We start from the raw sequence: 57,671 nt of genomic DNA on the forward strand, positions 1-57,671 counted from the left end.
TCCAGACCTCGTTACCGTCCCACACGGGCCCTATGGCCCGGAGTATCGTGCGCCGCTCGCGGTCGTTCTTGGCGGCGACGAGGTGGATGGCGCCGGCGCCCAAATCGAAGCCGTCGAGCAGGACGTAGACGGCGATCATGAACGCCACCGCCATGAACCAGAAGGTCTCCACGGGCTTCTCCTCTCTAGGCCGTGAGGCCTTCGGACGCTTCCAGCGACTCTTCCTCGTGGTCGGGGCCGTGGTTGATCTCGCGCACCATCACGAGCACGTAGAGGAGGCCCATAATGAGGTACAGCCCCATGAACCCGATGAGCGTGAAGAGCACGCTGCCGGACGAGACGAGCGGCGAGACGCCCTCTTCTGTTCGAAACAACCCGTAGGCGAGCCACGGCTGCCGCCCGAGCTCCGCGCTGAACCACCCGGCCGTGTTCGCGATAAACGGGAAGGGAAGCGCGAGCATGATCGCCCACAGCATCGGCCTGAAGGTGTACAGCCACCCCCGCCACAGCATGAACGCCGCCAAAACCGTTATCCCTATAAATATGGTCCCGAGCCCCACCATGACGTGGTATGAGTAGTACAGGAGCGGGATGTTGTCGGGCCAGTTCTTCTGGGGGAACTCTTCCAGGGATTTAACGTCGCCCCCGGCGGGGCCGTAGACGAGCAGGCTCAGGCCGCCGGGAAGTACTATGGGGTTGTCTATCTCCAACGTCTCCATGTTCGGCTGCCCGATAAAGACCAGGTCCGCCCGGTCGGAGTCCTTGAAGTGTCCCTCCATCGCGGCGAGGGCGACGGGCTGGTGCTCGGCGACCTGGTCGCTGGACATGTGCCCGCTCGGGAAGAGCATCCAGACGCTCGCGATGACGCTCGCTATGACCCCGACTTTGAGGAAGATCTTCCCGTACTCCACGTCCCTGCGCGCGAGCAGGTAGTACGCCCCAAGCCCGGCCATCACGAAAGACCCGCAGACGACGGCCCCGCCCATGTTGTGCGCGTACTGCGCGAACATCCACGGGTTCAACAGGACGGCCCAGTAGTCGTCGAGCTGTATGTTGCCGTTCTCGAGCACCCTGTAGCCGACCGGGTTCTGCATCCAGGAGTTCGTGGTGATGATGAAGTAGCCGGACGCCCACGTCCCCAGGAAGACCATGAGCGAGGAGAACCAGTGGACCCTCTGCCCGAAGCGGCGCTCCCCGAACAAAAAGAGCCCCACGAAGGCGCTCTCGAGGAAGAAGGCGAAAGCGCCCTCCATCGCCAGAGTCTGGGCGATGATGTCGCCGGTGAAGGCGGAGAACGCCGCCCAGTTGGTGCCGAACTGGAACTCCATCGGGATGCCGGTGACGACCCCGAAGACGAAGGTTACCGCGAAGATCTTGCCCCAGAACCGCGCGGACTTGTTGTACAACTCGTTGCCGCTCCTCATGTAGATGCTCTTCAAGACGAAGACGAGCAGCGCGAGCCCCATCGTGAACATGGGAAAGAGGTAGTGGTAGGTTATGGTGAAGGCGAACTGCATGCGCGAAACGGTCAGCGCGTCTTCCACGGCCTACCTCCTCGGGATCTCTGTTCTAGCACGGCATCGTACCCCTCCCCGGTCCGACTCCGCACCCCGGGTGTGTGTTTTCTTTCACCCCGTCGGCGTGCGGCGTCAACGACCCGGCCAGTTTGTCCCGGCGCGGGCCGGATCGCCTGGTCTGATTTGACCGTTGAACTGGTTCAGATTGCCCGATTAGCGGCTGGCGGCCCTCTCGGCGCGGCGACGGGGGGAGGCGAGGGTCATGCCCAGGATCACGCACCCCGAGACGACCATCACCAGGCCCCACCAGAGGTTGATGTTGAAGCCGACGTTCCCCTGGGCCTGCTGACCGGAGGAGATCAACCCCGTCAGGACGAGCGTGACGCCGAAGATCAGGACGATGGCCGCTATGTAGAAGCCTATCGCCATGGAGTGGTTGGTGCCCGAGTGCTCCGGAACCCGCTCTTCTTCCATGTACTCGTGGCGCTCGCGGTTCTCTTCGGTCATTAGAAACCTCCGTTCTTGGGTTTCAGGCAACAGGCTTCAGGGGCGACGTTCGGGGTCCGGTGGCGACGACCGCCCCTGAAGCCTGAGAGCGAGGGCCGAAGGCCCGAAGCGCCCTGCAGCCTGACACCTCTCAAATGGCTACCAGAAATAGACATTCAGTGCCAACGTCATGGCGAGAACGATGACCGCGAGGATCCACGGCTTCTTGTACCAGGCCTCCTCCCTGACCTCCTTCTGCTCGGTCAGGCCCCAGACTATGCCGCGCAGCTCCGAGTCGGGCTTGGGTTGGGTGACGAGGGAGACGGCGATCGTCACGACGACGCAGGCGATCCAGGCCCAGATGGCGCGGTACATGGAGGCGCCTACCGAGCTGTCGAGCGAGATGAGGTAAAGGATCACGCCGGTCGCCGTCCCCGTGACGAGACCGAAGAAGCCGCCCCAGCCCGTCGAGCGGCGCCAGAACATGCCCAGAAGGAACGTCCCGAAGAGCGGCGCCAGGAAGATGCCGTGCAGGAGCTGCACGTAGTCGATGATGCTCGCGAAGCCGAGTACCAGGTAGGCCGCGAGCACGCTCAGGGCGACGCCCGCCACGGTCGCGATGCGGCCCACGTTGAGGTAGTGGCGGTCCGGGGCGTCCCGGTTTATGTACGCCTTGTAGATGTCGTAGGTCCATACGGTGTTGAAGGCCGTCACGTTGCCCGCCATCCCGCTCATGAACGCGGCGAGCAGCGCCGTCAGGCCGACGCCAAGCATCCCGGTCGGGAAGTAGTAGGCCATCGCGTAGGGGACGGCCATGTTGTAGTTGTCCTCGCCGAGGTTCGGGAGGATGGACAGGATGATCAGGCCAGGGAAGATCGCGAGCACCCCGTACATCAGCTTCGGGAACGCCGCGATGAGCGGGGTCCGCTGCGCCGCCGCCTCGTCCTCGGCGGCCAGGGCTCGCTGGACCACCAGAAAGTCCGTGCACCAGTAGCCGAACGATTGCACGAACCCGAGGCCGAACACGATGGCGAACCAGTGCACGGCCATCGGGTTGTCCGCAGATCCCGTGTTGGACCACGCGTGGAAGAAGTCCGCGCGGCCGATGGACTCCCGCAGGCCGGAGAGGCCGCCGACGTCTATCAGGCCGAAGAGCACGAGCGGCACCAGCCCGAGCGTTATAAGGAAGAACTGCAAGACCTCGTTGTAGATCGAGGACGAGAGGCCGCCTAAAGTCACGTACCCGAGCACTATTCCGGCGGACAAGATGATGCTCGCGGTCAGGCTCCATCCCAGGAGCAATTGGAACACTATCGCCATCGCGTACATGTTTATGCCTGAGAGCAGGATCATGAAGATGGCGAACAGGATGGCGTTGAACCCGCGCGTCGCCTCGTTGTAGCGGAGCTTCAGGAAGCCGGGGACGGAGTGGACCCGGCTCGCGTAGTAGAAGGGGATCATGAACAGGGCCACGAAGACCATCGCGGGTATCGCGCCGATCCAGTAGTAGTGGGACTGCATGATCCCGTACTGCGCCGCCCCCGCGCCCATCCCCAGGATCTCCAAAGCCCCCAGGTTCGCCCCCAGGAAGGCGAGGCCCGTGATCCAGCTCGGCAGGGACCGGCCCGAGAGAAAGTAATCTTCTGAAGTCTGCATCTTCGTCCTGAGCACGGCACCTATGCCTAGCACGAACACGAAGTACACCCCGATGATGAAGTAGTCCAGCCATGTGTCGTTGACCTCAACCATCGACTGGAGGAACGCCAGATCTCCCACCATATGCCTCTCCCCTCTCGACGCGGCTTCCCGTCCGCGATCCCTCTATGAACGGCACATTACACCGTCCCCGGGACCGGTACAACCCCTCACCGAAGGCGGCCCGATTTAGGTTAGATCTGGCGGATCTCCTTCTATCTCGGCGACCTTTACGGGCCTCCCCTCCGTACGCGACACCTCGCAGGCGACCGCGACCCTCAAGGCCTCCATCGCCGCGGCGGGGGGCGACGGGTTTTCGCGTTCGCCCTTCATCACCCCTATGAACGCTTTGGTCTCTTCCCTGAGGCTGTCCCCGAACCTCTCCATGAAGTCCCTGTACGGGCCCCTGGTCGGAGGAACCTCGTCCGGCTCCACGGGGCGGGGCTGGCTCAGGCTGTTGTCCCCAACGGAGAGGCTGTCTTCCGAGCCGAAGACCTCCAGGCGGAAGTCGTGGCCGCGGGCGTTGTGGCGGGTGCCGGTGACGATCACGGGCAGGCCGTCGGACATGGTCATAAGGATGGCCGCGTTGTCCACGTCGCCGAACTTCGCGTAGCGGTCGAAGCCCCTGACGCTTCCCGTGGCGTAGACCTGATCCACGTCGAGACCGGTCAGCCAGCGCGCCAGGTCGAAGTCGTGGATGTGCAGGTCACGGTAGGTCCCGCCGCTGAGTTCTATGAATTCCTCCGGGGCGGGCTCGGCGTCGTGGGCCGTGATCCTGAGGCTGTAGAGGGTCCCCAGGGTCCCGTCTCTTACCGCCTGATAAGCTCGTAGATAATCCGGGTCGAGGCGGCGCTGGAAGGCGATCTGGAGCACGTTGCCCCCCCTCTCGGCGTGCTCGATCACCGCAGCCGTATCCCGCAGCGTCAAGGCTATCGGCTTTTCGCAGAAGATGGGCAAACCTGCGTCTATGCAACGGTGCAACGCCTCCGCGTGAAGCCCCGTCGCCAGCGACACGAAGACCGCGTCGGGCTCGGAGTCGATGGCTTCATCTATAGTTCCAGCCGTCCCGCCCACCTCCCGGGCCAACTCTTCCGCCCGCCCGCCCGTCCGGTTGCCTATGAAGATCTCGTCAACCTCGGGCAACCCGCCCAACACCCTGGCCCGGAACGAACCGATACGACCGGCCCCAAGCACGGCTATTCTCATCAGAGACCTCCCACGTTCGAATCCTTATCCTTCACAAAGCGGTAGCAGGCTCTCGTAGCAACGCCGCGCCGCCTCTTTGGTCGGCAGTTGCCAGAGGCCCGCGTTGAACAGCTCTATCGCGAAGAAGCCGCCGTAGCCGTTCCGTTCGAGCGCCGAGATGATCCCTGCCAGGTCCAACACGCCCTCGCCGGGGAGGACCCTGTCGAAGTCGCGGTGGGTCAGGTCGGCGGGCGTGTTTGGCATGTCGTTGAGGTGGACGTGCTTGACCCACTTGACGGAATCGCTGTTTATGTCCGAGAGCTTGGTGGGCGTCACGTGGTAGTGGGCCGTGTCGAAGAGGACGCCTACTCTTGGATGGTCCGCGATCTCTGCCACCCGCACGCCACTCTGCAAGCTCCTGACGACGGGCGAGGCGTTGAACTCCACGGCGATGTCCACGTCCGTCTCTTCCGTGGCCTCGGCGAGGTCGACCAGGGCGCGGGCTATTGGGTCGAGGCTTTCGGGGGTCACCAGCTCGGGGCCGTCGGTGTGGACGATCATGGCGCTTCCGCCAAGCTCGCTTATCAGCCGGACGTTCTCGGCGTTTGCCCTGAGGTTGGGAAGAAGCACGTCGGAGGCGTGGAAGCACTCGACCGCCAGTTCCGAACTGGCGATGATCCGGAGCCCGAGAGAATCAAGAAGCGCCCGCGTCTCTTCGACCGTGTGGCCGTCCTCGAGCCAGGCTTTGACTAGTGGCAGGTAGGGTTCCACGTAACGGAAACCGGCGGTGGAATATGCCTCCAGCGCTTCTTCGAGGTTGCGGTGTTTCGTGGTCAGCGAGTGGATGGCGAGTTGTTCGGTTCTCAGCCTGGGCCGCCTCTCTCGAACGGGAACCGGACCGATGCGGCCCGGTTCCCGAGAATCCTCGATTAGCAGAGGACTACTTTAGTTGCGTCTTACGTGGTTGCCTCGACGGGGTCGCCGTGCGTGCGGAAGTCCTCTTCGAGTTGTTCGAGGGAGCGTCCGCGGGTTTCGGGGACCATCGTCTTCACGAAGAGGATGGAGACGACACCGACGGCGGCGAACAGGAAGAACGTGTACGAGATGCCTATGCCGGCGACCAGCGAGGGGAAGAACAGGCCGACGAAGAAGTTCGTGATCCAGAGCAAGAAGACCGAGAGGCCGATGGCGAAGCCGCGCATCTCGAGCGGGAAGATCTCGGCCAGCATCAGCCAGACGAGGGGCCCTATCGTGCCCTGCATGATGAAGACGAACGCTATGACGAAGAACAGGATCATGTACGCCCGCAGAAGGCCCTCGGGCAAAACCAGGGAGGAGACGCCGATCAGCAAGTGCGCCGTAGTCGTCCCTATAAAACCGAACAGGAGCATCGGGCGCCGGTTCACGCGGTTCATAAGCGCCAGGCCGACGAGGAGGCCCGAGATGGAGAAGACGCCGTTGAGGATGTTGAGTATGATCGCCGCGTTGTCCGAGAACCCGGCCTCCTGCAAGAGCTCGGTACCGTAGTACATGACCGAGTTGATCCCGGTCAGCTGCTGCACGATGGCGAGCCCGATGCCTATGAAGAGCAGGCGCCGGATCCAGGGCACCGCAAGGTCGGCCCAGCCCCCCGTCTGCGACGCCCGCTCCTCCTCGGCGAGCGCGTGAACTTCGGCAAGCTCGGCCTCGGCCCGCTCGGGCGACCTGACCTGCCGCAGCACGCCGAGCGCGTCCTGGTCGCGCCCCTTGGAGACGAGCCAGCGCGGGCTCTCTGGCATCCTGAGCATCCCGACGAACAGGGCTATGGCCGGGAGCGCCGCGACGAGGAGCATGTAGCGCCACACGCTCGGCTGCTCGCCCCAGATGTTGAAGATGATCGCGTTGATCGCGAACGCCGCGAACTGGCCGGAGACGATCATTAGCTCGTTGCGCGTAACCAACCCGCCGCGCCTCTCGGCCGGGGAGATCTCAGCGAGGTACACCGGAACCGTCACCGACGCGCCGCCGACCGCGAGCCCGAGCACGAACCGGAAGAACGCAAGCACCCCGTAGTTGGGCGCGAGGACGCAGCCCATCGTACCCACAAAGAAGATGACGGCGAGCAGGATGATGTTTTTGCGCCGCCCCTGGTAGTCGGAGAGCCTGCCCCCGATGGCGGCCCCCACCGCAGCACCCAGCAGCAGGATGGCCGCGACGACGCCAGTCCTGAACGGCGTGAGGCCGAGGCCCTCCTGCATGGGCGTCAGCGCGCCGTTGATGACTCCTGTGTCGTAGCCGAAGAGCAGGCCGCCGAACGTGGCGATCACGGCCACGAGGCCGAGCCGCTTGCTGTGCGGCCCAGGGGTATCCGGCGGCATGGTCGTCGTCGTGGTCGTCGTGCCCTCTACGGGTGGTGATTGGGACATGAAGGTTACCTTTCTTTCGAGTGGGCTACTGGCGGCGTCAGGTAGGGCCGCCCCGGGTAAAGCCCACGGTCACAGATGGGCCGTAAGCGCCAGGCCCCACCTCCTCCGCACCCGGATAACAGCCCGTCCGGCAAACCCGCTAGGCACGACCCCTCACCCCTCCCGCTCGCACAGCGGCAAGAGGCTCTCGTAGCAACGCCGCGCCGCCTCTTTGGTCGGCAGTTGCCAGAGGTCCTTGCTGAACATCTCGATGGAGAAGTAGCCGTCGTAACCATTCCGTTCGAGGGTGCCGATGGTCCCCGTCAGGTCGAGCACGCCCTCTCCCGGCAGCACCCGGTCATCGTCACGATGGGTAAGGTCTGCCGGTGTGTCGGGCATGTCGTTGAGGTGGACGTGCTTGATCCACTTGACCGATCCCTCGTTTACGTCCGAGAGCTTGGTGGGCGTGACGTGGTAGTGGGCCGTGTCGAAGAGGACGCCTACTCTTGGATGGTCGGCGATCTCGGCGACCCGAATGGCGCTTCCGAGGCTCTTGACGAGCGGCGACCAGTTGAACTCGATTGCGATGTCCACGCCGAGGTCGTCGGTGAACTCGGCCAGGTTGTGCATCGCGCGGGCCACGGCGTCCAGGGCCTCGACGGAGTTCCGCTCGGGGCCGTCGGTGCCGACGATCATCTTGTCGGCACCGAGCTCCCGTATGAGCCCGACGTTCTCGGCGTTCGCCTTCAGGTTGGAGATGCGCGCGTCGGGCGAGCCGAAGCACGCAACCTCCAACTGCGAACTGGCGACGACGGCGAGGCCCCGCGACGCGAAGAGCTCCCGCGTCTCGTCCACCGTGTGGCCGTCCCCCAGCCATTCCTTGACGAGGTTCAGGTGCGGCTCGACGTTACGGAATCCTGCGGCGGCGTAGGCGTCCAACGCCTCTTCGAGGTTCCAGTGGAAAGTACACTGCGAGTTTATGGTGAGCTGTTCGGCCCTCATACTGTTCGACGTTCTCCTCTCCCATATGTTTCGCCCGCGCCGGCTGAGTCCGGTGGTCCCCACCACCGGGGGCGCGGGCGCCCCTGACTTTGCGTTTGGGCCTATCTCTGCATCATGGACCGGCCTCGGTGGGCATCTTTACGGCCTCGGCGGTCTCGGGCTCCGAGAGGAAGCGGGCGATCTCCACCTTGTTCTCGGTGAAGAACCTCACCCCGTCTTTGCCCGTGGCGTGCAGATCCCCGTAGAAAGAGTTCTTTATCCCGTTGAACGGGAAGAACGCCATCGGCGCCGCGACCCCTACGTTCACCCCGAGCATCCCGGCTTCGACGTTCTCCCGCCAGTAGCGAACCGCCGCGCCGTTCTCCGTGTAGATCGAACAGGCGTTGCCGAACGAGGAGCCGTTCGTGAAATCCACCGCCTCCTTTAGGCTCTCCACCCTGACCACCGAGAGGACGGGGCCGAAGATCTCCTCCCGGGCTACCCGCATGTTTTCGGTGATGTTGTCGAGGATGGTGGGACCGAAGAAGAAGCCGTCTTCGAGCGGTGGTTCGCGGCCGTCGAGCGCGACAGTCGCACCCTCGCTCTCGCCGAGGTCCACGTAGTCTTTGACCCTATCCCGGTGGGAGTCCCGTATCAAGGGCGTCAGTTCAGAACCTTCTTCGTACCCCGGCCCGACCTTCATCTTCTCGGCGGCCTCCTTTACCGCCTCGACTACCCGGTCCCCCGCCTCGCCGACGGCCACCAGCACGCTCCCCGCGAGGCACCGCTCGCCTGCATTCCCATAAGCGCTGGAGACTATGTTCGGCACGGCCTTCTCAAGAACCGCGTCTGGCATCACTATCATGGAGTTCTTGGCGCCGGCCAGGGCCTGAACCCGCTTTCCGTGCGCGGCGCCGTGGCGGTAGACGTGCTCGGCGACGGGCTGGCTCCCCACGAAGGAGACGGCCTCGATACCCGGGTGCTCCAGTATTCCGTTCACCGCGTCGTGGGCGCCGTTGACGATGTTCACCACGCCCTCCGGCAGGCCGGCCTCGATCAGAAGCTCGACCAGGCGCTGCGAGGTTAGCGGGGTCCGCTCCGAAGGCTTCAAGATATAAGTGTTCCCCGCCCCGATGGCGACGGGCATGGTCCATAGCGGGATCATGCAAGGGAAGTTGAAGGGCGTGATCGCGGCGACCACCCCGAGCGGGAACCGGTGGGAGACGTTGTCTATGCCCCTCGCCACGTCCCTGACGGACTCTCCCATAAGCAGGCTAGGCATCCCGCAGGCGAACTCGACGACCTCTATGCCCCGGCGGACCTCGCCTCCGGCGTCCTTGGCGTCCTTGCCGTTCTCAAGGGTCACGAGGTCCCGCAACTCCTCGAAGTGCTCCTCCAGCAGCATCTTGTACCGAAAGAGCACCTGGATGCGCTGAACCACCGGTGTCTTCGACCAGTCGGCGAACGCCGCCCCGGCTGCCTTGACGGCCCGGTCGACATCCTCTTTCGTGGAGAGGGGGGTCTCGGCTATCGTCTCGCCGGTGGCCGGGTCGTAGACGGGTTCGGTCTCGCGGCCGTTTCCTTCGACCCATTCTCCGCCTATAAAGTTGCGGACCTGCCTGCGCGTCTTCTGCATCGTCTCTCCTCGGTCTTGCGTGGCTAGAAGAGCCACTCGTGGTCGGGGTCGTTCTTGAACTTCCACTCGCGTATTGGTCCGGCCATCACGTTCAGGTAGTAGAGGTCGTAGCCCGGAGGCGCCGAGACCGGGTGGTAGCCCTTCGGGACGAGCACGACGTCCCCGTCGCGGACGGCGAGCGTCTCGTCCAGCGAACGGTCGTCTGTGTAGACCCGTTGGACGGCGAAGCCCCTCTGCGGCCGTATTCGGTGGTAGTAGGTCTCTTCGAGGTAGGTCTCGTCGGGCGGGGCGTCCCTGTCGTGCTTGTGCGGCGGGTAGCTCGACCAGTGCCCGTTCGGGGTGAGGACCTCGACCACGAGCAGGCGTTCGACCTCCCTTTCGGCCATGAGGATGGGCCGCACCTCGCGCTCCATGTTCCCCGAGCCGCGCATCTCCGCCTCGATCTCCTCGGGCCGCACCAGGAATGGCTCGACGCCCCTCTCGGCGGGCGCGGTACAGACCGCAAGCTCGAGCCCGCTCGTGGCCTCCACCCGGTAGTCAACGCCGGGCGGCAGATACAGGGCGTGGGGCGGACCGTCGAACGGGCCTTCCCGTCCCCCGAACTCCCACCCGCCGGAGTCCGAAGAGACCGAGCAGGTGCCCGAGACCGGAACCAGGCAGACCTCCTCCCCGCCGGTGCGGCGTTCCACGGTCTCTCCGGCGGCGAGCTTCAGCACCTCGAAGCCGACGTACTCCCAGCCGGCCGATTCAGGAGTTACCCTTACAACGCTCCCCTGCTCGTCCGGTTCGTCCTTGCTCTTCACGATGAGATCTGACACCCTCTCAACCCCTTCCTGATGCTTGAAACCCGATGCCTCCATCACAGGTAACGGCGCTCCGCCCGCCTGTTGCGCGCGTACTCCTCACGCGCCGCCTTCACCGTCTCCATCTCCGAAACCTCGGCAACGGGCACGTCCCAGAACGACTCATAGTCGGGGACCCCCTCGTACCGGTCCACCGGGATGTGGATGACCACCGTCCGGTTTACACCCTTGGCCTCGGACAGGGCGCCTTTGAGGTCGCCGACGCTCTTCGCCCGGATGACGTGGGCCCCGAGGCTCTCGGCGTTGGTCGCGAGGTCAACGGGCAGCGTTTCGCCCGGGCTCTCCTCGGTATCCAGGCCTATGGAGCCGTTCTTTCTGTACCTGTACTGGGTGCCGAAGCCTTTCGTGCCGACGGACCGGGAGAGGGCGCCGATTGAGGCAAAGCCCGAGTTGTCCACGAGGACTATCGTTAGTTTGTGATCCTCCTGGACGGAGGTGATGATCTCGGCGCTCATCATCAGGTACGAGCCGTCGCCGACCATTACGTAGACCTCGCGCTCGGGCGCGGCCATCTTGATGCCGAGGCCGCCCGAGATCTCGTACCCCATGCAAGAGTACCCGTACTCGACGTGGTACCCCTTCGGGTCCCGCGTCCGCCAGAGCTTGTGAAGGTCACCGGGCATGGAACCCGCCGCGCAGACGACCACGTCCTCGGGCTCCGAGAACGAGTTGACGGCCCCGATCACCGCGCTCTGCGCCGGCAAAGGCTCATGCTCCAGCGTATACAGCCGCTGAACCTCCGCGTCCCACTCCGCGCTTGCCTTCCCGCTCTCCTCCCGATACGCCGCCTCCACCTCGTAACCGGCCAGGGCAACGTCGAGGGCTTCCAGCGTTGCCCTCGCGTCCCCGACGAGCCCGACGCCGGCGTGCTTCACCGCGTCGAGGTCGGCGACGTTCACGTTGACGAAGCGCACGTCCGGGTTCTGGAAGGCGGTCTTGGAGGCGGTCGTGAAGTCGCTCCAGCGAGTCCCAACCCCGATGACCAGGTCCGCTCCTCGGGCGGCCCGGTTCGCGGCGAAGGTCCCCGTCGCGCCAACGGCCCCGAGGGCGAGCGGGTGGTCGTAGGGCATCGAGCCCTTGCCGGCCTGGGTCTCGCCGACCGGGATGCCCGTACGTTCGACGAAACCGCGCAGGGCTTCTGTGGCTTCGGAGTAGATCGTGCCGCCGCCCGAGACGATCATGGGCCGCGTGGAGGCGCGGATCAGGTCCGCCGCCCGCTCGAGCTCCGCGGCGTCGGGCACCGGGCGCGTCACGCGCCAGACGCGCTTCTGGAAGAATTCTTCGGGATAGTCGTAGGCCTCCGCCTGGACGTCCTGGGGCAGGGAGAGGGTCACGGCGCCCGTCTCGGCCGGGTTCGTGAGGACGCGCATGGCGGCCAGGGCCGCCGGGATGATCTGCTCCGGGCGGTTGATCCTGTCCCAGTACTTCGACACGGGACGGAAGGCGTCGTTGACCGACTGGTCCCCGTCGTGCGGCGCCTCCAGTTGCTGCAGCACCGGGTCAGGCCCGCGCGAGGCGAAGACGTCCCCGGGCAGCAGCAGGACGGGAAGCCGGTTTATCGTGGCCAGGGCCGCCCCGGTGACCATGTTCGTAGCACCCGGTCCTATGGATGAGGTGCAGGCAAAGGCCTGGAGGCGGTTCTTCTGGCGGGCGTAGGCGGTGGCGGTGTGGACCATCGCCTGCTCGTTGCGCGACTGGTAGTAGGTGAGGTCGTCCTCGTACTCCAGGAGCGCCTGGCCGATGCCCGCGACGTTGCCGTGCCCGAAGATGCCGAAGCATCCGGCGAAGAAGCGCCGTTCCTCGCCATCGCGCTCTACGTACTGGCCCGCCAGGAAGCGGACCAGCGCCTGGGCCATCGTCAACCGAACCGTCATCGGGCCTCCTCTCGGTCTGCGCTCACAACTTCCCGCCCAGGTAATCCAGGCTCTTGCGCACCTCGGCGACGGGGCCTTCGCCCTCCGGCGGCTCGGCCTCGACCACGGAGTCCTGCTCCAGCACGTACCAGCCCGAATAGCCCGAGTCTTCGAGCCGGTCCAGAAGACCCTCGACGTCCACGTCGCCCTCACCCAGGGGCCTGAAGGCGTTCTTCCCGGCCGCTTCCTTGAAGCTGAGTTCCCGCGCGGCGAGCCTCCCCGCCACTTCCAGGTCCACGTCTTTGAGGTGGACGTGGTTGACCCTCGGGCCCGCGAGGTCCGCGATCTCGACGGGATCGCTCCCCCCGATGACGAGGTGCCCCGTGTCCAGACAAAGCCCCATCTCCGAGCCATCCAAAAAGCGCTTGACCTGTTCGTCGCTTTCAATGACGGTCCCATAATGGTGGTGCAGCGAGACGGAGATGCCGTGCCGGGCGCAGATCTCCTCAACGGATTTCAGCGATTCGAAAAGCTCCCGCCACGAGTCCTCGCCAAGCTCGACGAACGGCCCGAAGTCGTCGGAGGCCGGCATCGCGGCCAGCACGACCACGTCGGCCCCGGCGGCGGCGAAGAACGCGGCCCGCCTCTCGACGAGCGCCAGCTCCTCCCCGCGCCTGGCGGGTTCGTGCAGCACAGCCGGCACGAACCCGCCGACGAGACCCAGGCCGTACCCGGCCAGCAGGTCCGAGACTTCGGAGGGGTCGGACGGCAGCAGCTCCTCGGGGCCCGCTTCGACGGCCTTCAGGCCGAGCGAGGACGCCTCTTTCAGCACCCTGTCTGCTGGCATCTGGTAGCCCCAGTCCGGGATCTCGATAACCCCCCACGAGACCGGGGCGCCCGCGATACGCTCTGCGCTCACCGGGCCACCGACCCTTCTTTCTCGTAGAGCGCCGGCTTCTCGGGCACCGCGACGCCCTCGGGGTTCCCGGACCGTATGGACGCTATGCACGCCCCGGCTACAACGAGCGAGGCGTAGCCGTCCCAGGCGTCCGGCGTGGGCGGCCTTCCGCCGTCTATGGACTCGACCCACTCCTGAAGCTCGATGGTGTAGGCCGGCTCGAACCGGTCCAGCCAGTCGCCGTCGACCTTCTGGGTGAAACCCCGGTTTAGGCGCACCGTGGCGCCAGACGGGGGCGCCGTGTGGGCCGTGCCGTTCACGCCGACCACCTCGACGCCGACCTCGTAGCCGAAGCCCGCGTCCACGTTGACCTCTATCGTGGCGAGGCGACCATCGGCGAAGGTGAGCTGTATAAGTTGCAGGTCGAACTCGCCCTCAGGGGACCCGGTCGTGTTCAGGCCGCGGACGAAGACCTCCTCTACCTCGGCGTCCAGCATCCAGCGGGCCGAGTCGAGGTCGTGGATGGCGGCGTTTATGACTACCCACTCCGAGTCCACGCCGGGCGGTATCTGGGCGTTCCTGTGCCACCCCTTAAAGAGCACCGGCTCCCCGATATCTCCCGAGGCCGCGACGTTCTTGACGTCCACGTGCTGCGGGTCGTAGCGGCGCATAAAACCGACCTGCACGAGCTTTTGGCCGGCCTCCACCTCGGCCTCCACGATCCCGAGCGCCTCCTCCGGGCTCGTCGCGAGCGGCTTCTCGCACAGGACCGGCTTTCCGAGGCGCAGGCATTCGAGGACCAGTTCGGCGTGCGTCGGGTCGGGGGAGGCTATAACGACGGCCTCTACCCGCTCGTCCCGGATCATCTCGACCGCGTCACCAAACACGGCCGCGCCCCCGCACTCCCTGGCGACCTTTCCGGCTCTATCCGCGTCGACGTCGGAGACGGCCGCCACGCGCGCCCCGGCCACCTTCCGATGCAGGCAGTGGGCGTGCATACCGCCCATGCCGCCCGTCCCGACCACGCCGACGGGGATCCTGCCGTCGCTACCACGCTTCCCGTTGTTCTCCACCTTGTTCTCCTCCTCGATACGTTTGCCTGGCGGGGCCTTTAGCCCGCCGCGCCCTGCCGGGCGTGTTGCTCGTTCCTGTTCTGCCAGAGCGCGTTCATGCGCCCGTACCTCTCGGCCACGGAGGACATGAGCCCCTCGTCGTCCATCTCGCCGGCCAGCCAGCGTCGTGCTGGCTCGCCGTAAATCGAGCGCCCGATGGCGAAGCCGCGGCACAGGGGCTCGGAGGCCGCGGCGGCGAAGCTCTCGGCGAGCTTCTCCTCTTCCATCGCCTGGCCGAGGACGAGCAGGCCCGCGCAGTACGGGTCGTGCTCGCGGACCACGCTCCCGATCCTGGCCCACACCGCCGGGTCGGGGTTTGGTGGGATCTTCCACCACTCGGGACGCACCCCGATCTCGTAGAACCTGCCGATCAAACCCGCCACGCTCTCCCCGTCGTAGCTCGTCCCGGGCGCGGGCTGGACCTCGAGCAGCAGCCGCCGGTCGTTGACCAGGCAGGCGTCGTAGAGTTGTAGGACCCTCTCTTCCTGGACCTTCTGTATCTCTCCGTCGTCCCCCGGGTGCATGTACAGGTTGCACTTGACGACGTGCTCCTCGGGCCAGGCGCGAAGGGTGGCCGCGACGTTCGGGCCGCCGACGAACTCGACGGGCCGGCTCTTCGCCACCTCGACGGCGCGCGAGATCCAGGCCCCGCTCCCCGTGAGTTCCTCCAGCGCCTCGCCCCCGTAGACGTCGTCGATCAGGACGCCGGCCGCCTCGTCGTCCCCGGCCACCCGCCGGAACGCCCGCCCGAGCAGCACCTTCAACTCGCGCAACCGCCCGCGCTCCACCCCGAGCTCGTCGGCCAGCTCCTCGAGCTGCCAGCGGTGGTCCACGGCCAGAATCCGCAACTCCTCCGGGTCGTTGCGGGTCGTGGCCCGGTGCAGGTGCTCCAGCCACCCGTCGTCCCGCAACCGCCTGGGTTTCTCATCCAGCGCCAGGAAGTACTCCAGCTCCTCCGTCGTGGCCATCGCCGGGGAGCACCCGTGCCTGGAGACGACGATGGCGCCGCAGGCGTTCCCGAGCCGCAGGCACTCCTCCAGCGGCTCCTCGCGCAGCCAGCCGCTCAGGAAACCGCTCATGAACGCGTCGCCCGCCCCGACGGAGTTGAAGACCTCGACCGGGAAGCCGGGCACCCGCACCCCGTTTTCGACGTCATCCGGTATGTCGCCGGGGAAGACTATGGCCCCCATCGCTCCCACCTTGAGGACGATGGTCGCCCCGGAGAGGCCGCGGATGTTCAGGAGCGCCTCGCGGGTGTCGGTCGAACCGCCGGCTATCCTTACCTCCTCTTCGGTCCCCACGACGAGGTCGCAGTCGGGCAGCGCGGAGCGGTAGACCTCGGTCACCTCTTCGCTCGCGACGAACATCTCGCCGCCCTGCTCGTGGGGGGCGACGCCCCAGAAGACGGGCCGGTAGTCCAGGTCGAAGACTACCTGCGTTCCGCCCCGCCGCGCCGCCTCTACGGCTTTTACGGAGGCCGCCCTGGCGCCCGGGCGGGAGAGGGGCGTGCCCGTGATCAGGAGCGCCTTGGACGAGGCTATAAACTCCGGGTCCACGTCCTCTTCTTCTATGGCAAGGTCGGCCGCGTCGCCGTAGGCGAAGAGCCTCGGGAAGTCGTCTATCGCGCGGACGGCGAGCAGGACGTAGGGGGTGAGCTTCTCCGGGTCGGGCCTGACCTGGCTCGTGTCCACCCCGTTCTCGGCGAGGGTCTTCCTCACGAAGCGCCCCATCTGCTCGTCCCCGACGCGGGTGAGCATGGCGCTCCTCACCCCGAGCCTGGCCGTGCCGACGGCTATGTTCGTGGCGCTCCCGCCGACGTACTTGCGGAAGGACTGGACGTCTTCGAGCTTGGAGCCGTCCTGCTCGGCGTAGAGGTCGACGCTCGTGCGGCCGATACAGACGAGGTCGGGCCCGCTCATTCGTCGCCCCCCATCCTGCGCTCGCCGGTCGCGACGCGCGGGTCGGGCGCTCTTGCGGGTTTTGGCTCCTCGACCTTCTCCCAGCGGCCCGTATTACAAGAGCGGTCCATCGCGTCGACGACCCGCATGGTCGAGACGATGTCGCGGATGCTCGCCGGCCTCTGACGGCCGTCGGCTATGGAGGAGAGGAACCGCTCGGCCTCGGCGACCTTCAGGTCGTCGTAGCCCATCGAGATCCCGGCCCCCGGCTGGAACCTGTCGAAATCTCCCATGCCGGGTGCGGCGTGGACCTTGCGGTAACCCCTATCTCCGGTTCCGTCCGTCCTGTACAACTGCAGTTCGTTGAGGCGCTGGAAGTCCCAGGAGAGGGCGCCGCGCGTGCCGTTCACCTCGAAGCTCATCCGGACGTGGGGGCCTACGCAGGTCCTGCTGTTCTCGATGGTCCCGCGGACGCCGCTCTCGAACCGGAGGAGGCCGCCCACGTAGTCCTCGTTCTCGACTTCCCCCATGTCGCCGCCCTCGACGACGAAGTGGCCCGTGCCCATGCCCTCGGGCACCTCCGGCCTCTGCCGGATAAACGTCTCCCGCTGGGCCGAGACGCTCTCGATGGGGCCGAGGAGGTTCTGGGCCATGTCGACCGAGTGGGGCATGATGTCCCCGAGCACCCCTAGCCCCGCGCCGTCGAGCTTGTAGCGCCAGGTCAGGGCGCCGTTCGGGTCGGCTGCGTAGTCGGCCAGGAAGTAGCCCCTGTAGTGCGTGATCTCCCCGAGCTCCCCCGCCGCGATGAGCTCCCTGGCGTACTCGACGACCGGAACGTGGCGGTACATCAGCCCGATCATGCTGACGACCCCGGCCTCTTCAACGGCCTCCCCGATATCGTAAGTCTCGGACGGATACCTCCCGCACGGCTTCTCCAACCAGATGTGCTTCCCGGCCCGCGCCGCCGCGACGGCGACCTCTTTGTGCAGGTAGTTCGGCGCCGCGATGCTCACCGCCTCGACCTCGGGGTGCTCGATGACCTCCCGCCAGTCGGTGGTCCAGCCCTCGTACCCGAGGCGGTCCGCCGCGTCGCGCGCCCGGTCTTCGACCGTGTCTGCCGCGACGACGAGCCTCGGCCGCAACTCGCATTCCGGGTAGTGGTCGAGCAGACGCCGGTACGCCCGCGTGTGCAGCGTGCCCATCCAACCCAGGCTGATCGTCCCTATGCCTATCTCTCTTGCCACGCTTCCCCTTTCCAAGGCCGCCTGACCGGCGAACGTTTGCGCTTCGCGGCAGCCGGGTCCCCACCCGGATAGCCTTTCCTTACAGATCCACCAGCATCATCTCGAACCAGTAGGACTCGGCCGGGTAGCTGTGCGAGCCGTACTCTATGGGCCGCCCGTTGGCGTCGTAGGCGATCCTGGTCATCGTCAGGACGGGATCTCCGAGTCCCATCTCCAGAAGCTCGGCCTCCTCTGCGCCGGCCTTGCGGGCCCCCACCCGCTGCGTCGCGACGTTCGGCGCGACCCCGCCGCTCCGAAACAGCTCGTAGAGCCCGGTCCGCTCCAGGTCTTCTTCCCGGATCTCCACCAGCCCGTCCGGCACCACGTTGTGCATGAGCGCGATGGGGTCGGACCCCGCGACCCGTAGCCTGTCGAACCGCACCACGGGGGCGCCGGGCTCCAGCCCCAGATGCTCGGCCACGTCCGGCGGGCAGGGGACCCTTTCCAGCGAGAGCAACCGCGTCCGCGGCTCCCTGCCGGCCTCTTTGAGGTCATCGAACAGGCTGGTGAGGGCGACCGACCGCCGCACGGGCCTGGGCGCCACCATGGTCCCGATACCCCGCCGCCGGACGAGCAGGCCCTTATCCACTAGCTGCTTCAGCGCCGCGCGCATCGTGGGGCGGCTGATCCCCAACCGCGTGGCAAGCTCGACCTCACCCTCGAGCTTGCTCCCCCGCGCCAACCGGCCATCCTCGATGGCCGCCTCCAGAACCTGCGCCGCCTGGTGGTAAAGCGGCACGGGGCTGCCGTGATCCAGCCTAACCCCATCCAACGCGTCAACCATAGAGTCCCTTCCCCATCCTTACACCACTAATGTAAAGACATTATGACGTTAATATATAGACCTCGTTCTCGTGTGTCAAGAGGCACAAGAAAAACTTTGGAGACGCGGGGTGATTGCGAGGTAGGACGTCACGGGTTTGGTTGGGGGGTTACTCTTCCTTGCGTTCTTCTTCGGGGGGCGTGGGGCGGCGGTCTGGGCGGCCTTTACGTTCGGAGCGTTGTTCGACGGTGGCGTGGGCGACGGCGTTCAGGAAGGCGACTATGAGGCCGATGCCGGTAAAGAGGTAGAAGACGGTGAAGAGCTTGCCGGCGGCGGTCTCGGGGGCGAAGTCGCCGTAGCCGACGGTGGTGAGGGTGATCGAACTGAAGTAAAAAGAATCCAGCAGGCTCCAGCCCTCGATTTGCCAGTAGAAGAGGGTGCCTGCCAGAAGGGTGACGACCACCAGCGCGAAGAGCCCGCGGAACTCCGGGTCCTTCAGGGAGCGCCGCAGGGCGCGGGCGAAGCGCAGCGGGACGAGGACCAGGACGGCCAGGAGCAGGAGCACCGCCGCCACCGCCCCGATCATGGCGCGGTCCACGCTCCAACAGCGGCGATCCGGCTACGCCGTGATCTAGACCCCATCCCGCTCCCTTCCCGTCTGCCCCATCCGCCCGGGAAATCCGTCCTTTACCTTCCGCCATGGTACGTTCCACCGGCCTCCGACGGAAGCCCGGACCGGGCGCACCCAGACGGTCTGGACCAGAGAGCCGGCGGCTAAACGCTCCAGAGCGTGAAGAAGAAGGCGGCGCCCTTCCCCGGCTCGCCCTCCGCCCAGGTCTTGCCGCCGTGGCGGTGGACGATGCGGGCGACCGTGGCGAGGCCTATGCCGGTTCCCTCGAACTCGTCTTCGGCGTGGAGCCTCTGGAAGGGTCCGAAGAGCGCGCCGGCGTAGCGCGGGTCGAACCCGACCCCGTCGTCGCGCACGAAAAAGACGGTGACGCCCTCGTGGAGTTCGGCGCCGAACTCTATCTTCGCCGCGGGCTCCCTGGAGGTGAACTTCCAGGCGTTTCCGAGCAGGTTCTCGACGACCACCCGCAGCAGCCTCGCGTCGCCGTCGGCGGTCAGGCCTTCCCGTATCTCGAAGCTCGCGTTCCTCTCCGGGTCGCGCCGCCGGAGTTCGCCGGCCACCTCTGCGGCGAGGGCCGAGAGGTCCACGTTCGTCCGGCGCATCTCGACCCTCGTTACCCGGGAGAGGTCGAGCAGGGCGTCTATGAGCAGGCCCATGCGCTGGGCCGAGGCCCGGACGCGGCGGAGGTGGTCCAGGCCCTCGGCGTCGAGGCCGCCGGCGTGGTCTTCCTGCAGGATCCTGGAGAACCCGTCGATGCTCCTGAGGGGCGCCCTCAGGTCGTGGGAGACGGAGTGGGCGAACTGCTCGAGTTCCGCGTTCGAGCGCGCCAGCTCCGCCATCCTCCGCGCCCGCTCCTCCTCGGCCCGCTTCCGGTCGGTCACGTCGCGCAGCAGGACGAGCCGGCCCTTGCGGCGGCCCTTCCTATCCACCACGGGGGAGATCGTCAGCTCGTAGTCGCGGGCCTCCGGTTCTTCGTTGCCCCTGACCTCTTGCCGGACCACGCCCCCCGCCCTCCGGTGTTCCTCGAAGGCGGCCTTCCAGGCGGGGCGAGCCGGGCGAGCGTCATCCCGACGGCCTCGGAAGCCGGGCGGCCGAGGATGTTCTCGGCCGCGGGGTTCACGTCCACGACGCGGTCTTGCGGGTCGGCCACGATCACGCCGTCGCCCATCCCCTCGACGACGTTCCCCGCGCCACGGGGACCAGGTCGAGCAACCTGAAGCCGAACAGCCCGATAACCAGCGCCCCCCCGCCGAGCAAGAAGGCGAAGGGCGTCGGGTCGAGCCCGGGGACCGGTATTAGCCCAAGGACGTAGACCACGTTCCCCACCCAAGGTATCGCCGCGGCCACCAGCAGCGCCACGCCCTGCCTCCTGTAGAGCCGCAGCGAGCGGGCGAGCGCGGGGAGCAGAAAAACGGTCCCGGCCAGGATGAGGATCTGAGAGAAAATCCAGTACACGTAGAACCAGGGGCCATACTCGAAAGCGAGGGCGGGAAAAGCCCGGGAAAGGTCGGACGCCGTGGACGCCCAGACCAGGTTGTGCGCCCCGTTCGTCCACACGAGCGCGAGGGTGACGAGGGGAACGACGGCCAGCAGCGCCAGGTTACCGCGGGTCAGCCACCCCTCCCGCCCCGTGTACCGGACGCAGAAAGCCAGCCACGCCAGCGGCACCGTCGAGATCCCGAAATACTGGACCTTCGCCCAGAAGATTTTCGCGCCCACGTCCGGAGCGCCCGACTCCAGCGCGTACCCCAAAGCCCACACCGACACGCCGGCCATGAGGACCGCCAGGGTCCGCGCGCCCGGCGCCCCGCGGCGAGTCCAGACGTACCCTGCCAGCGCGGCCGAAAAGACGCCAGACGCGACCAGGAGGTAGAAGTACGGGGAGAGCTGCCAGCCCATCAGCGAACCCGGACCGCCGCCTCGACCCGGGAAGAAAAACGAACGAGACGCCCGTGCCGGGCGGCACTACCGCAGGGGCCACCGTCGCCATTCGTTGACTCGACCAGTAGATCTCCTCTCGTCGCCGGAAAGCCCGGCCAGAAGATCGTACACCACCCCAAAGAAGGTCGCCACGAACGTCGGCCGACAGCCGGGTCTCGCCCGAAGGGAATAGATCCCGTACGAGGGCGTGGGCGGCGCGGCACGAGACAACCGACCTGCCCCTTCCTCGTGTCCCTACGGCCCGTTTAGTTTGCCGCCGCTGCGATGTAGGGTGCAAAGATCCCTCGATGGCGGGACACGGGGAACCCGAAATACGCCTGACAACAGGTGCCAGGGCGCGGCTAGAGGTCCTCTGCGCGCTCGTTGGGCAGCTTACCGGGGTTCGTCGGGGAGCGGGGGTACGCTATCTGGGGATCTGCGCGGGTCCGCCGCCTTTTCGTAGGAGTGCGCGAGCCCGAGCAGGTCCGCCTCTCCGTAGGGCTTCCCGACCAACTCGAATCCGACGGGCACGCCCCCTTCGGAGAAGCCGGCCGGCAACGAGACGGACGGCAAGTCCGCCTGCGCCGCTATGAGGGCGTTGGTCGGAAACGTGAGCACGGTCCACTTCCAGTCGTCGAGCTCTTTCCTCGTTGGCGGGAGCACCTGGGAGTTCGGGAAGAGGATGGCGTCGAGGTTGTGCGAGGCCATCACGCCCAAGATGGCCCTTCGGAACTCCTCCCTGGCGGCGAGCCCCTTGTGGTAATTGGGGTCTTCTTCGGGGTGTTCGGGGGCCTCCTCCGCTATGGCCGTGAAGAGGTCGAGGCGCGGGTGGAAACGCTTGGCGTCGTAGAGCTCGCCCACCGTGTGGGAACCGGGCCTCGTCGAGAGGAAACCGTCTATGTCGTAGCGGGATTGCGAGAGGTAGAGGGAGGTGACCTCGATAAATCCCATCAGATTCGGCACGCTCACCGGGTCGACGACCTCCGCGCCGGCGTCCCGCATGGCCTCGATCGCCACGCCCACGACCCTGTTCACCTCGCCGGAGTCCGGGTCGTCGTCCGGCCCGAACGCCTCGCGCAGTACTCCCACCCTCGCCCCCCTCAAGCCGCCTTCCGAGAGCCCACCAGCGTACCCTCCCGCGCCCCTGGCGAGCGTGGCAGCCGCGGTGAACGGGTCTGCAGGGTCGTAGCCCACGAGCGCGTCGAGCAGGATCGCGGCGTCCTTCACCGTGCGGGTCATGGGGCCCGCGGTGTCCTGGAAGACGACCAGGGGAGACATGCCCTTGCGGCTTATAAGTCCTGTGGTGACCCTGAACCCGACCAGGTTGTCGAAGGAGGACGGGACGCGGATGGACCCGCCCGTGTCCTCCCCGATCCCCACGGCCCCGAGGTTCGCCGCCACCGCGGCCCCCGTGCCGCCGCTGGAGCCGCCCGGGTCCCGGTCGAGGTCGTATGGGTTCTTCGTCTCGCCTCCGGCCGAGGAGTAGGCGAACCAGGAGGTCGCGAAGTCCGGGAGGTTGGTCTTCGCGAGGATCAGGGCCCCCGCCTCCTTTAGCCTCCCCACCGCGGTCGCGTCCTCCTCCGGGACGTAGTCCTCGAAGGCCACGGACCCGAAGGTGGTCCGGATCCCGGCGGTCTCGGCCTGGTCCTTGACCAGCACGGGAATGCCGTGGAGGGGGCCGACGAACTCGCCTCTCCGCCCGAAAGAGCTGTCGAGTTCGTCGGCCTCGTCCAGCACGTTGGGGTTGACCGTGAGGATGGAGTTCAGTTCGGGCCCGTTTTTGTCGTAGGCCTCGATGCGGGCCAGGTACAGCTCCACGAGGCCGCGGCAGGTAAGCTCCCCCGACCGGAACGCGGAGTGGATGTCGTCTATCGTGGCTTCCTGCAAGCGAAACGATGAAGCGGTCATGGTCGTCTCCCGTGTCTCGGCGGGACGCGGATGTGCCCAGCGCATCCCGGCATCGTTAGAAATCCAGGTAGGCCATCTTACACTTTTGCTCCTCCCGATTGCCCGAGCACCGGCCACGCGGAAGAATCCTCGGCCCGTCGGACAAAGCCCGTCCGGCGCGTTGGGGTCGCGGCAGACGTCGCGAACCGTGATCCGCCTACACTGAACCGCCCGAGAGACCACCCTCGCGGGACTCTCCGGCTCCACCGCAGGCATCGGCGTCCAGGCCGTCGGGTCGTGGTCCGGAAGATACGATCGACTGTGGGTCCCTGCCACGGGTGAGATTGGGACATTGCCGAGACTAGCCAACCCAAAGAGGATCAGCGACAAGCTATCCGGTCTGAAGCACACCAGGGGGCAGGCTTCGAACCTGGACTAAATGATCCAGAGTCGGACGTAAAGAACGGCTCAACGAGTAGATCCGCCGCCGCACCGACGTGGTCGGCACCTTCCCCGACCGGAACGCGATCATCCGCCTCGTCGGCGCCGTCCTGGCCGAGCAGCACGACGAATGGGCCGAAGGCCGCCGCTACCTCGGGCTCGACGTCCTCGCCCGAGCCCGGGCCCTCGGCACCACGACCGGGGAGGTGACCGCCGAGCAGATCCCGCAAGCCATCGCGGCCCGACCCGGCCGCAACGAAGGATCACCCCGGATACACCACGCCAACGAACTTGAGCACTCCGGCGCGACGTGGCACGATCTCGCAGGTGACCAGCAGACCCGCCGCGGCGCACCACCTGCGCGACCTCGCGTGGCTGCGGCGCGCCCGCGACCGGATCGACCGGGAGTACGCCCGTCCGCTGGACGTCGAGGCGCTCGCCCGCGGCGCGCACATGTCGGCCGGGCACCTCAGAGGAGGCCGGTTAGCTTTTCTTTGGGCTTGCGTATCGGGTACGATGTGAGAAATCAAGGAAGGAAACGTACTTGCTGAGGTCGAAGGGCCGATGGTATTGGGTCTGGATAGAGTCTTCTTTCGGGGTCGCGTATGCATGGCGCACGACGCTTCGGTTCGACAAGAATTTGCACGTAAGGTCGGGGTCGATGTTGGGGTCGCAGAAGGAGTCCACGGGGTCGTCGGCAATCAGGAGGGAACATTCTGCGCGACCGCCGGTTCTCGGCGGGGGTGACTCGGAACCGTGAGTGACCCAGAACGCGAGACGCTTCGCGAGACGCCACCCCTCCGGAACGGCAGGTGGGCCTGATGCGCTGGCGAGAGACGCCTTTCGCGATCCCGCTGTTCCTCGCGGCGGTCGTCCTGATTCTGATCGCCCTGTACGTCTGGCGCCGTCGCCGCGGAGCCCCGGGTGCGACCGCCTTCGTGACGCTGATGGTCGCCGGGGCGACATGGGGGGCGGCGTACGCCCTGTCCCTGGGCGCGACGGACCTTCCAGTCAAGATATTCTGGGGGAACGTCAAGTACACGGGCATACTGCTCGTGCCGGCGGCGTGGCTCGTCTTCGCACTCCGGTACACCGGCAGAGCCAAAACTATGACTCGCCCGATCGTGGCGCTTCTAGCCGTCGAGCCGGTCTTCACGCTGCTGTTGATCTTCACTAACGAGGCGCACGATCTGTTCTGGAGGTCGAGAGAGCCGAGCGTGGGCGGCGCGTTCCCGACCATCGAGCCGGTCTACGGGCCCTGGTTCTGGGTCAACCTGGCTTACTCTTACCTTCTCATCTCTATCGCAACCTTTCTTCTCGTTCAGACGTTCGTCCTCTCGGCGGGCCCCTACCGCAGTCAGAGGATCGCCTTGCTGGTTGGGACCCTGATTCCATGGACAGGGAACGCGGCCAACGTTTTCGGCCTCATCCCGCCCAGGTACCCGGACCCGGCCCCCTTCGCCTTCGTCGTAACCGGTGCGGTCTTCGCCTGGGCCCTCTTCCGACGCGGCCTGCTCGACGCCGTGCCGGTAGCGCGTGACGCCGTCGTCGAGGGCATGGGCGACGGGATGGTGGTGCTGGACGTGCAGGACCGGATCGTGGACCTGAACCCCGCCGCACGACGCATTTTCGGCCTTTCGGTAGCCGAAACCGTCGGCCGTCCGGTGGGTGAGATCATGCCCGGCCGGGCCGTCCTGCTCGAACGTCACAACGACGCGGAGGCAGCTTCAGAAGAGGTAGAGTTGGTAGACGGACCGGGGCCGCCACGCGCCTATGAGCTCTCCGTCTCGTCGCTGCGTGACGGGAGGGGACGCCGCGCGGGGCGCCTGATCATGCTACGCGACGTTACGGAACGCAGACGAATCGAGGACACACTGCGGCGAAGCGAGCAGCGGTTCCGGGCGATCTTCGAGAACACGGCACTCGGGATATCCATCGCCGACCGCCAGAGGCGGCTACTGGAGACCAACCGCGCCTACCAGGAGATGGTTGGTTACGACGCCGAGGAGCTGTTCGGCAAACCCATCGCGGAGCTCTCCCACCCGGACGACGTGACGCAAGACCGGCGATTGAACGAGGCGTTACTCTCTGGCAGCGTCGAACGCTACCAGAGGGAGAAACGGTACATCCGTAAAGACGGCGAACTCGTGTGGGTTAGGCCCGCGATCTCCGCCGTGCGCAATGCGGATGGCGAACCCGAGTTTCTAGTCGGCGTGGTGGAGGACATTACCGAACGCAAGCGGGCCGAGGAAGCTCTCAAAGAGAGCGAGGAGCGCTTCAGGCAGCTCTTCGATCGTTCCGTCGACGCCCTGCTGGTCCACGACGAGCGGGGCCGGATCATGGACTGCAACGCCGAGGCTTGCCGCTCTTTAGGCTACTCGCGCGAGGAGCTACTTTCGCTCTCGGTCGGCGACTTCGCCACCAACCTCCTCTCGGAAGAGGAGCGGGCGGAGAGAGAGGCGGGGGGCGGCACCCTGTGGCAGCGTGCCCTCACCGGCGAGAGTAGCCTGTCGTCAGGGGTGCATCTGGGTCGGCACCGCCGCAAGGATGACACGACTTTTCCCGTCGAGGTGCGAGTGGGCCCCGTGGACTACGGGGGAAGAAGGCTGATATTCGCCTCAGCGCGCGACATTACACGGCGCGAGGCCGCGGAGGAGGCGCTGCGGGCATCCGAAGAGAAATACCGTACCCTCGTCGAAACTGTGCAGGAGGGTATCGGGTTCGTTGACGACCGCGAACGGATAACCTACTGTAACCGGGCCTATGCCGACATCTTCGACCTCACGCCCGAGGAACTGGTCGGCAGGTCCTTACTGGAATTTTTGGACGACGACCAACGCCTCAAAGCTCAAGAACAGACGGCCCTGAGAAAGAAAAACATGCGCTCCGCTTACGAGATCTCCATAACGAGCGCGTCGGGTAAGAGAAGATACCTCTCGGCTTCCGGGACCCCAATCCTGGACGGCGACGGGTGGTTCCGGGGTGCGGTTCATACCGTAGTGGATATCACGGAGCGCAAGCACACGGAAGAGGCGCTGCGTGCCTCCGAATCGCATTTCCGCAGGGTGGTCGAGAGCTTAGGCGAGGGTCTGGTCATCACCGACCTGGACGATCTCGTACTCGACGCAAACTCCCGCGTCACCGAGCTCACCGGGTACGCCAAGGAAGACCTGCTCGGCCATCCGGCTTACGAGCTACTGCTGCCCCTGGAGGAGCGGCGGCGGGCGCTTCGCAACAACGAGCGCCGCGCGAGGGGCCTCGTCGAGCGATACGTTACGCGTTTGAGACGCAAGAACGGTACGACGTTTTGGGGGGAGGTCACCGCGACCCCCTACCGCGACCCAACGGGCAAGATAGTGGGCACCCTGGGGTCCATCGCGGATATCACCGAGCGGAAGGCGCTGGAGCAGCGCCTGGCGCACCAAGCGTTCCACGATGCCCTCACGGGCCTGCCCAACCGGGCCTTCTTCGCGGATCGGCTCGAACGTTCCCTGGCCGGATCCGGCCGGGAGGTGGACGGGAAGGTCGCCATATTGTTTCTGGACCTCGACAACTTCAAGTACGTCAACGACTCCCTGGGCCACGAAGCCGGCGACCGGTTGCTCGTGGAGGCCTCCCGTCGGCTGCGAAGATGCCTGCGCGCCGAAGACGTTGCCGCGCGCCTCGGGGGCGACGAGTTTGCAGCCTTGCTCGAGCACGTTCAGGACACGGGCGAGGCCACGCGGGTGGCCGAACGGATCGTAGAAGAGCTGCGAGAGCCTTTCATCCTCGACGGCCAAGAGGCCTTCGTAACCCCGAGCATCGGGATCGCCTGCGGCGGAGGAAGTTTACGGGAAGGACCGGAGGATCTGCTGCGCGACGCTGACGTGGCCATGTACCGTGCCAAAGAGGAGGGCAAGGCGCGCTACCGCGTCTTCGACCCAGCGATGAAGTCGCTCGTCGTCGAGCGCCTGGGGCTGGAGAATGACCTCAGGCGAGCCCTGGAGCGAGACGAGTTCGTGGTGCATTACCAGCCGGTGGTCGCCCTCGATACCGGACGAATAATCGGCTTCGAGGCGCTGGCGCGCTGGCAGCATCCGGAGCGTGGATGCGTCTCGCCGGCACAGTTCGTGCCGCTTGCGGAGGAGATCGGGCTTATAGCGTCCATCGGACGCAGGATCCTTCACGAAGCATGCCTGCAGACTCGCGAGTGGCAGATCCGCTACCCGGGCCATCCCTCGGACCCACCCCTGATCATAGGCGTGAACCTCTCGGCGAAGCAGCTCTCCCATCCCCGCCTTACCGAGGACATTCGAGACGCCTTGCGGGAGAGCGGACTGGACCCCGCCTGGTTGACCCTGGAGATCACGGAGAGCGCCGTGGTCGGCAACGGGTCCCGTCACATCGACACCCTGCACGAGCTCAGGGCCGCTGGGGTGCGGTTCGCCCTGGACGACTTCGGGGTGGGCTACTCCTCCCTGTCGTACCTCAAGCACCTGCCGGTGGGCATGCTGAAGATCGACCGCTCGTTTGTCGAGAAGATCGAACAGGATCCTGAGGATGAGGTTCTTGTATCCGGTATGGTCCATGTGGCGAAGGGTTTGGGCCTTAGGGTATTGGCCGAGGGCGTGGAGACGCCAGATCAGCTGGCGCGAGTCGAGGCCCTGGGATGCGACCTCGGCCAGGGGTACCTTTTCTCGGAACCGCTGCCCGCCGAGGAGGCGGGCAGACTCCTAACCGCAGCCCGTAGACTCCCGTGAACGATCCGGACGGGGGTACAGACCAACCCGTCATCTGCCCGCCGCTTCGCGAAGAACCGCGCTGCCCCCTCGCCTCCCGGAGCCACAGGGTCCGTGGTCTCTTAAAGCAAAGGTAATCCCGCCTAGCCCTCCGCCGTCCGTTCGCCACCAGATCTTGTGATCCCTTCTTTCCCGGCATAGATGAGGCAAAATAAGGTGGTCGGGGCCGGCAGGCCCTGACTGCGTCGAGCGGCTACATCGAGGGGGTGACCCGAAAATGCTGTTGACCCGCAAGTGCTGGTAGAGGCCGAAGGGGTTTTGGGAGGCATGATGAAGGTCAGGGAGGTGAACGCCGGATGACCCGTAAGGCCTGGTAGCTGACATTATATAAAGATCGGCGGGCCGGCGGCCCCCGTTGCCTCGTGGACCGCCGGCCCGCTTTCCACTAGAATGATTTCCCTATGGGAGAAGAAGGGACCACCAGAGGGTCGACGAGGCGCGGGACGTGAGGAAAATTGCCAACTAGGCTTTCCCGACGATTCTTCGCGCGAGCCTACGTGACCGGCGTTGTTTGCCTGGCTATCCTTGCGCTGGCTTCCTGGGCAATATGGTTCGGCTTCTACTTGACGCCGACGGTGTTCGCGCTGGGACTCGGGTTAGGTTTTCTGTGCGCCCTGGAGCGCACCTGCCCGGTAAGCCTCGGCGTGGGCAAGACCTCCTTTGAGTTCGGGGGCGCGCCGATACTGTTCGCCCTGGTGCTCGGCGGCCCCGCGTGCGCTTTGGTGGCGGCCCTCCCCTCTGCGGTTTACCGCGATCCGTCGCGCACGGCCTTTCAAGGTTCCGTGCATGTGGCACAGGTGCTCGCGGGCGGGCTGGTCTTCTCGCTCCTTTGCCCCTCGACCCTGCTGGCGTTCCTATCGCAGACCTCCGATGCTGAGTACGCGTCGCCGACCTCGCTCGGGCTGGCGACCCTCGCGGCCGGATTGGTCTTCTACGGGTTGGACGCCCTCATCGGGCCTACGCTCATGCTCCTCAAGTACGGACTGTCTTGGCGTGAGGTCATCTTGGAGATCGTCGTTCCGGCCCTGCCGTCGGACGCCCTGGCCGTCGCGACCGTGCTCGTGGCTGTTCCTACCGTCGCCCTCGGCGGCCCGCTGACTGCCATAGTTTTGCTGGGTGGCACCCTGCTCTCGTCGGTGGCGATGGACCGCATCAGAGAGCAGCGCAAGCGGGCGTTGCGACTCGAGGAAGAGAATGCCGCCCTCAAAGACGCGCTGCGCGACTCCAACACGGAGCTCGCCTCTCAGCTGGTCAGACGGCTAGGATACCGGGACGGGCACGCTGCAGACCATGCCGCCGCCTCTGCCGTGTACGCCTATGACGTGGCGAGGGAGATGGGCCTCGGCGAGGAGCGCGCCAGGGAGGTGCGCGTCGCTGCGCTGCTCATGGACGTGGGACTCCTATGGTTACCGGATGAGATCCTACTCACGGCCCCCGAGAAGCTCAACTCCCTGGGCAGCATGCGCCTGGAGGAACACCCGATGGCAGGCGAGGAGGTGCTCGCTTCGGTCCCCGGTCTGGAAGTGGCGTCCAGGTGGGTCAGATGGCACCACGAAAGGCCCGACGGCGCCGGGTACCCGGATCGCCTGCGCGGCCAGTGGACCCCGACGGAGTCCAAGATTCTCGCGGTCTGTTCTCTCTACGCCTCGCTCGTCCTGCAAGGTCCCCACTCGCCAGGGCTCTCCCCGAACGAGGCGCGACGTGCGTTGGTCCGCGGGATGGGCACCGCGGTTGACGAAGAGGTCGCAAGGGCCTTGTTGATGGTACTCTCGACGGAGGATCCCACCTACGCCTCTGCCTCGGACGACCGCTTCTCTTTCCCGGCACGCGAGAGGAAGATCAACGCCTCGGCGGTCCATCGACGGTAGATCTGGGTATGCCAATAGCGGCTGAACCGGCAGGCCACGCGCGGCCGCGAGACCGAGCTATCGACAGACGGGCGCGGCACGTGAATCAGAATATGGTTGGCGCGGAGTGCGGCGCGTTGCCCGCACCTCCGCTGAAACCTGCGTCCCCTGCATGCGTTGCCTGAAGGAGCGAAGCAAGACGCACCGCAAGCGTGGCACGATTCTAGGGATCTTTCGACAGCAACTACTCTGAAGCGACACACGGGTGGTTCGGCGAGGCCTCCGGGGCAACAGATGAGTCCCGGGCGTACGCCGGCGCTTTTCAGGCGATGCCGGCCCTGGCGCGCACGATCACGGATTCGCCGTCGTCGCCGGGACGCCAGGCGGAGCTGCCGACCCGCACCGGTGGGCCTCCGGCTATCTCTTCCGCGATCTCTTCTGCGAGCCGGCGGGCATGCTCTTCGTCGACGCCGGAGCCGACGAGGGCCAGACGGCGTCCGCCGTGGCGACAGGCCGTGCCGCCGATGCGGGCCGCAACTCTCTGGAGGCCGCGCGCAACCGCCCGGATTTCCTCGTCTCCGGCCGCGTAGCCCTGCCGCATGTTGGTCCTGCCGATCTCCGTCAGCTCCACGAGAACCACGCCAAACGGGCGCCCCCGCATCTCCGAACGCCGCGCCTCGGCCTGCGCCGTCTCGTGCAGGTAGCGGCGCGTGTACAGCATCGTCAGGTTGTCCGTCAGCGCGAGCGAACCGTAGCCCAGCACGGGCTCGCCCTCTTTGCGCCTGGCCTGAAGCTCCGGATCCTCGAGGGCATCTTCAAGCTCGCGGAGCCGGTCGTCGCCTGGCGGTTTGCTGCGCACCTCCTCGACAAAGACGCGCACGATCTCGGGGTCGAACTGGGTGCCGGCGTGGTGTTCGAGCTCCTCGCAGGCCCCGGCTACGGACGTCCGCCTCCGGTACGGGCGCTCGGCCGTCATCGCGCTGAAGGCATCCGCCACGCAGATAATCCTGGCCTCGAACGGTATTTCCTCCCCGCGCAGGCCTGACGGGTAACCGTACCCATCGTAGCGCTCGTGGTGGTGAAGGATGCCCATCGCCATCGGCTCAAGCGCCGGCACCTGCTGCACGATGTGGTAGCCGATGCGCGGGTGTAGCTTGACGATATCGGTCTCTTCGGGGGTGAGGGCCGCCGGCTTGAGCAGAATGCGCTCGCTTATGCCGATCTTGCCGACATCGTGCAGGAGCGAGGCGAAGAGTAATTGCTCCCGGCGTAGGGGCTCGACGCCCAGACGGTCGGCGACCGCCGCCACGTATCCGGAGACCTCCTCGGAGTGGCCGCGCAGGAACGGGTCCTTCGCTTCGAGCGCCTCCCCCAGTACGCGGACCGTGGCCAGGTAGGAGGAGCGCAACTCCCCCTGCAGGCGGCCGTTCTTCAGGACCGCGCCAGCCTGGTTACCCAAGGAGAGCAAGACGTCCTCGTCGTACTCGCCGAATCCGCCCTCCTTGTTGGCGCAAACGATCACGCCGCCGAACTCGTCCTGGATGTAGATCGGGATCGCGACGAGGTTCTGGATCTCTTCGTCCGCCGGGGTGCTCCCCTCCTCTACCTCTTGGGGCTCATCCTCGCGGATTATCTGGTCGTTCTCGATGACCTCATCGGCGAAGCGCTGCACGATCGCACTTTCCTCCGGGTCGTTCTCGAAGCCCTCGACGGAGATCAGGTCGAGGTTGCCGTCGGAGTCCTCGTCTTCGCGCGAGAGTAATAGCCCCTTCTCCGCCCCGAGCAGCCTCTTGGTGAGACGCAGTACCATGCTCGGCACGTCGCCCGGGTCGCCTAAGGCACCCAGCTCCCGGTGCATGCGCATGACCTCTGCCTGCAATTCCCGGTTCCAGCCCCTCTCCGCCTCCCGCGCCTCCTGCGAACGGGCGCGCAGGTAGCGTTCTCGCTCCAGCTCGCCCTCTCGCGCCTCCAGGTTGGACTCGAGCCGTACCTTCTCCTGCCGCAACCCGTCTCGCTCCCTGCGGACCCCTCCGATCTCGTCGCGGACCCCGCCCAACTCGGCCTCACGCTTTTGCACCTCGGCCGCCAGTTGCTCGCGCCCCTTCTCGGCTTCCTCGCGAGCCTCCGCGATCCTGGAACGGTCCCACCACCAGCCGACGAGCGCGAGCAGACCCGCCACCCCGAACAGCAAGGATGCCGGGTCATACCCCTCGCTAGCCGGGCCCCCGAAAGCCACGACAAGCGTGTACGCGACAGCCACCAGGAACGTCAAGACCGCCACCGAGATCCAGACGACTCCGTACTTGTTTGAACTCAAGAGGTCCCTCCGTTACGCGGGTAGTGGGTTTTGGTGATGCGTTTCACGGAAGCTGCATTCTCTTCCGGTCGAGCCAGGTTGTCAATTTGTTGCGCGGCCGCCGCAAGCGAGCCGCCCGCCTCCATCGACCGGGCATTTTCTCGTCTGGGTACTCGTACGGTAGAGGTCGCAACATACGTCGTTTTCGGGCCGTAAGCGTCGGATATTTGACACAGGAATGGCCCAAAGTATGTACCGCACCTCGCCCCTATCGAGCGTCAGGTTAAGGTACAGTACAGTCTGAATCTTACCCATCAGTCGCTTGGTTGTGTCCGACAAAATGAGGAAAAGTATGGAAGCGCAACTCGCAAAGAGCCGGGAGAGCCTTGTCAGCGGTTGAGCGGCGCCCAAGGAACGCGCAAGCAGAACTTCCGGAGGCGAGACTCAGGACGCTTATAGAGCAGGCGCCTTTGGCCATGCACGTCTTCGCCCGCGACGGCACCTCACTCTTGGTAAACAAAGCCTGGGATGAGCTGTGGGACCTTGAAGAGGGGGAAAGCTCCGAAGGCGAGAACGTGTTCGAGGACGAGCAGGTCCGGGCCGCGGGGCTCCTGCCCCACGTGAGGGAGGCCGTGGAAGGCGAAACCGTTGAGACGCCGCCCCTACTCTACGAACCGCGCCGGACCGGACGCGGAGGTCAGCCGCGGTGGATGAGGGCGTTCTGCTACCCCGTCAAGGGGGAGGACGGGGAGACGAGGGAGGTGAGCCTCATCATAGAGGACGTTACCGAGCGCAAGAATCTCGAGGACAGCCTCGCCCACCGCGCCCTCCACGACGGGCTGACCGGGCTGCCCAACCGGGCGCTCCTAACCGACCGTCTGGTCCACGCCCTCTCCCGCGTCGGGCGCGAAAACGGGTCGGAGTCCGGCGAGACGGTCGGGGTGCTCTTCCTTGACCTGGACAATTTCAAGCACGTCAACGACTCTCTCGGGCACGGGGCGGGCGACGGGCTCCTCGTGGAAGTAGCGGCCCGCCTAACGTCCTGCGTCGGGCCGGGCCACACGGTCGCACGGCTGGGCGGCGACGAGTTCGTCATCCTGCTGGAAGGTCTGGAAAACGAAGAACTGGCGCAGGAGGTGGCGGGGCGTATCGCCCGGGAACTCAGACCGCCGTTCTCCCTGGATGGCCGGGAGGTCTTCGTAACCGCGAGCGTCGGGGTTGCAATTGGCAAGGTCGGAAAGGGCGGTCAGGAGGACCCCCAGAACCTCCTCAGAAGCGCGGACGTGGCGATGTACACGGCCAAGGAGCGCGGCAAGGATCGCCACGTCGTTTTCGAGACCTCGATGGACGGCCGGTCGGAGCGGCGCCTGACGCTCGAAGCCGGGCTGAGGTACGCCCTGGAGCGCGAAGAGCTCGGCGTGCTCTACCAGCCCGTGGTGCGTTTGGCAGACGGCCGAGACGCCGGCGCCGAGGCGCTCGTGCGCTGGAGGCATCCGCAGCGTGGCGTGGTACCTCCCGCGGCGTTCATACCGCTCGCCGAGGAGACCGGACTTATCATAGGGATCGGGGAGCAAGTGCTCAGGGAGGCCTGCGCCCGGGCCCGCGAGTGGCGGGACCTTCTGAAAGGGGGCGGTACACCGACGGTCTGGGTCAACCTTTCGGCCCGCCAATTCCACGAGCCAGGCCTCCCTGAGCTCGTGGAAAGCGTTCTGGAGGAGGCGGGACTCGACCCCGGATCGCTGGGCTTGGAGATAACGGAGGGCGTCGCCATGGACGAGTCGGGGTTCGGTGCCGGGCGCACGACGGCCACGCTACGGAACCTCAAGGAGCTGGGGGTGCGTCTGGCCGTGGACGACTTCGGCACAGGGTATTCTTCCCTCTCCTACCTGAAAAGGCTTCCTTTGGACGTCCTGAAGATCGATCGCTCGTTCGTCTCTGGCCTCGAAAAGAATACCGAAGACCGGGCGATCGTCTCCGCGGTGGCGACCCTCGCGCGGGACATGGAGCTCGAGGTGGTGGCCGAGGGCGTAGAGACGGAAGAACAACTCCATATCCTCCGTGAGTTGGGCTGCAGCCTCGCGCAGGGCTACTACTTTGCAAAGCCGCTGCCGGCCACTGAGGTCTCCGCACGGTTGGAGGGGGGCCTGGCGTCTGCTACGGGTCCGTAGCGGGCTTGCCACACGCCAAGGTCGACAGGGAAGCGAGATGATCATGAGGGTCGAGGCATTGCCGGGCCCGACCTTGTCCATCCACGCGTCGGGAAGAACGTGAGCATCCAGTACACACCTTACGTACTGCTGCCGCTGGCCTCTGCCCTGGCGCTCGCTTTTCTGGCCGTGGTCGCCTGGCGGCGAAAGGAGACGCCCGCGGCGATGCCTTTCGCCGCGCTTATGATGGCCGCGTGCGGGTCCAAGCTTGCCTACGCGCTGATGATGCTTTCGGCGTCCGTGAACGGAAAGATTTTCTGGACGAAGGCAGAGTACCTTGGTGCCGCCGCCATGCCGGTGGCGTGGCTGGCCTTCGCCCTCGTGTTCGCAGATTTTGCGTGGGGACGAAGACTCCACCGCACCGTGGCCGTCCTGGCCGTGATACCGCTTTGCACGTTACTGTTCACGTTGACCAGCGGGCTACACGGCTTCGTGTGGGACACGGTCGAACTGGACCGTTCGGGCCCGTTTGTGGTTCTCGAGATGGTGCGGGGGCCCTGGTATTGGGTCCACGCCGTCTACTCCTACGCGCTCGTTCTCTGCGGCACGGCCTTGCTCGCGTACAAGATCGCCCGCTCTTCGCGACTCTACCATCCGCAGGGCGTGGCGCTACTCTCGGGCGTGCTTCTGTCTTGGGGGGCCAGCCTGTCGCACGTCGTGGGGATCAGCCCGGTGCACAACCTGAACCCGGGCGTGCTGGTCTTCCCGGTCACCGGCGCCCTGTTTGCCCTGGGCCTTTTCCGGTTCCGGTTCCTGGACCTCTCTCCCGTGAGCAGGACCGACGCCTTCACCAGCCTACGCGACGGGCTCATCGTGACTGACCCCCGGGGGCGCGTCGTCGACCTCAACCCGGTCGCGGCCAGCATCCTGGGCCACGCGCCCGCCCGGGTGCTCGGTCGTGGCGTCTTTGGCCTCTTGCCGATCAGCCCCGCGATCCACCGAACGGCAGACGATGCGCCGCACCAGGAGATCTCCCTGAAGAACGGCTCGACGCGCCGCTACGACGTGACCTTCGCGCCGCTGGAGGGCGACGGGAACTCCCTGGGCCGTCTCTTTTCTTTGAGCGACGTAACGGAGAAGAGGCGCGCCGAAGAGACACTCAAGGAGAGCGAGGAGCGTTTCCGAGCCGTCTTCGAGGGGGCGGTGATCGGCATGGCACTTACGAACGCCGAAGGCAATCTAGTGCGCGCCAACACCGCCCTCAATCTCATGTTCGGCTACGGAGAAGGGGACCTTCGCGGAAGGTCCTTCCACCAACTCACCCACCCCGCAGACCGCATCGCCGGGTCGGAACCCTACCGCGAGATCGTGGATGGCCGGCGCGACCGCTACCGGGCGGAGAGGCGCATGCTCAAGAGAGACGGCACGGTGATATGGGCCCGCCTCAGCGCCTCGGCGATCCGCGGTACGCGTCCGGAGCAGGGGCTGGCCGTCGTCATGGTCGAGGACTTCACGGACAGGAAGGTGCTCGAAGAGGAGCTCACCCACAAAGCGTTCCACGACCCCCTCACCAACCTGCCCAACAGGCACCTGTTTGCCGACCGTCTGAAGCACGCCTCGGAGCGCGCCACCCGGTCGGCCGAGGGTATGGCGGTGTTCTTTATAGACATCGACGACTTCAAAGAGGTCAACGACTCCCTGGGCCACGAAGCCGGCGACCGGCTACTTTCGGAGGCCGGCGCGCGCATGAGGTCCTGCGTGCGGCCCGAGGACACGGTGGCGCGCCTCGGCGGTGACGAGTTCGCGGTCTTGCTGGAGGACGTTACAGAGTGGGAGGCCCGGCAAGCGGCCAGAAGAATCGGCGAGAAGGTGCGCGCGCCGTTCTATTTGGACGAATCCGGCCGGCGGGTTTCGGTCACCGCCAGCGTGGGCGTCGCCGTCGCCCAGGGCGGCGGTGCTCTGGACCCTTCAGCCTTGCTCCGGGAGGCGGACCGGGCCATGTATCGCTTGAAACAAAGACCCGGTAGAGGCAACCGTTCTTCGTAAGCCGCCGGTAGACCAACCGCGGTATTCATCGGAGGTCTCGGTTCTGTCATCGCGGAGGGAGGGGATATCTCCAGTAGCTGCCCTGTCCTAGGGCGCAACCGAGGGAGAGCAAGGTCGAGCGCTCGTCTTCGGTCTCCACCCCCTCCGCTACCAGCCCCAGGCCCAAAGACTCGGCCAGGGCAACCGTGGCCGAGACGATCGCGGCGTTCGCGCGGTTTTTCTTCACCCCGGCCACTATCGACCGGTCGAGCTTAAGTTGGTCGACGGGAAGTTGTCCCAGGGAAGAGAGCGACGAGTATCCCGTCCCGAAGTCGTCTATGGCCAAACCGACCCCTATACCTTTGAGCTCGCGCAGCACGCCAAGATCGGCGCTCGTTTCCCCGACCAGATCGTCTTCTGTGAGCTCCAGTGTAAAGGCATCGGGAGGGAGAACCGTCCCCGCGACGGCTCTGGCGACGTCCGACGTAAAGTCCGCGTCGCGTAGCTGGCGCAGGGAGACGTTGATGTTGATGCGAAACGGCCCGCCGGCGGACCTTATGTCCGGGCCTACGCCCCTCACCTCCTCCCACCACGCCCGTATCTGGCGGCAGGTCTCCCGGAGAACCCAGCGTCCGATCGGAACGATCAGGCCCGTCTCCTCCGCCACCTGGAGAAAGTCGCGCGGGGCTAGCAAGCCACGCTTCGGGTGTTTCCAACGCAAGAGCGCCTCAGCGCCGACAGCCTCGCCGGTCTCTATCCTAATGATCGGCTGGTAGTGCAGGCGGAACTGCCCGCGCTCCAACGCCCGGCGCAGGTCGTTCTCCAGGGAGAGGCGGGTCCTGGCCTGATCCTCCATAAAGGGTTCGAAGACGGCGTAGGACGCCCTCCCTCCCCGCTTGGCCCGGTACATTGCCAGGTCCGCCTCCCGTAAGAGGTCGCTTGGGTCCTTCGCCCCGCCCTCGCCGCTTGAGATCCCGATGCTGACGGTCACAAAGGCCTCTTGGCCGTCGAGGACGAAGGGGTCACCCAATGCTTCGGCGATCCTCGCGGCGGCCTTTTCTGCGGCCCCCGCATTCTCCTCCTCCAGCAGTACGACGAACTCGTCGCCGCCGAGGCGCGCCACCGTGTCCTCGGGCCTCAGGCACTGCTCCAGTCGCCTGCCGACCGCGACGAGCAACCGGTCTCCCACGTCGTGGCCCAACGAATCATTGACGACTTTGAAGTTGTCTATATCCATGAACAGCAGCGCAACCCGCCCGATGCCCCGCCGCGTCCTCAGGAGGCACCTCTCCAAGCGCTCGGTCAACAGCGCCCGGTTGGGCAGCCCTGTCAGAGAATCGTGAGTGGCCCGGTAGGCGAGCCGTTCTTCGAGTAACTTGCGCCCCGTGACGTCCCTGAGGACCGCCTGCACCGCCGGCCTGCCCGAGTAGGTTATGGGCTGTCCGACGACCTCCAAGTCCAGCACGCCACCGTCGAGCCGGAGGTACTTCTCCTCCAACAAGGGTGCCCGGTCGCCCGTCTTGAGGGTGTGCCGGACGCGCCAGGACACGAGCGCCCGATACGCGGGATGTACGAAGTCCAGAACCTTCCTGCCCACCAAATCCTCCGGCGAGGCCGCACCGAAGAGCTGCGCCCCGGCCCGGTTTATGAACAGTAGCCGTTCCCCGTCGTGGACGGCGATGGGTTCAGGTGAGAGCTCCACCAGCTTCCGGTAGCGCTCCTCGCTCTCCTTGAGCGCCATCTCCGTGCGCTTGAACTCGGTGATATCGAACATCACGCCATGCCAGACCTCTGTCTCCCCCTCCTTGCTTATGAGCCTGCCATCCTCCCTGAGCCACACGATCCGGCCGTCCTTGGCAACCATGCGGAACTCTAGCCTGAAGGGCTCGCCGGTTTGACCGGTACGCACGTCTTCCGCAAGCACGCGCTCCCTGTCTTCGGGGTGCAACACGGTCTTCCAGAACTCCGGATCGGAGGTGTACTCAGCGGGGGTGTACCCGAGGATCGCCTCGATCTGCGGGCTGATATAGGACGTGTAGCTCGTGCCACCTGGATTCTGAGCATGCACGTAGGTGACGGCCGGCACCCCCTCGACTATCGTACGGTACTTCGCCTCGGTCTCCCTGATTCGCTCCTCCGCCAGTTTCCGCTCGGTTACGTCCGCAAAGTAACCCTGCCAGAACCTGGGCCTTCCCTCGTCGTCGCGTATCAGCACCGCCTCGTCTCTGAGCCACACTGCCCGCCCGTCCTTGCGGATCATACGGTACTCTATCCTGAAGGGCTCACCCGTCCCGTTGGTCCTCTCGTTCTCGGCCAGCACCCTCTCGCGATCTTCGGGATGGAGGATGTTCTGCCAGAACATCGGATCGTGGAGGAACTCTTCGGGCTCGTAGCCCAAGACGTCCCGCACGAAAGGGCTGCGGTAGAGGGCGGAGTTGCTCTCGTCCGCCGCGTCTATGTAGACGACGGCCGGCACGTTCTCCACCAGCGCCCGGTAGCGCTCTTCGGCCTCCTTGATCCGCGCGTGTAGCCGGGCGCGGCTGAGCGCGTCGCTCGTGTGCTCGCCCACTGCCTCCAACAGCCGCAGGTCCTCTTCAGCGAGCTTCGCACCGTCGATGCTCTCGACGTTCAGGGTCCCGATCACCTCGTCCCGGTCGAACAAGGGCACGCAGATTTCGGAGACGATGCCTTGTATAGCGTCCAGGAACTCGGGGTCAGTGTGGGCCTCTTCGAGGTACGCCGGCTCACCAGAGCGCGCGACGCGCGCCATCACGCCCCGCGAGAGGGGGATGCGCTCCAACACCGAGCGGTACCCCACCTGGCGCTGCAAGACCAACTCCTTCTGCGGTTCTTCGTCTGCGATCAGGTACGCGCTGACCAGGACGTAGCCGTACGTCTCCGCGACGGCCTCCACGACCGCATCGAAGACGTCCCCGGGATCCAGCTCGCGCGAGAGGGCCGTGCGGACCTGGTGGAGCAGGGAGGACTCCCTGGCCTGATGGCGATGACGGCGCTCGCTCTCTCTGAGGGCTTCCTCGATCTCCCTCTTCGCCGAGATGTCGGTTAGGTGGCCTTGCCAGTGGGCAAACCCTTCTTCTTTTCCGACCGGCGCGGCCTCGTCGAGCACCCACACCACGCGGCCATCGTTGCGAACCATGCGGTACTCCATCGAGAACGACACGCCGGTTCCATCGGCGCCCCTGTCCTCGCCCACAACGCGCCCGCGATCCTCCGAATAAGTTACCTCCGTCCAGAAACCGGGGTCTTCTACGAACCGTTCGGGTGGGTAACCCAGAATCTCCTCTACCCTGGGGCTCATGTAGGTCACCTCGTAAGAGGCGGGCTCGCTGGTGAGCCCTTTCCGCATATAGATCGCGGCCGGCACGCCCTCGACGAGCTTGCGGTAACGCTCCTCGGCCTCCTCAAGCCTCCTCTCCGCGAGCTTGCGGTCCGTGACGTCGCGCGAGATGGCGACGATACCGCCCACCTCCGGGTCGGATAGGAGGTTGGTGCGGGTCGCTTCGACGTGGCGCCAGGAACCGTCTTTATGCCGTATCCTGTACTCGAGCGGCACCTCGATCCCGGGCCTTTCCAGCAGCCGAGAGAAGGCCGCACGAACCCTCTCCGCGTCGTCCGGGTGGACGTAGTCGAGGCCCTTGCGCCCTACGCGCTCCCCCGGCTCGTATCCCAACGTCCGCCCGATGGAAGGGCTGTCGTAGAGCACCGTGTCGTCCTCCGCAAGCACGGTGACGATGTCCGCCGCGTTGTTGAGCAGCGAGAGGAACCACCCCTCGCCACCCGGAGAATAGGATGTCATGCTCGACACGAGCGCTCTCCTAACCGCCCCCGAAGACGAGCATGGGCCGAAAGAATGCGGGCAACTCTGTTCTCCACCTGTATGGCCTTATTTGCGCAGGCCACATTATACCCGCGGAAAGGTTTCGAGGTTCAAGTCTCGCCTAGGCGAGAGACGATATCCCCCAGTCGAGCGCATGCACCGTCTCGGAGGCCGGGACCGCGTGCCTGCTCATGGCCCGTACCAATCCGGAGCGCTCGCGAACCCTGTTGCGCCCGGAGGAGAAGACGCTTCCCCTGCGGTCCGTAACGACCGTCCCGATTGGTAGGGAGCCAGCCAGGCCTCCCACGCCGACTCCACGCACATACGCCGGGGTTCTGAGAGATCTTCCCAGACGCGAACAAGAGCTTCGACGCCTCCCTCGCCGGCAGCGGTGCCGAGATAAGGTAGCCCTGGGCCAGCTCGCAACCCAGGTCCCTCGCCAGGGAGAGCTGCTCGGGCCTCTCGATGCCCTCGTTTGCACAAGATGACGGAAGCGCTCCTCGCTCTCCTTGAGCGCCTCCTCCACGAGCTTTCTAACGTTGAAGTCCCGGCCCACCGCCTGGTAGCCGAGAAGGTTGCCCCCTCGTCGAAGACGGCCCTATTGGTCCACTGCTGCCAGCGTACCTCCCCGTCATGCCGCCATACCCAGTGCTCGAAAGCGTCGACCGGGTCTTCGGGGGTCAACGAGGCCAGGTGCTCTTGCAGTGGACCGCGGTCCTTCTCCGGCAGGAGATCCAGGAAACTACTTCCGAGCAACTCTTCCCGGCTCTTGCCGAAATAGCGGCAGTAGCCTTCGTTGACATAGGTGCGCGTCAGGTCCGGCAAGGAACGGCAGATCAACTCAGGTAGGTCTTCGATCAGCGCGCGGTAGTTAGCCTCGCTCTCTTTGAGGGCCGCCTCGGCCGCTTCGCGCCCATCTCCGCCGCTCGCAAATGCCTCTTTCTTCTCGCGCCCTACGCGCAATCCTTCGTTCCCCGAACCGGGGTGTTCGGGGCGCGAATGTTTCTGACGGGATAACGATCAACGCCCTCTTTCGGACGAATCTCAGGAAGTATATTGTCCGCCGATCGTCTATTCCAAAAAGTGTGGCAAAAGGCGCGACCTCATGGATGCCAAGAGAGTCATCGTCAGAATTTTCGGAGCGAGCGTTACACTAGACGGCATCGCGGCTGTCCTTACCTGAGCCGGTTCGGTCACTCTCCGCCTGACCTGCCGCAACTCGGCCGTGCCCTTATCCTCGGTAATGCGCAACGGTGCGCGGGCTCATCGTCTACCCGTCCAGGAAGCGCGGCACCTCTTCGGGGCGCAACGGCCTGGCGAAGTGGTAGCCCTGGGCCATATCGCAGCCCATCTCCCGCAGGCTCGTTGCCTGCTCTCCTTTCTCTACGCCTTCTGCCACCACCTCCATCCCCAGGGTGTGGGCCAGCTCGATGACCATGCGCACGATCGCCGTGTCTTCCATGTCTTCGCCTAGACCTGCGACGAAAGAGCGGTCGATCTTCAAGATGTCGGCCGGCAGGCGCTTTAGGTACGAGAGCGAGGAATACCCCACCCCGAAATCGTCTATGGAGATGCGTACCCCCGCCTTCTTCAACCCGTCCAACGCGGCCGTGTTGCCCTCCAGCGCCTTGACGTAGACCGTCTCCGTCACGTCCAGGGTCAAGCAGCTCGCCTCCAGGCCGGTCTTCTCCAAGATTTGCTCCACGGTGCCGGCCAGTTCGGTGCGCTGGAGCTGCTTGGCCGAGAGGTTCACAGACAATACGAGCGGGGGCGTGTGAGGGTGACTGTCCTGCCACTCTTTAGCCTGGCCGCAGGCCTCCTCCAGCACCTTGGTCCCGACGGGAGTTATGAGGCCGCTCTCCTCGGCGATCGGCACGAAATCGGAGGGATCGAGCAGACCCCGTCGCGGGTGGTACCACCTGACCAACGCCTCCACGCCCCGGGTCTCGCCGGTTTGGAGGCACACCATCGGCTGGTAGCGGACGGCCAACTCCCCCGATTCCACGGCTTTTCTGAGGTCATTCTCAAGCTCTAGGCGTCGGACGGCTCGCTCGTACATCCGCGGGTCGAACATACAATAATCCGAGCCTTCCTCCTTGGCCCGGTACATAGCCGTGTCGGCATCCCTGAGCAGCTCTTCCGGGCCCCTGCTATAGGACCCTCCCAGGGCGATACCTATGCTCGCGGAGGCGAACAGCTCCCTGCCCTCGAGGGAGAAAGGCCTCCGGAGCTCAGCCGTGATACGCTCCGCCACCTGGACTGCATCGACCGGGTCCCCGACGTCCTCGACGAGCACGGTAAACTCGTCGCCGCCGAATCGAGCTAGCGTGTCCTCCGGACGCAAACAGCGTCGCAGGCGTTCGGCCAGTACCACGAGTAGGAGATCTCCCACCTCGTGGCCCAGAGAATCGTTGACCACCTTGAAGTTGTCCAGATCTACGAACAGCACCGCGACCTTGCGCCCCCGTTGGCGCCGGGTGCGCCTCAAGGCCTGACCCAGCCGGTCGACGAAAAGCGCGCGGTTGGGCAGATCTGTCAAAGGGTCATGGTAGGCCCGATGCTTGAGCTGCGCCTCCAGGGCCTTGCGCTGGGTGAGATCGTGCACGGTGCCGACTACCCGCAAGGGTTCACCCGCCTCATCCCTGACGACCTCCGCCCGACGGTGCAGCCAACGCACCTCCCCGTTCGGCCTGACGATGCGATGCTCCACGTCGTACGGTTTGTGACCGACCAGGGCCCCGTTTATGACCTCCGAGAGACGTTCCCTGTCTTCTGGATGCACGATCTTCATGAACCTCTCGAAGCTCGGCACGAACTCCTGGGGCGCGAGACCGTAGATGCGGTAGACCTCGTCCGACCAGGAGATCTTCCCCGTCCGCACGTCCCACTCCCACCCGCCAAGGTGCGCCAGCCGCTGTGCCTCCGCCAACCTGATCTCGCTCTTGCGCACGGCCTCCTCGGCCTCCTTGCGCTCTGTCATGTCGAAGAGTACGCCCTGCCAGTGAAGGGGTTCCCCGGCTTCGTCCCTTATCAGCACCGCCTGCTCGCGTACCCAAACCACCGAGCCATCCCTGGCCAGCAACCGGTATTCCTCATCGAACCGCCCGCCATTCCTCTCGAAGCGCTCATCGGCCGCCAGAATTCGCTCCCGGTCCTCGGTGTGTAGCCGCTGCGGCCACAGCCTACCGGTCAACCACTCTTCCGGCGTATAGCCGAGCATCTCTTCTATCTGCGGGCTCGTGTACAGAGGCGTATCGGAGCCGTCGGCCCGGTCTATGTAGCTCACAGCCGGGATCTGTTCCACGAGGGTGCGGTAGCGCCCCTCTGCCTCCTTGCGCTCGGTCACGTCCCTGCCGTTGAGCACCACCGCCCCCACGTTCGGGTCGTCCAGCAGGTTGGTACCCACGGTATCCAGGTGCCGCCAGGAGCCGTCGCGATGCCGCACCCTTACCTCCATCGATACCGGGATGTTCGGCCTGCGTAGGATCTCGGCGAACGTTTCCCTCGCCCGGGCGACATCGTCTGGATGGATCAGTTCGAACGACTCGGCTCCTATCCTTTCCTCGGGGTCGTAGCCCAACACACGTTCGAGGGCCGGGCTGGCATACTTGACAGTCCCGTTCGTGTCGTAGAGGGTGATGATGTCCGAGGCGTTTCGGATCAGGGACCGGAAGTGCTCTTCGCTCTTCCTCAACGCCTCTTCGGTCTTCCTGCGCGCGGTGACGTCGGCAAAGGTCACCACGGCCCCGGTTACCTCGCCGTCCTCCCATATAGGGGTGCTCGTGTACTCGACGGGAAAGGCGGTGCCATCCTTGCTCCAGAAGACCTCGTCTTCCACGCGGTGGACCTCACCATCCGAGAGCGTCGCGCGGATAGGACACTCCCCTTCCGGGTAGCGTGTTCCATCGGCTCTGGAGTGGTGGATGGCTTCGTGGAGAGATTGGCCGATCAGCTCTTCGGAACCCAACCCGGTCAACCTCGCGGCCGCCGGATTGACGAAGGTCGCGCGACCGTTGCGGTCGAGGCCGCATATGCCTTCCCCGGCCGAGCCGAGGATAAGCTCGTTGCGGCGGGCGAGTCGCTCGATGGTTCGTTCGGCCATCTTGCGCTCGGTAATGTCCACCATCACGCCGAACAGCTGCGTGGGGACGCCGTCCTGGACGCCCACGCACACGATGTCCCGCAGCCACACCACGCCGCCGTCTGCGGAGATCATGCGGTACTCGAAGTGGTGATCCTCTTTCTCGTCCACGGCCCGGCGGCAAAAGTCGACCGCCCACTCGCGGTCCTCGGGGTGGATATGATCCTGCCAGAACGAAGGCTCTCGCGTCCAGCGCTGCGCCGGATAGCCGAGGATGGTCTCGGCCTGGTCGCTCACGAAGGTGAAGCGCAGGTCCTGGGCCTCCCCTTTCCAGATGATCGCCTCGACCGAGCCGACGAGTTCCTCGTACTCCCGGCGTAAATCGTAGATTTCCTTCTCAGCTTCCTTGCGCCGGGTGATGTCGCGGGAGCTGACCACGACGCCACCCACCGCCGGATCGTCGAGCAGGTAGGTACCCGTGCTCTGCATCCACCGCCAGGAGCCGTCGCTGTGCCTGAAGCGGTACTCGGCCTCGTTTCTGGCGATACCTCCCTCCGACAGAGCCTTCCCTGTCTCTTCAAGGACGTGAGGAAGGTCGTCAGGATGCACGTAATCCAGCACGTTCATGCCGACCGTCTCCTCGGGATCGTAGCCCAAGATCCGGCTCCAAGCAGGATTAGCGTAGCGAAGCGTGCCATCCGGATCGACGATGCTCACTATCTCGGAAGAGTTCTCCAGGACCGATCGCAACCAGCGATTGTCCTCTCCCGGCGCACCGGTCACATGCTCAGGTTCATGCACTCCACCGTTCGCACCATTGGTCAGCTCTTCTCGGTCCTGCTTGGGGAACCCCACTGCTCCCTTTCCGACGCCCATTCTTCGAGCGGCAAGTATACATCGTGGCGGCTCGTACCTCGCGCCCCGGAGCCAGGAACCGAAGGCGGTTTCGGCAAACCCCGCGACCTAACGGGACTATGCGATCAGGCCCGCCCCAAGACGCGACACCAAAGACTTCTCCTCCGCAGGATCTCACCCGGCAAGAATTTCATGCTCTCCCGTCGAACGGTCCGTGGGCGCTTCGCTCACATGGCCAGGTCGTCCGCGCGAGGGGCATCGGGGCCGAGGATCGCCTGGTACAGCGCCTTTGCGACCGTCGGGTCGAACTGGGCGCCGGCCTGGCGCATGATCTCCTCCAGGGCCACCCCGACAGGCTTACGGCTGCCGTACGGGCGCTCGCGCGTCATCGAATCGAAGGCATCGGCCACGGCGGCCACCCGCGCGATGAGCGGGATGTCTTCGGCGCGCAGGCCGTCGGGGTAGCCCAGGCCGTCGAAGCGCTCGTGGTGATGACGGATCGCGGGCAGCGCGACAGCAAGCTCGGGGATAGGGGCCACTATCTCGGCGCCGACGGTGGGGTGCCGCTTTATGACAGCGTACTCCTCGTCGGTCAGCCTGCCCGGCTTGTGCAGGATTTGGTCGGGTATGCCGATCTTGCCGACGTCGTGGAGCAGGGCCCCGATCTCCAAGGCGTCGAGTTCGTCTTGGGGCAACGATAAAGCGCGGCCAATGCTGCCTGCGACGCGCGAAACGCCGGCCGAATGACCCGCCAGGTACGGATCGCGCGCCACCATGGCCCTCACCAAACCCCGGACGGACGGTTGGTCCGGTTCTGCCGGCCCACTTTCGGAGGTTTCCCGGGCGCCCACAACCGCACCGGCGATCCCCCCCGCCTCGCCCCGCGCCTCTTCGAGCGCGAGCAGCGCCGTCGCCACGAGCGTGTCGGGGTTCTCGGCCTGCGTCCCGGGTCGCGCGAACCCCACCGCCGTCTCCACGCCGGTTCCTATGAGGCCTTTCGATTCTTCGTCGAGAACCCGCATCAGCGAGCGAGCCTTTCCCGCCGCCTGGGCTTCTTCGCTGACCTGCGCCAGTACGATGATCGTATCCTCCGCGTACCGGAAGGCCCGCAGCCCTCGGCACCCGAGCCTCTTTCCGAGGCGTCCGAGCAGGTCCTCCGCCGAAGACGAAGCCGCATCCCCCAGCCCGACAGCCAGAACCGCCGGAGCGACGCCGGCAGAAAGCTCGCGACGCAGGACGCGGGCCAACGATGACGCGTTCGGCAAACCCGACGACGGGTCGGTTCCGCCGGCGGCGTCCGGGCGCCGCTCCAGCGCGGGCCGCACCTCGGCGGCGAGCCGCAGCAGTTCGCGCTCCTCTTCCGCCCCCACGCGACCGCCCCCGACGACTATGGCGCCCCACTTCTCCTCGTCGGGTGAGCCCACGGGTACCGCGACGAAGCCTTCCATACCGTGAACGCCCCCGTCAAGCCGAACGGCGCCACCCTCACGACAGCTCCAGAGCACGAGGCGTTGCACGGAAGGATGCCACCAGCTCGGGCAAGCGTCCGCCTCCCCCCGCATGACGGTGCGATGCGTGTTGCCCCTGAGCGACGCCACGTGCCCGTAGGGGGCCCCCGCGACGGCGCAAGCGGCCTCCGCGGTGTAGCCGAGGGCCGACTCGATGTTCAGTGCCTCCAGGACCGGGGTCATGGCGCCGGCTTGCGCGGCGACCCTCCCGGCGCGGTCCCTCTCCTGCGCAACGGCGGCCGACAGTCCGGCCGCGCGCGTCCGGAGCGCGTGCACTTCAGAGCCCACGAGGAGTGCCGAGGCGCAGAAGAGCACCAGGATCGCCATCCTCAAGGCGAACTGCGACAATCCTGAGCTTTCCCACCCCCCTGCGGCGAGCGTGGCGAGCAGGTACCCACCGATAAGGACCAACGCCGCGCCGGCGCTCTGGGCCCTCGCCCGGACGCGACCCTCCGGGTCACCCGAGACGTTTACCAGCGAGAGCACGGCCGGAAAATACAGCGGGAAGAAGACGGAGGCGGCGCCACCAGTATCCGCCAAGACCATGCTTACGATGAGCGTGTCCGCCGTGACAGGCACGATCCTCCGTCGGAAAAGGAGCCCCGGCCGGACGGTCGCGAGCAGGCCCAGGCCGGCCGCGACCAGCGCCGCCACATAAGCCCACACGGCGTCCCCAAAATTCCAGGATACGCCCAAACACAATAGAACCACGGCCGCGAGCGCCAGGCGGATCGGGCCCTCGTACGACTCGCGTATGGGCCGTGCACTCGGGCTCTCGACTTTTTTCATCGGGGGACTGCCCCGTGATCGTTACCCTCCCGGAACCCCAATCGCCCCCCGTTCTCCAAGCTAAAGAAGGCGAACCGATGGTCGTCGGCCATCCTGTACCCCTCGGATTCGGTGTCCAGGATCCTCAGGAACGCCCGCACCACCACCCCGTCGAACTGCGTGTCCACGCCGCCGCCGAGTTCTCGGCGCGCGTCTGCGGGGTTCATGCCCGGGCGGCTGGGTCCGTCGAGTACCATGGCGGCGTAGGCCTGGGCCACGGCGAGTATCTTTGCCTCCACGGGTATCCACGCGCCCCTGAGTTTGTCGGGGTAGCCACGGCCGTCCGGTCTCTCATGGTGCCACCTCACCCACGAGGCCACCTCCCCGAACTCGGGCACCGCGGCGAGCGCCTGCTCGCCGCGGACCGGGTGCTCGGTTAGCCGGGCCTGGGCGACGGAGTTCGGCCTGCCCGTGGCGAAGAGGATCTCCTCCGGCAGGCCGAAGAGGCCGATGTTATGCAGGAGGCCCGCGATCCGCAACCGTCCCGCGCGGGAATCCTCAAGCCTCATCTCCCGGGCCAGGTCTGCGGCGTAGACGGCGGTGGCCGCGGCGTGGCGGTGGGTGTAGCCGTCCCGGCGGCCCAGATCGCGGATTATCATGGTGGCGAACGTCGTATTCGAGCTCGCGAGGGCGTCCTCCATGGAGGACAGGCGATCCGTCAGCTCGCGGATCTTCTCTACCTGCTCCCGGGAGCGGTAGACGAGAACCTGGCTGCACATGGCGCCGGCCACCGTCACCACCGCGGCCACGGGCCCGTAGAGAACGAGCGCCAGCACGCCGAACGCCGCCGTAAGGACGTTGACCAGATCGGGCAGCAGGTAGGGTTGGACGACCTCCTGCCAGGTCTCGCCGAACGGACGCTCGTACTTTACCTTGTAGGTTGCGGCGCTGACGGCTTCGCTGGCCCCCGTGAGGACCACCCCCGAGAGTAGAGCACCGTACAGAACGGCGGCAGGAGGGGCCGAACCATCCAACAGTACCGGTCCCGAGACGAACGAAAAAACTGCACCCGCCAGGTGAACGATTACTACACTGTGGGCCAACTCGTATGTCGTTCGCAATGGACTTCGTCCGCCGACCAGGATCGCCGACGGAACGGCCGCGAGGGCGGCCCAGGTCGGACCGACCATCACCACGGCCACCATGAGCGCGATGTCCCACGCGCCAATAGCGGACTGCTCGCTCACGCGCAGCGCGTAGAGGTCCCCGAGCAGGACCAGGCTGCCCAGAATCAGGGTGCCCACGATGAGGCGCGCGTCCAGGGTGAGCCCGAAAAGGTACACCCATGAACCGACGAGCGCCGTCGCGAGAGCAGCTAAGACCCCGACGTAGGTTCTTAGACGATGCTCCCCCGGCTTGTTTTCGCCCATCGCGACGCCCGAGTCCAAAACGCCACTATTTTTGCACAGAACTCGGGCATCGCACAACGCGCAAATCTGCCCGAGTCTTTACCAGGTCCTTTTCGCCACGGAAACACACCCCCTCTTTTCGTCTGTACACCCTGCGTTGTCTCCCATCCGACGCGGTCTACCAGGTTCGCTTCGCCATGCTTGATCACCCCCTCTTCAGGTTCTCCTACGCACCTAATGCTACTTGCCACCATCCGATTATGCACGCATGCGCCCGAACGCCAGCGTGCGTCGCAGCAAGGACGCGGGTCACGGTACGCCTCGCCCCGGCGACAAGTTGGCCCCCGCCGGCCGGATACGCCTGTCTTTCACCCCTGCGTCCCTTCGGGCCGTGCCAGCAGGGCAGGCAGCAAGAAGAGCAAGATAAGGACGCCGACGCCGGCGGTGACGAGGCCGGAGAGGGCGTAGGTAGGACGGGGCCCGAAGGTATCTACGAAGAGCCCGCCAAGAGGGTAGGCCAGCGCCTCTGCGGCGCTGTAACCCGTGAATCGTACGGAGAATACCCGGCCGAGTAGGGCCTCGGGTACGCGCCTCTGCAAGACCGTGTCCGTAACGACGTTGTCCACACCGTTGGCGACCCCGGCTACGGCGAGCGCGCCCAGCGCCGCGGCGAAGATTGGTGAAGTTGCCGTTCCGAGCAGGGCCAAGGCCCACGCGAAGATACCGATAAAGTAGATAGGCAGCAGCGGCACCCGATCTCCCAACACGCCCATGCACGCGCTGCCGACTGCCATTCCGGCGCCCCAGACGCCCAAGAGCAGGCCGTAGCCGGCGTCGCCGGTTCCGAAAGTCTGCTTGGCGAGAAACACCTCGGCGGGCGTCGCAAGGTCGGTCGCCAGCACCGTGAGGAAAGCACCCGCGACCATCGCCAGGGGAACGCGTGCGCCAGCGAGGTAGCCGAGCCCGGCCTTGAACTCGGAGAGGAAACTCTCTTCTGACTCCGCCTCGGGGCCCGAAAGGGGCAGGCGGTAGAGAAGCGCGGCGGAGAACAAGAACGTCGCCGCGTCCAGAAGAAAGGCGGCGCCCACGCCCACGCCCGCCACGAGAAGCCCGCCGAGGGCCGGTCCGGCCGTCACGGAGACGCTGAAGGTGGCGCTTATCAGTGAGTTCGCGCGGGTCAGGTCGCCCCCCCCGACTACGCCAGGGAAGGCGGCGCGCACGGTCGGGTTGAAGAGGGCGCGCGCCGCGCCCATCAAGAAGATCAGGACGTAAAGGACGGCAAGGTCGCGGGCGAAGACGAACCCTACGGCCAACAGCGCGCGGGCCAGGTCGCTCGCCACCAGGACCATCCTCCTGTCCAGCCTGTCCGCCAGGACCCCGAAGAAAGGACTGGCGAGCGTCGGCAGGACGCGGGCGACGAGCGCCCCCCCCACCGCCGAGGCGCTGCCGGTGATCTGGACGATCAGAACCACGAGCGCGACCATCGATACGGCGTCGCCCACGAAAGAGGCGGCCTGACCGGCCCAGAGCCTCATGAAACCGCGATTGCTCAGCAGAGAGTTGCTCAGCCCGATCCCCTCCCAGGACGGCTTGGTGCCGGCTACCGGCCGGACTCCGGAGTCGCGCCCCGACCTTCCGCCGGTTCGACCTCAACTATAATGGCGGGCGCCGCGCGGGGCCACGCTTTCGTCGTGCGCTGGACGATTCCTTGACGCCTCCGCCACGGTACTACCCGTCTCTTCTAGGAGATTTCCTCGATGACAACCGCATCGGGCGTTTGCGGAGGTGGCCGACTGGGTCCGGGCACGGTAGGGCCCAGCCACAAGCCTAAACCATGCTTGTCCTTCTATGAATCATCGCCGGTTCTCTTGTCCGACTGAGACGGCCCCTCCACGTCCTGCTCGGCCGCCGCTTCGACGGCCTCCTTCGTCCAACTCCATGCATGGAACACGCCTACCCGGGAGCCGTCCGGCCTGAGTAGATAGAGAAAATCCGGGATGTTGAGCTCCAGACGGTACCCTACGGGCAACTGTGGTTCCGTCATATGTCCCTCCTCCGCCGCGTATCGGCGACAACATCGCTTATCGTGCACGTACCCCAACCACCGCGTGTCCGATTTCTACGCCTACATTCCGTTACCGACCTTCACACGCTCCACCAGAGCTTCGAGGTAGCGCAAGAGTTGGCGCACGGAGGCCCGGTGGGCGGTCATAGACTGGCCGTAGGGGTCCGGAATGTCCGTCCCTTCGCCGAAGTCGCCGACGAAGGTCATCAGGGTGTGCACCTTTGTAGAGGCCTGGGGCGAGAGGCGTAGCAGGGTGTCCGCATGGGTCCGAGTCATCGCGAGCACGAGGTCCGCCCTTTCGAGCATCCGGGCATCCACCTGACGCGCCCGGTGGCCCTCCGCGAAGACCCCGACCTCCTCGAGCGCCGCGCCGGCCCGGGGAGAGATCCCCTCCCCCACCAGGGCCGCCACTCCGGCGCTCTTCGCCCTCCAGGAGACGCCCCGCTCCTCGGCCAGGGCGTTGAAGATGGCCTCCGCCATCGGACTACGACACACGTTGGCTGTGCACACGAACAGAGCCCTCGTGTTGCCATCATCGCTACGCACGTTCGGCCTCCCTACCGTAGCGGTCTTGGGCACCCGGTACCGATCCCGCGCGTCCGTAGGCGTCTTCGAGGCGCACGATGTCTTCCTCGTCGAACTCGCCCAAGGGGACCTCGAGCATCCTCGCCGGCTCCTCGCTCTCCACCGACAGCCTGTGGACCGTCCCGCGATCCGGCGTCGCGAGAGCGTCCCGCACCCAGACGCCATCCTCTGGGTGCAAGTACACGGACAACGGGTTGGCAACGACGACGGTGGGGTCGCTGGCAACCCGTCCGACCGCCCGGCTCGCGTAGCGCACCGCGAGATCCTGGTCCAGCACCATCGCGACCGCAGGAGCCTCCTCCGCGGGTCGCTGGTAGCGGATCTCCCTTCTCCCATCGTGCCCTTCGGCTTTATTCAACGCGACCATGCCCCGGGGGTGTTCTTCCAGCACGCGTTCCCCTTAGAACGCGCTGCGGTCAGTCGCGAGCGCCTTGACCGTGCGAGCCAGCAACACAAGGTCCAACCACACCGACCAATCTCGTACATAGTGGGCGTCCATCCGCACCCGATCCTCAAAGGAGGTGGTACTCCGTCCACTCACCTGCCACGGGCCCGTCATGCCGGGGTAGACGCGCAGTATGTCGCTCTGGGTCACCCCTATGTCCCCGGACTCCCGCGGCAGGTAGGGTCTCGGACCGACCAGGCTCATCTCCCCTTTGAGCACGTTCCACAACTGCGGAAGCTCGTCCAGGCTCGTTCTCCTCAGAAACCGGCCGACCCGGGTGACACGCGGGTCTTCCCGCAACTTGTGGTACCTGGCATACTCCGCCCTCGCCTCCGGATCCCTCTCCAATATCCGCCGCAGTGCGTCCTCCGCGTCGGGGATCATGGTCCTGAACTTCAGGCAGGAGAAAGGTTCCCCGTTGCGTCCCAGGCGCGTGTCCGTGTAGAAGATCGGGCCACCCGACTCTAAACGTACCAACATGCAAAGCACCAGTAGCAGCGGGACGACGAAGATGCCCCCTGCCGCAGTGGCCAGGAGATCCAGGGCCCTCTTGACCCGACGTACCCACGTATCGAGCAGGTTGTAGCGGATCTCCACCCCGAAGACGCCGGCAAGGTCCCTGGCGACGACCGCCGAGTTGGCAACGCCCTCGAGGTTCGGTATCACCGTGACGTGCCGGAAGCCGAAGCTCGCCCAGTGTACGAGCCTCTCCAAGTGCTCTCGGCGGGTATGCGGCATCGCGAAGATCACGGTGTCCACGCCGTACCTCCGAGAGAGCCTCATAGCGTCGGCCAGGCTCTTGTCGTCGGGGGCCGCCTCGTAGTGCCGCCTGTCCTCCCCAGGATGGCTTCCAAACACGGCTATGGGCTTGTATCCGAGGCCCCACTCCTTCGCGAGCAAAGCGACGACGCGCCCTCCGGTCTCTCCGGAGCTGAACACGACCACCGGCTTGCCCCACAGGCGTAGCTTCATCAGGCGCCACTTTACGAGCTGTCGCACGACAGGGGCGCACAGGAGGAGCCCCGCGCAGCCCATGGCCAGTACGGAACGGGAGACCACATCGTCCACCTGCACCGCGACCGCGAACGTTGCGGTTATGGCCAGCGTGGCGAGCACGGCGTAGGTTTGACGCCGCAGTTCCTCCACCGGGTTCATCCCGTAGCCGGGGTACAGGCCGAGCAGGGCACGCAAGCCCACCCAGACCGTAACGATGGGAAGCACCCCGACAACCGTGACCTCCGAGACCGAGCCTCCCATGAAAAAGGCGCGGAGCAGTATCGCCAGCTGCCACACGGCGAGCGCGAGCGCACAATCCACCAACACCAGTAGCAGGTCGTTCAGGTGCTGTCGCCACGATTCTCCCAGACGCCCGGCATGAAGCTCAGCCAGGCTCGTCGGCTTCGCCGGTATCCCTATGGACTGCAACGCTCTCGCACCGAACGCATTTCTTCTGCTCGAGAGGTCGCTTAGCTGACTGCCGAAGTTGGGTTCACCCTTCATGCCGAGATGCTAGAAAAGAGCGGTAATCGGCACATCTGCCAACTGGCACATTTGGAGACACTGTTCAGCAGATGGGACATCGAAGAACAACAGACCCTCGGGTTCGTATCCTAGAGCGGACCGCTGATAGCTGAAAGCGGAGGCGAAGCCGCAGCGGGTTGATCGCTGACCGCGCGGCTTGCAGAGGCATTGGCCTCTGCAAGCCGCTCTAGGCTTTTGCGCGCGGGGCGACCACCGATACGACACCTCGACGATCCGCAACGCGCTCATGCTCGGTGCGATTGGCGTCTTTCAAGCTTGCTATCAGTCCTCGGCCAGCGTTCACGCGGCAAAACGTTTACGAAAGTATCGTGCGCATTCCTGTTGATCGTATTCTGGGTGGGCACGAATTCTGAACCGATCGACTCCCTCCACACCTACACTGTGAACCCTCCCTTGCGGAACAGGGACCGGGCAAATCCCTCACGAGTACCGTTTTTTCGTAGGATGCACGGAACGTCTCTCGGTGTCATCATAAGCATCGTGCAACCGTCCGAATCGAAACAGACGATGGGACCAGGGTCATCACTTGTGCATTGGGGCAGAGTAGGAGCAATGCTTGCCGGGGTGTTGTTCGTAGTGTGGGGCTACTTCCATGGCCTTGAAAGCTCTTCGGCCCCCCAGGAGGCCGTCGCAAAAGTACTGGGTTTCGTCGTACCGCTGCTATTCTTGGCAGGCGCGGCAGCGTTCTGTGTTTGGAGTAGGGAACGGTTAGGTTGGGTTGAGTCAGTTGGGCTCGTCTTTTGTAGCCTGGGCGCGGGGCTTGGCTTCTTATACCGTGTCTTGGATGCCTCTGGTGCCGTAGATGCGGCGGCGAGGTATGCGTACCTTGCCGGAAAAGGCTTGCCGCCTTTCTTGTTCGACTGGTTTCCTTGCTTACTGCTGGGTTTGACCCTGGTGGGCCTCGCCCATCTTGGCGCGACAACCTCGCAAGATTATCGCTGGTTGCCCCTGGCTACGGGACTGTCAGGTTGGCTCTACCACTTTAGCGACGTGAATGGTTTCATCGAGGCTCGCTGGGCTCACGTGCTCTTCGGGATATTGTTCGGCTGCGGCTGGGTGATGTTGGGTGGCATGATCAGGACCAACAAGAGCGGCCGATACTCCGACGACCCTGGCGGCTAAGACTCCGTAAAGAGAGGGCCGCCGCCGCGATTTGACTTTGTCGCTGTGAGATTCTTGGGAGCTCGCGGATAGCGGTGGCGCATCCTGCGTACAGGGCGTCTTTGGGCCGTCGCGCCGCTTTCGTTGGTGTATCTACGGAGGATACGAGCCGGACTCACGGGGGCCACAACTTGAGAGCGTTCGAAGAATTATCTTAGATCGAAGGGCCCACCCCTCCGGCTTTGGAGCGACCGTGTGGCGTGTGTCGGATGCGCTTGTTCTTGTCGTGGAAGAGCTTCGCGCTCCATACTCCTGTTCTCTCGAACACCAAACCTGGGAACCGATCGGACCGGCAGCTTGCGTCCATTTCACCCGCTAGTGTGCGCATTTACTCCGGTCCCACGTGCATTTGTAGTAGACTGGGCAAACTCACGAAAAGGCAAACCCGTCGCGAGGCGGAGGACGCAAAGCCACGGACCTCTCAGGAGGTGGCCGGGCTACCGAAGGAGGGAAGATGGCACGCGGCCCGCTTGTTATATTATTAGCATTTATCGCAAGCTCCGTCGTATGGTGGGGAGAGGGAACAGCACGGGCGGCGACCGACTGTTCGGGCGTTCAGATCCGCGAAGGCGACGACATCTCTCTGGTGGCAGACGCCCATGGCGCGCGGACGACGTTCTGCATCAACGACGGCGAGTACCCTGTCGTTCGGTCCGTCAAAGTACAGTCGGGGGACCGCTTCCGGGGAGTGTACGGTGACGGAACTAGGCCGATAGTAAGGGGCGCAGGCGCTACTACCATCTTCGACACGTTCGGCTCCGACTCAGCTGCGATCATCGGCCTTCGGGTTCAGGGGGCCATCGGCAGCGAGGCCTGTTCTCCCAACTGCGGGCGGGGCATAGGCGGGGGTGGCACGAACCTCTACGTCTCTGATGCGCACCTCATGCACAACGCCAATCAGGGCATAGGCGGGGTGGGTCCCGGTCTACTCGTGGTCAACTCCGTGTTCGACGACAACGGGTACGATTCCACCTTCACGGGCGAGACTGCCGGGCCGGTGAGCGCGGCGGGCATCAAGAGCGTCAACTCGATGATCATCAGAAACTCGGTCGTCAAAGACAACCGCTGGGCCGGCCTGTGGTGCGACATCGACTGCACCCGTTTCGAGGTGCACGATTCGACCGTCGTCAGGAACGGCAAGGTCGGCGTGCACGACGAGATCTCCTCCGGTGCCGCCATCGTCGAGGGTAGTACCATCAGGTACAATGGCGGCCTCGCGGCGGCGGGATCTCGACGGGCAGACCTGATCGCCCTCAACAGCAAGAACTTGAACGTATTCGGCAACACCTTCGGCGGCAAAAACGGCGCCGCCCTCATTGTCGCTTTCGATGAGGCGAGATTCAGGGCGGAGCCCAGAGGCGATGGGGGATTCGCCCTAAGGAATATCGATTTTCACCACAACCGTCTGAACGGTGACGCCCTCTCGGGGTGCGGGCTGCCCGACTGGCGGGTGCACTGCTACAAGAATGGTAGATGAGGGCGCTCGTACGCCCCGCGACTACCTTCATCTCCGCGTGGCGCGCCGACGATCTCCACGGTCGTGAAGGCCCCAACTTGCGGCGCAGCGACGGGGATTACCAACGGGCTCGGTCTCTGGAGACCGAGCCCCGAATGTGCGGTTGCTCCCTCCGTCTGTTGCCACCGTCCTCACGGAATGCCGGCCGCGAGCAGGTGACCGGGTCGTAGCGAGATGGTTCGGCACGCCGCCTTTGACCCGCCCGCCTGTCTCATCGTTACGATACGGTCTCGGGGGATCACTACCAAAACAGGCTACGACACGATGGCGTACGCGCGCAGGTCATCTGGCACCGCCCCGGCGTCCCGAATCACAACGTTCAGCAAGGACCGAAATCCCCGAGGCCCTGACTCGCCCGACTGACGGCCGTTCTCACACTCCGATCGGCATGAACTCCGAGCAGGCAGCGTTGCGCCCATCCTCTAGAACGCCGGTTTCCTGGCCGTGACTCCTTCCCCGGTCGGGAAGGTAGCGAGGCCCCTGTCCGCGGAAGCTTCCGTTGCAGGACTAGAGGCATCCCACGCCCGAGAGCGTGCAGCCGACTATAGCGTCGCCGCCCATCGTGTTGTTGTAAATGCTGATGTTCCCGAGAAGCGGTGTCCAGTCGCGGTCGTCCTCGGCCACGTGGATACCGTAGTACGTGTTGCTCCCGAAGGCATTGCCGTACACCTCGGCATTGGCGGACGCGTAGATGATGAGCCCAGCGCGGCGCCCGGCCACCGCGGCGTTGGTCCCGTTGCCCCGTATAACGTTGTTGGCGAAGACGGCCGGACCGCTCGACGCTTCGTAGTGTATGCCCGCCTTGCCGTTCGCCGTGATCGTATTGTTCCTCACCTGAAAGGCGTCGCAGTCGTTGTCACACCATACGCCGGACCAGTAATTGTCGTGAACGCGAGAGTTGAGCACGGTCATCGAGTTGACGCTCTTGATGCCCGCCGCGCTCTGCGACTCGCCGAACCTCGCGAAGGCGGGACTTCCGTTGTGATCTATCCGGGAGTAGGTAACGAGAAGCCCGGGTCCCGTGCCCCCGATTCCCTGGTTCTGATTGTGGTGAGACCACACGTTGTTGATCGTGAGGTTCGTACCACCACCGATGCCTCTTCCGCAGTTCGGCTTGCAGTGGTCTCCGCCCACCGCGCCACTCATCCCGAGTCCCCGGATCGTGGCCCCGCGGGAACCGTTGGCATCGAACACGTGCTGCGCCTTCGTGGTCGTGACAGACGGACGTGTTCCATCGGAGAACATCCCGATAAACCTGTCACGATTCTGGACCCTTACCGGGGTCGGGACAGCATAGTTGCCATCTTTGATGCAGAACGTCGTGCCAGCCCTGGCGTTGGCTGCCACGCTGGAAAGGTTCTGCCCCGGAGAGACC

Annotated in this window: 38 protein-coding genes, 3 pseudogenes and 1 riboswitch (2 of these 42 running past the window's edge); of the genes and pseudogenes, 7 read left to right on the forward strand and 34 right to left on the reverse strand. The window is 65.4% G+C overall.

Annotation, left to right across the window (positions count from 1 at the left end; translation table 11 throughout):
- From cydB to GBA63_RS18390, 21 genes are all read right to left on the reverse strand, one after another.
- Positions 1-172, reverse strand: partial view of a cytochrome d ubiquinol oxidase subunit II gene (gene cydB, locus GBA63_RS18290; RefSeq protein WP_207956901.1) — the 5' portion only. It extends 869 nt beyond the left edge of the window; only the first 172 of its 1,041 coding nucleotides appear in the window; it begins with the start codon at positions 170-172; its stop codon lies beyond the left edge, outside the window.
- Between the two features lie 13 nt (positions 173-185).
- A complete protein-coding gene (locus GBA63_RS18295) occupies positions 186-1,544 on the reverse strand; it encodes a cytochrome ubiquinol oxidase subunit I (protein ID WP_207956902.1) in 1,359 nt (452 codons plus the stop codon).
- 186 nt (positions 1,545-1,730) lie between these two features.
- Complete coding sequence (locus tag GBA63_RS18300) at positions 1,731-2,024, reverse strand: hypothetical protein (protein WP_166178410.1); 294 nt, start codon at positions 2,022-2,024, stop codon at positions 1,731-1,733.
- A gap of 138 nt (positions 2,025-2,162) precedes the next feature.
- Positions 2,163-3,782: a sodium:solute symporter family protein gene (locus GBA63_RS18305; RefSeq protein WP_228282165.1), complete on the reverse strand. Its 1,620-nt coding sequence runs from the start codon at positions 3,780-3,782 to the stop codon at positions 2,163-2,165.
- 105 nt (positions 3,783-3,887) lie between these two features.
- The gene (locus tag GBA63_RS18310; RefSeq protein ID WP_166178411.1) at positions 3,888-4,904 is read right to left on the reverse strand and encodes a Gfo/Idh/MocA family protein; all 1,017 of its coding nucleotides are present in this window, start codon (positions 4,902-4,904) and stop codon (positions 3,888-3,890) included.
- A gap of 24 nt (positions 4,905-4,928) precedes the next feature.
- A complete protein-coding gene (locus tag GBA63_RS18315; RefSeq protein ID WP_323127048.1) occupies positions 4,929-5,786 on the reverse strand; it encodes a sugar phosphate isomerase/epimerase family protein in 858 nt (285 codons plus the stop codon).
- A gap of 53 nt (positions 5,787-5,839) precedes the next feature.
- The gene (locus tag GBA63_RS18320; protein ID WP_166178413.1) at positions 5,840-7,288 is read right to left on the reverse strand and encodes a sugar porter family MFS transporter; all 1,449 of its coding nucleotides are present in this window, start codon (positions 7,286-7,288) and stop codon (positions 5,840-5,842) included.
- Positions 7,289-7,441: 153 nt separating this feature from the next.
- Positions 7,442-8,269 carry a sugar phosphate isomerase/epimerase family protein gene (locus tag GBA63_RS18325; protein ID WP_166178415.1) on the reverse strand — a complete coding sequence of 276 codons (828 nt, stop codon included), beginning with the start codon at positions 8,267-8,269 and terminating at the stop codon, positions 7,442-7,444.
- Positions 8,270-8,381: 112 nt separating this feature from the next.
- Positions 8,382-9,884, reverse strand: a complete 1,503-nt coding sequence (locus tag GBA63_RS18330; protein ID WP_166178417.1) for a CoA-acylating methylmalonate-semialdehyde dehydrogenase — start codon at positions 9,882-9,884, stop codon at positions 8,382-8,384.
- Positions 9,885-9,907: 23 nt separating this feature from the next.
- Positions 9,908-10,702 (reverse strand): 5-deoxy-glucuronate isomerase, encoded by a 795-nt coding sequence (iolB, locus tag GBA63_RS18335; protein ID WP_166178419.1) that lies wholly within the window; start codon positions 10,700-10,702, stop codon positions 9,908-9,910.
- A 41-nt stretch (positions 10,703-10,743) separates the two neighbouring features.
- Entirely contained in the window at positions 10,744-12,621 is a 1,878-nt protein-coding gene (gene iolD / locus GBA63_RS18340) for a 3D-(3,5/4)-trihydroxycyclohexane-1,2-dione acylhydrolase (decyclizing) (protein WP_166178421.1), read from the reverse strand.
- Between the two features lie 22 nt (positions 12,622-12,643).
- Positions 12,644-13,519 (reverse strand): TIM barrel protein, encoded by an 876-nt coding sequence (locus GBA63_RS18345; RefSeq protein WP_166178423.1) that lies wholly within the window; start codon positions 13,517-13,519, stop codon positions 12,644-12,646.
- Positions 13,516-14,571, reverse strand: coding sequence for a Gfo/Idh/MocA family oxidoreductase (locus tag GBA63_RS18350; protein WP_166178425.1), 1,056 nt, complete (start codon positions 14,569-14,571; stop codon positions 13,516-13,518). The genes GBA63_RS18345 and GBA63_RS18350 overlap by 4 nt, the downstream gene beginning before the upstream one ends.
- Positions 14,572-14,609: 38 nt before the next feature.
- The gene (locus GBA63_RS18355) at positions 14,610-16,529 is read right to left on the reverse strand and encodes a bifunctional 5-dehydro-2-deoxygluconokinase/5-dehydro-2-deoxyphosphogluconate aldolase (RefSeq protein ID WP_166178427.1); all 1,920 of its coding nucleotides are present in this window, start codon (positions 16,527-16,529) and stop codon (positions 14,610-14,612) included.
- A complete protein-coding gene (locus GBA63_RS18360; RefSeq protein ID WP_166178429.1) occupies positions 16,526-17,752 on the reverse strand; it encodes a Gfo/Idh/MocA family protein in 1,227 nt (408 codons plus the stop codon). Before GBA63_RS18360 ends, GBA63_RS18355 begins: the two co-directional genes overlap by 4 nt.
- Before the next feature lie 79 nt (positions 17,753-17,831).
- A complete protein-coding gene (locus GBA63_RS18365) occupies positions 17,832-18,575 on the reverse strand; it encodes a GntR family transcriptional regulator (RefSeq protein ID WP_166178431.1) in 744 nt (247 codons plus the stop codon).
- A gap of 148 nt (positions 18,576-18,723) precedes the next feature.
- Positions 18,724-19,152: a potassium channel family protein gene (locus GBA63_RS18370; protein ID WP_207956903.1), complete on the reverse strand. Its 429-nt coding sequence runs from the start codon at positions 19,150-19,152 to the stop codon at positions 18,724-18,726.
- Positions 19,153-19,328: 176 nt separating this feature from the next.
- Positions 19,329-20,183, reverse strand: a complete 855-nt coding sequence (locus GBA63_RS18375; protein WP_207956904.1) for a sensor histidine kinase — start codon at positions 20,181-20,183, stop codon at positions 19,329-19,331.
- Positions 20,126-20,350, reverse strand: a complete 225-nt coding sequence (locus GBA63_RS18380; protein WP_166178433.1) for a PAS domain-containing protein — start codon at positions 20,348-20,350, stop codon at positions 20,126-20,128. Before GBA63_RS18380 ends, GBA63_RS18375 begins: the two co-directional genes overlap by 58 nt.
- Positions 20,335-21,081 (reverse strand): histidine kinase N-terminal 7TM domain-containing protein, encoded by a 747-nt coding sequence (locus GBA63_RS18385; RefSeq protein ID WP_166178435.1) that lies wholly within the window; start codon positions 21,079-21,081, stop codon positions 20,335-20,337. Before GBA63_RS18385 ends, GBA63_RS18380 begins: the two co-directional genes overlap by 16 nt.
- A 414-nt stretch (positions 21,082-21,495) precedes the next feature.
- Entirely contained in the window at positions 21,496-23,010 is a 1,515-nt protein-coding gene (locus GBA63_RS18390; RefSeq protein WP_166178437.1) for an amidase, read from the reverse strand.
- Between the two features lie 458 nt (positions 23,011-23,468).
- On the opposite strand from GBA63_RS18390, the pseudogene GBA63_RS18395 reads away from it, so the two are divergent.
- The 4 genes and pseudogenes from GBA63_RS18395 to GBA63_RS18410 form a co-directional block, all read left to right on the forward strand.
- A pseudogene (locus tag GBA63_RS18395) lies at positions 23,469-23,648 on the forward strand (transposase); the annotation flags it as partial.
- Between the two features lie 109 nt (positions 23,649-23,757).
- Positions 23,758-23,922 (forward strand): annotated as a pseudogene (locus GBA63_RS18400) (AraC family transcriptional regulator); the annotation flags it as partial.
- Positions 23,923-24,251: 329 nt separating this feature from the next.
- A complete protein-coding gene (locus GBA63_RS18405) occupies positions 24,252-28,169 on the forward strand; it encodes a PAS domain S-box protein (protein ID WP_228282617.1) in 3,918 nt (1,305 codons plus the stop codon).
- A 602-nt stretch (positions 28,170-28,771) separates the two neighbouring features.
- A complete protein-coding gene (locus tag GBA63_RS18410) occupies positions 28,772-30,076 on the forward strand; it encodes an HD-GYP domain-containing protein (RefSeq protein ID WP_166178441.1) in 1,305 nt (434 codons plus the stop codon).
- Positions 30,077-30,377: 301 nt separating this feature from the next.
- Here GBA63_RS18410 and GBA63_RS18415 read toward each other — a convergent pair whose 3' ends face one another.
- Complete coding sequence (locus GBA63_RS18415; protein ID WP_166178443.1) at positions 30,378-32,372, reverse strand: HD domain-containing phosphohydrolase; 1,995 nt, start codon at positions 32,370-32,372, stop codon at positions 30,378-30,380.
- A gap of 365 nt (positions 32,373-32,737) precedes the next feature.
- On the opposite strand from GBA63_RS18415, the gene GBA63_RS18420 reads away from it, so the two are divergent.
- Positions 32,738-34,519 (forward strand): putative bifunctional diguanylate cyclase/phosphodiesterase, encoded by a 1,782-nt coding sequence (locus GBA63_RS18420; RefSeq protein WP_228282167.1) that lies wholly within the window; start codon positions 32,738-32,740, stop codon positions 34,517-34,519.
- 99 nt (positions 34,520-34,618) lie between these two features.
- Positions 34,619-36,544 carry a histidine kinase N-terminal 7TM domain-containing diguanylate cyclase gene (locus GBA63_RS18425; protein WP_166178447.1) on the forward strand — a complete coding sequence of 642 codons (1,926 nt, stop codon included), beginning with the start codon at positions 34,619-34,621 and terminating at the stop codon, positions 36,542-36,544.
- Positions 36,545-36,590: 46 nt separating this feature from the next.
- On the opposite strand, the gene GBA63_RS18430 is transcribed toward GBA63_RS18425, so the two are convergent.
- The 11 genes and pseudogenes from GBA63_RS18430 to wbaP form a co-directional block, all read right to left on the reverse strand.
- Entirely contained in the window at positions 36,591-40,340 is a 3,750-nt protein-coding gene (locus GBA63_RS18430) for a PAS domain S-box protein (protein WP_228282618.1), read from the reverse strand.
- A 142-nt stretch (positions 40,341-40,482) separates the two neighbouring features.
- Positions 40,483-40,668 (reverse strand): hypothetical protein, encoded by a 186-nt coding sequence (locus GBA63_RS23775; protein WP_228282168.1) that lies wholly within the window; start codon positions 40,666-40,668, stop codon positions 40,483-40,485.
- 284 nt (positions 40,669-40,952) lie between these two features.
- Positions 40,953-41,324 (reverse strand): annotated as a pseudogene (locus tag GBA63_RS24515) (PAS domain-containing protein); the annotation flags it as partial.
- 307 nt (positions 41,325-41,631) lie between these two features.
- Positions 41,632-45,192, reverse strand: a complete 3,561-nt coding sequence (locus tag GBA63_RS18440) for a sensor domain-containing protein (protein WP_166178451.1) — start codon at positions 45,190-45,192, stop codon at positions 41,632-41,634.
- Positions 45,193-45,524: 332 nt separating this feature from the next.
- A complete protein-coding gene (locus GBA63_RS18445) occupies positions 45,525-47,594 on the reverse strand; it encodes an HD-GYP domain-containing protein (RefSeq protein ID WP_166178452.1) in 2,070 nt (689 codons plus the stop codon).
- A complete protein-coding gene (locus GBA63_RS18450; RefSeq protein WP_166178454.1) occupies positions 47,591-49,021 on the reverse strand; it encodes an HD-GYP domain-containing protein in 1,431 nt (476 codons plus the stop codon). Before GBA63_RS18450 ends, GBA63_RS18445 begins: the two co-directional genes overlap by 4 nt.
- Positions 49,022-49,350: 329 nt before the next feature.
- Positions 49,351-50,556, reverse strand: a complete 1,206-nt coding sequence (locus GBA63_RS18455) for an MFS transporter (RefSeq protein WP_323127049.1) — start codon at positions 50,554-50,556, stop codon at positions 49,351-49,353.
- A gap of 272 nt (positions 50,557-50,828) precedes the next feature.
- Positions 50,829-51,026: a hypothetical protein gene (locus GBA63_RS18460; RefSeq protein ID WP_166178458.1), complete on the reverse strand. Its 198-nt coding sequence runs from the start codon at positions 51,024-51,026 to the stop codon at positions 50,829-50,831.
- 81 nt (positions 51,027-51,107) lie between these two features.
- Positions 51,108-51,593, reverse strand: a complete 486-nt coding sequence (locus GBA63_RS18465; RefSeq protein ID WP_166178460.1) for a low molecular weight protein arginine phosphatase — start codon at positions 51,591-51,593, stop codon at positions 51,108-51,110.
- On the reverse strand, positions 51,586-52,023 hold the full coding sequence (locus tag GBA63_RS18470; RefSeq protein ID WP_166172285.1) for a cupin domain-containing protein: 438 nt from the start codon (positions 52,021-52,023) through the stop codon (positions 51,586-51,588). The genes GBA63_RS18465 and GBA63_RS18470 overlap by 8 nt, the downstream gene beginning before the upstream one ends.
- A gap of 9 nt (positions 52,024-52,032) precedes the next feature.
- Positions 52,033-53,502 carry an undecaprenyl-phosphate galactose phosphotransferase WbaP gene (gene wbaP / locus GBA63_RS18475; protein ID WP_166178462.1) on the reverse strand — a complete coding sequence of 490 codons (1,470 nt, stop codon included), beginning with the start codon at positions 53,500-53,502 and terminating at the stop codon, positions 52,033-52,035.
- 1,646 nt (positions 53,503-55,148) lie between these two features.
- Positions 55,149-55,225, forward strand: a riboswitch (cyclic di-GMP riboswitch).
- 9 nt (positions 55,226-55,234) lie between these two features.
- On the opposite strand from wbaP, the gene GBA63_RS18480 reads away from it, so the two are divergent.
- A complete protein-coding gene (locus GBA63_RS18480) occupies positions 55,235-56,257 on the forward strand; it encodes a right-handed parallel beta-helix repeat-containing protein (RefSeq protein WP_166178464.1) in 1,023 nt (340 codons plus the stop codon).
- Positions 56,258-56,803: 546 nt separating this feature from the next.
- Here the strand turns inward: GBA63_RS18480 and GBA63_RS18485 are convergent.
- Positions 56,804-57,671: the 3' portion of a right-handed parallel beta-helix repeat-containing protein gene (locus GBA63_RS18485; RefSeq protein ID WP_166178466.1), read on the reverse strand. 98 nt of this gene lie beyond the right edge of the window; 868 of the gene's 966 nt are visible here — the last part of the coding sequence; its start codon lies beyond the right edge, outside the window — the gene reads right to left on this strand; it ends in the stop codon at positions 56,804-56,806.

The organism is Rubrobacter tropicus, assembly GCF_011492945.1.
In the GTDB taxonomy this organism is placed as follows: Bacteria; Actinomycetota; Rubrobacteria; order Rubrobacterales; family Rubrobacteraceae; genus Rubrobacter_D; species Rubrobacter_D tropicus.

Excerpts from the sequence above, each read along its gene's own strand:
- GBA63_RS18300 (WP_166178410.1), bottom strand. The coding sequence starts at position 2,024 with ATGACCGAAGAGAACCGCGAGCGCCACGAGTACATGGAAGAAGAGCGG.
- GBA63_RS18305 (WP_228282165.1), bottom strand. The coding sequence starts at position 3,782 with ATGGTGGGAGATCTGGCGTTCCTCCAGTCGATGGTTGAGGTCAACGAC.
- GBA63_RS18310 (WP_166178411.1), bottom strand. The coding sequence starts at position 4,904 with ATGAGAATAGCCGTGCTTGGGGCCGGTCGTATCGGTTCGTTCCGGGCC.
- GBA63_RS18320 (WP_166178413.1), bottom strand. The coding sequence starts at position 7,288 with ATGTCCCAATCACCACCCGTAGAGGGCACGACGACCACGACGACGACC.
- GBA63_RS18325 (WP_166178415.1), bottom strand. The coding sequence starts at position 8,269 with ATGAGGGCCGAACAGCTCACCATAAACTCGCAGTGTACTTTCCACTGG.
- GBA63_RS18330 (WP_166178417.1), bottom strand. The coding sequence starts at position 9,884 with ATGCAGAAGACGCGCAGGCAGGTCCGCAACTTTATAGGCGGAGAATGG.
- iolD (WP_166178421.1), bottom strand. The coding sequence starts at position 12,621 with ATGACGGTTCGGTTGACGATGGCCCAGGCGCTGGTCCGCTTCCTGGCG.
- GBA63_RS18355 (WP_166178427.1), bottom strand. The coding sequence starts at position 16,529 with ATGAGCGGGCCCGACCTCGTCTGTATCGGCCGCACGAGCGTCGACCTC.
- GBA63_RS18365 (WP_166178431.1), bottom strand. The coding sequence starts at position 18,575 with ATGGTTGACGCGTTGGATGGGGTTAGGCTGGATCACGGCAGCCCCGTG.
- GBA63_RS18380 (WP_166178433.1), bottom strand. The coding sequence starts at position 20,350 with ATGGGCGACGGCGTGATCGTGGCCGACCCGCAAGACCGCGTCGTGGAC.
- GBA63_RS18385 (WP_166178435.1), bottom strand. The coding sequence starts at position 21,081 with ATGGGCTGGCAGCTCTCCCCGTACTTCTACCTCCTGGTCGCGTCTGGC.
- GBA63_RS18390 (WP_166178437.1), bottom strand. The coding sequence starts at position 23,010 with ATGACCGCTTCATCGTTTCGCTTGCAGGAAGCCACGATAGACGACATC.
- GBA63_RS18405 (WP_228282617.1), top strand. The coding sequence starts at position 24,252 with ATGCGCTGGCGAGAGACGCCTTTCGCGATCCCGCTGTTCCTCGCGGCG.
- GBA63_RS18430 (WP_228282618.1), bottom strand. The coding sequence starts at position 40,340 with ATGACATCCTATTCTCCGGGTGGCGAGGGGTGGTTCCTCTCGCTGCTC.
- GBA63_RS18445 (WP_166178452.1), bottom strand. The coding sequence starts at position 47,594 with ATGAAAAAAGTCGAGAGCCCGAGTGCACGGCCCATACGCGAGTCGTAC.
- GBA63_RS18460 (WP_166178458.1), bottom strand. The coding sequence starts at position 51,026 with ATGACGGAACCACAGTTGCCCGTAGGGTACCGTCTGGAGCTCAACATC.
- GBA63_RS18480 (WP_166178464.1), top strand. The coding sequence starts at position 55,235 with ATGGCACGCGGCCCGCTTGTTATATTATTAGCATTTATCGCAAGCTCC.